General features: G+C 48.1%; 51 protein-coding genes and 1 riboswitch. Of the genes, 16 read left to right on the forward strand and 35 right to left on the reverse strand.

Features of this window, described 5'->3' with window-relative positions; translation table 11 throughout:
• The first annotated feature begins 281 nt into the window (after nucleotides 1–281).
• Nucleotides 282–671: a cupredoxin domain-containing protein gene (locus HP401_RS24405; RefSeq protein ID WP_173606889.1), complete on the forward strand. Its 390-nt coding sequence runs from the start codon at nucleotides 282–284 to the stop codon at nucleotides 669–671.
• Here the strand turns inward: HP401_RS24405 and HP401_RS24410 are convergent.
• The 3 genes from HP401_RS24410 to panE form a co-directional block, all read right to left on the reverse strand.
• Nucleotides 661–1,881, reverse strand: coding sequence for an MFS transporter (locus tag HP401_RS24410; protein ID WP_173606890.1), 1,221 nt, complete (start codon nucleotides 1,879–1,881; stop codon nucleotides 661–663). The two genes, HP401_RS24405 and HP401_RS24410, sit on opposite strands and share 11 nt — an antisense overlap.
• Nucleotides 1,882–1,948: 67 nt before the next feature.
• On the reverse strand, nucleotides 1,949–2,884 hold the full coding sequence (locus HP401_RS24415; protein ID WP_173606891.1) for a 4-hydroxy-3-methylbut-2-enyl diphosphate reductase: 936 nt from the start codon (nucleotides 2,882–2,884) through the stop codon (nucleotides 1,949–1,951).
• Between the two features lie 60 nt (nucleotides 2,885–2,944).
• Nucleotides 2,945–3,874, reverse strand: a complete 930-nt coding sequence (gene panE / locus HP401_RS24420) for a 2-dehydropantoate 2-reductase (RefSeq protein ID WP_173606892.1) — start codon at nucleotides 3,872–3,874, stop codon at nucleotides 2,945–2,947.
• A 225-nt stretch (nucleotides 3,875–4,099) separates the two neighbouring features.
• Between panE and glnA the strand changes: the two genes are divergently transcribed.
• Nucleotides 4,100–5,518, forward strand: a complete 1,419-nt coding sequence (glnA, locus tag HP401_RS24425; RefSeq protein WP_173606893.1) for a type I glutamate--ammonia ligase — start codon at nucleotides 4,100–4,102, stop codon at nucleotides 5,516–5,518.
• 121 nt (nucleotides 5,519–5,639) lie between these two features.
• Nucleotides 5,640–6,353: a L,D-transpeptidase family protein gene (locus tag HP401_RS24430; RefSeq protein WP_173606894.1), complete on the forward strand. Its 714-nt coding sequence runs from the start codon at nucleotides 5,640–5,642 to the stop codon at nucleotides 6,351–6,353.
• 22 nt (nucleotides 6,354–6,375) lie between these two features.
• Here HP401_RS24430 and HP401_RS24435 read toward each other — a convergent pair whose 3' ends face one another.
• The 7 genes from HP401_RS24435 to HP401_RS24465 form a co-directional block, all read right to left on the reverse strand.
• Entirely contained in the window at nucleotides 6,376–6,660 is a 285-nt protein-coding gene (locus HP401_RS24435) for a hypothetical protein (protein WP_173606895.1), read from the reverse strand.
• Between the two features lie 73 nt (nucleotides 6,661–6,733).
• Nucleotides 6,734–6,865 carry a YjcZ family sporulation protein gene (locus tag HP401_RS35750; protein ID WP_081437273.1) on the reverse strand — a complete coding sequence of 44 codons (132 nt, stop codon included), beginning with the start codon at nucleotides 6,863–6,865 and terminating at the stop codon, nucleotides 6,734–6,736.
• 153 nt (nucleotides 6,866–7,018) lie between these two features.
• Nucleotides 7,019–9,628: a S8 family serine peptidase gene (locus tag HP401_RS24445; protein WP_173606896.1), complete on the reverse strand. Its 2,610-nt coding sequence runs from the start codon at nucleotides 9,626–9,628 to the stop codon at nucleotides 7,019–7,021.
• 204 nt (nucleotides 9,629–9,832) lie between these two features.
• Nucleotides 9,833–10,234, reverse strand: coding sequence for a hypothetical protein (locus HP401_RS24450; protein WP_254457173.1), 402 nt, complete (start codon nucleotides 10,232–10,234; stop codon nucleotides 9,833–9,835).
• A 136-nt stretch (nucleotides 10,235–10,370) separates the two neighbouring features.
• Nucleotides 10,371–10,925 (reverse strand): delta-aminolevulinic acid dehydratase, encoded by a 555-nt coding sequence (locus tag HP401_RS24455; RefSeq protein ID WP_173606898.1) that lies wholly within the window; start codon nucleotides 10,923–10,925, stop codon nucleotides 10,371–10,373.
• 213 nt (nucleotides 10,926–11,138) lie between these two features.
• On the reverse strand, nucleotides 11,139–11,684 hold the full coding sequence (locus tag HP401_RS24460) for a hypothetical protein (protein ID WP_137032719.1): 546 nt from the start codon (nucleotides 11,682–11,684) through the stop codon (nucleotides 11,139–11,141).
• Between the two features lie 29 nt (nucleotides 11,685–11,713).
• The gene (locus HP401_RS24465; RefSeq protein ID WP_173606899.1) at nucleotides 11,714–12,208 is read right to left on the reverse strand and encodes a hypothetical protein; all 495 of its coding nucleotides are present in this window, start codon (nucleotides 12,206–12,208) and stop codon (nucleotides 11,714–11,716) included.
• A 198-nt stretch (nucleotides 12,209–12,406) separates the two neighbouring features.
• Here HP401_RS24465 and HP401_RS24470 point away from each other — a divergent pair, with 198 nt between their 5' ends.
• The gene (locus HP401_RS24470; RefSeq protein WP_015893161.1) at nucleotides 12,407–12,868 is read left to right on the forward strand and encodes a DIP1984 family protein; all 462 of its coding nucleotides are present in this window, start codon (nucleotides 12,407–12,409) and stop codon (nucleotides 12,866–12,868) included.
• A 284-nt stretch (nucleotides 12,869–13,152) separates the two neighbouring features.
• On the opposite strand, the gene HP401_RS24475 is transcribed toward HP401_RS24470, so the two are convergent.
• From HP401_RS24475 to HP401_RS24515, 9 genes are all read right to left on the reverse strand, one after another.
• Nucleotides 13,153–13,317, reverse strand: a complete 165-nt coding sequence (locus HP401_RS24475; RefSeq protein ID WP_172801895.1) for a hypothetical protein — start codon at nucleotides 13,315–13,317, stop codon at nucleotides 13,153–13,155.
• Between the two features lie 55 nt (nucleotides 13,318–13,372).
• Entirely contained in the window at nucleotides 13,373–14,221 is an 849-nt protein-coding gene (locus HP401_RS24480; RefSeq protein WP_173606900.1) for an energy-coupling factor ABC transporter ATP-binding protein, read from the reverse strand.
• Entirely contained in the window at nucleotides 14,218–15,015 is a 798-nt protein-coding gene (cbiQ, locus tag HP401_RS24485) for a cobalt ECF transporter T component CbiQ (protein WP_173606901.1), read from the reverse strand. Before cbiQ ends, HP401_RS24480 begins: the two co-directional genes overlap by 4 nt.
• Entirely contained in the window at nucleotides 15,012–15,296 is a 285-nt protein-coding gene (locus HP401_RS24490) for an energy-coupling factor ABC transporter substrate-binding protein (RefSeq protein ID WP_016742903.1), read from the reverse strand. Before HP401_RS24490 ends, cbiQ begins: the two co-directional genes overlap by 4 nt.
• The gene (locus HP401_RS24495; RefSeq protein WP_016742902.1) at nucleotides 15,293–16,057 is read right to left on the reverse strand and encodes an energy-coupling factor ABC transporter permease; all 765 of its coding nucleotides are present in this window, start codon (nucleotides 16,055–16,057) and stop codon (nucleotides 15,293–15,295) included. Before HP401_RS24495 ends, HP401_RS24490 begins: the two co-directional genes overlap by 4 nt.
• Nucleotides 16,058–16,199: 142 nt before the next feature.
• A riboswitch (cobalamin riboswitch) is annotated at nucleotides 16,200–16,393 on the reverse strand.
• A 132-nt stretch (nucleotides 16,394–16,525) separates the two neighbouring features.
• Nucleotides 16,526–17,617, reverse strand: coding sequence for a quinone-dependent dihydroorotate dehydrogenase (locus HP401_RS24500; protein WP_173606902.1), 1,092 nt, complete (start codon nucleotides 17,615–17,617; stop codon nucleotides 16,526–16,528).
• Between the two features lie 379 nt (nucleotides 17,618–17,996).
• Complete coding sequence (ald, locus tag HP401_RS24505) at nucleotides 17,997–19,121, reverse strand: alanine dehydrogenase (protein ID WP_173606903.1); 1,125 nt, start codon at nucleotides 19,119–19,121, stop codon at nucleotides 17,997–17,999.
• Nucleotides 19,122–19,252: 131 nt separating this feature from the next.
• Nucleotides 19,253–20,491, reverse strand: coding sequence for a PucR family transcriptional regulator (locus HP401_RS24510; protein WP_173606904.1), 1,239 nt, complete (start codon nucleotides 20,489–20,491; stop codon nucleotides 19,253–19,255).
• A gap of 81 nt (nucleotides 20,492–20,572) precedes the next feature.
• Nucleotides 20,573–21,142 (reverse strand): helix-turn-helix domain-containing protein, encoded by a 570-nt coding sequence (locus tag HP401_RS24515; RefSeq protein ID WP_173606905.1) that lies wholly within the window; start codon nucleotides 21,140–21,142, stop codon nucleotides 20,573–20,575.
• A 214-nt stretch (nucleotides 21,143–21,356) separates the two neighbouring features.
• On the opposite strand from HP401_RS24515, the gene HP401_RS24520 reads away from it, so the two are divergent.
• Nucleotides 21,357–22,343 (forward strand): ornithine cyclodeaminase family protein, encoded by a 987-nt coding sequence (locus HP401_RS24520; protein ID WP_173606906.1) that lies wholly within the window; start codon nucleotides 21,357–21,359, stop codon nucleotides 22,341–22,343.
• Nucleotides 22,344–22,409: 66 nt separating this feature from the next.
• Here the strand turns inward: HP401_RS24520 and HP401_RS24525 are convergent, their stop codons facing one another.
• Both HP401_RS24525 and HP401_RS24530 read right to left on the reverse strand, forming a co-directional pair.
• Complete coding sequence (locus HP401_RS24525; RefSeq protein ID WP_173606907.1) at nucleotides 22,410–22,763, reverse strand: response regulator; 354 nt, start codon at nucleotides 22,761–22,763, stop codon at nucleotides 22,410–22,412.
• A 119-nt stretch (nucleotides 22,764–22,882) separates the two neighbouring features.
• Complete coding sequence (locus HP401_RS24530; RefSeq protein WP_041749638.1) at nucleotides 22,883–23,074, reverse strand: hypothetical protein; 192 nt, start codon at nucleotides 23,072–23,074, stop codon at nucleotides 22,883–22,885.
• Between the two features lie 174 nt (nucleotides 23,075–23,248).
• On the opposite strand from HP401_RS24530, the gene HP401_RS24535 reads away from it, so the two are divergent.
• Both HP401_RS24535 and HP401_RS24540 read left to right on the forward strand, forming a co-directional pair.
• The gene (locus HP401_RS24535; protein ID WP_173606908.1) at nucleotides 23,249–24,259 is read left to right on the forward strand and encodes a BMP family ABC transporter substrate-binding protein; all 1,011 of its coding nucleotides are present in this window, start codon (nucleotides 23,249–23,251) and stop codon (nucleotides 24,257–24,259) included.
• 5 nt (nucleotides 24,260–24,264) lie between these two features.
• The gene (locus HP401_RS24540; RefSeq protein ID WP_173606909.1) at nucleotides 24,265–26,085 is read left to right on the forward strand and encodes an ATP-binding protein; all 1,821 of its coding nucleotides are present in this window, start codon (nucleotides 24,265–24,267) and stop codon (nucleotides 26,083–26,085) included.
• On the opposite strand, the gene HP401_RS24545 is transcribed toward HP401_RS24540, so the two are convergent.
• Complete coding sequence (locus tag HP401_RS24545; RefSeq protein ID WP_173606922.1) at nucleotides 26,082–26,882, reverse strand: alpha/beta hydrolase family protein; 801 nt, start codon at nucleotides 26,880–26,882, stop codon at nucleotides 26,082–26,084. The genes HP401_RS24540 and HP401_RS24545 overlap by 4 nt on opposite strands.
• A gap of 5 nt (nucleotides 26,883–26,887) precedes the next feature.
• The gene (locus HP401_RS24550; protein WP_173606910.1) at nucleotides 26,888–27,775 is read right to left on the reverse strand and encodes a LysR family transcriptional regulator; all 888 of its coding nucleotides are present in this window, start codon (nucleotides 27,773–27,775) and stop codon (nucleotides 26,888–26,890) included.
• A gap of 119 nt (nucleotides 27,776–27,894) precedes the next feature.
• On the opposite strand from HP401_RS24550, the gene HP401_RS24555 reads away from it, so the two are divergent.
• A complete protein-coding gene (locus HP401_RS24555; protein WP_173606911.1) occupies nucleotides 27,895–28,281 on the forward strand; it encodes a rhodanese-like domain-containing protein in 387 nt (128 codons plus the stop codon).
• Between the two features lie 53 nt (nucleotides 28,282–28,334).
• Here HP401_RS24555 and HP401_RS24560 read toward each other — a convergent pair whose 3' ends face one another.
• The 5 genes from HP401_RS24560 to HP401_RS24580 form a co-directional block, all read right to left on the reverse strand.
• Complete coding sequence (locus tag HP401_RS24560; protein WP_015893180.1) at nucleotides 28,335–28,748, reverse strand: S1 RNA-binding domain-containing protein; 414 nt, start codon at nucleotides 28,746–28,748, stop codon at nucleotides 28,335–28,337.
• Nucleotides 28,749–28,875: 127 nt separating this feature from the next.
• Nucleotides 28,876–29,994 carry an acetate/propionate family kinase gene (locus tag HP401_RS24565; RefSeq protein ID WP_015893181.1) on the reverse strand — a complete coding sequence of 373 codons (1,119 nt, stop codon included), beginning with the start codon at nucleotides 29,992–29,994 and terminating at the stop codon, nucleotides 28,876–28,878.
• A 61-nt stretch (nucleotides 29,995–30,055) separates the two neighbouring features.
• Nucleotides 30,056–30,559, reverse strand: a complete 504-nt coding sequence (locus tag HP401_RS24570; protein WP_087347681.1) for a VanZ family protein — start codon at nucleotides 30,557–30,559, stop codon at nucleotides 30,056–30,058.
• Between the two features lie 108 nt (nucleotides 30,560–30,667).
• The gene (locus HP401_RS24575; RefSeq protein WP_173606912.1) at nucleotides 30,668–33,916 is read right to left on the reverse strand and encodes an efflux RND transporter permease subunit; all 3,249 of its coding nucleotides are present in this window, start codon (nucleotides 33,914–33,916) and stop codon (nucleotides 30,668–30,670) included.
• Nucleotides 33,909–35,156 (reverse strand): efflux RND transporter periplasmic adaptor subunit, encoded by a 1,248-nt coding sequence (locus HP401_RS24580; protein WP_173606913.1) that lies wholly within the window; start codon nucleotides 35,154–35,156, stop codon nucleotides 33,909–33,911. Before HP401_RS24580 ends, HP401_RS24575 begins: the two co-directional genes overlap by 8 nt.
• Before the next feature lie 265 nt (nucleotides 35,157–35,421).
• Here HP401_RS24580 and HP401_RS24585 point away from each other — a divergent pair, with 265 nt between their 5' ends.
• The 3 genes from HP401_RS24585 to HP401_RS24595 all read left to right on the forward strand — a co-directional run bounded on the left by HP401_RS24585 (nucleotide 35,422) and on the right by HP401_RS24595 (nucleotide 37,681).
• A complete protein-coding gene (locus tag HP401_RS24585; RefSeq protein ID WP_015893185.1) occupies nucleotides 35,422–36,114 on the forward strand; it encodes a CoA transferase subunit A in 693 nt (230 codons plus the stop codon).
• 46 nt (nucleotides 36,115–36,160) lie between these two features.
• Complete coding sequence (locus HP401_RS24590) at nucleotides 36,161–36,817, forward strand: CoA transferase subunit B (protein ID WP_015893186.1); 657 nt, start codon at nucleotides 36,161–36,163, stop codon at nucleotides 36,815–36,817.
• Nucleotides 36,818–36,916: 99 nt separating this feature from the next.
• Nucleotides 36,917–37,681 (forward strand): alpha/beta hydrolase, encoded by a 765-nt coding sequence (locus HP401_RS24595; RefSeq protein WP_173606914.1) that lies wholly within the window; start codon nucleotides 36,917–36,919, stop codon nucleotides 37,679–37,681.
• Here the strand turns inward: HP401_RS24595 and HP401_RS24600 are convergent.
• Nucleotides 37,659–38,873 carry an MFS transporter gene (locus HP401_RS24600; RefSeq protein WP_173606915.1) on the reverse strand — a complete coding sequence of 405 codons (1,215 nt, stop codon included), beginning with the start codon at nucleotides 38,871–38,873 and terminating at the stop codon, nucleotides 37,659–37,661. The two genes, HP401_RS24595 and HP401_RS24600, sit on opposite strands and share 23 nt — an antisense overlap.
• Nucleotides 38,874–38,998: 125 nt before the next feature.
• Between HP401_RS24600 and HP401_RS24605 the strand changes: the two genes are divergently transcribed.
• Entirely contained in the window at nucleotides 38,999–39,892 is an 894-nt protein-coding gene (locus HP401_RS24605; RefSeq protein ID WP_173606916.1) for a LysR family transcriptional regulator, read from the forward strand.
• Between the two features lie 68 nt (nucleotides 39,893–39,960).
• Here HP401_RS24605 and purU read toward each other — a convergent pair whose 3' ends face one another.
• From purU to HP401_RS24630, 5 genes are all read right to left on the reverse strand, one after another.
• Nucleotides 39,961–40,857, reverse strand: coding sequence for a formyltetrahydrofolate deformylase (gene purU, locus HP401_RS24610; RefSeq protein ID WP_015893190.1), 897 nt, complete (start codon nucleotides 40,855–40,857; stop codon nucleotides 39,961–39,963).
• A 111-nt stretch (nucleotides 40,858–40,968) separates the two neighbouring features.
• Nucleotides 40,969–41,649, reverse strand: coding sequence for a TetR/AcrR family transcriptional regulator (locus HP401_RS24615; protein ID WP_016742878.1), 681 nt, complete (start codon nucleotides 41,647–41,649; stop codon nucleotides 40,969–40,971).
• A 17-nt stretch (nucleotides 41,650–41,666) separates the two neighbouring features.
• A complete protein-coding gene (locus HP401_RS24620; RefSeq protein ID WP_173606917.1) occupies nucleotides 41,667–42,806 on the reverse strand; it encodes an ABC transporter permease in 1,140 nt (379 codons plus the stop codon).
• A complete protein-coding gene (locus HP401_RS24625) occupies nucleotides 42,803–43,561 on the reverse strand; it encodes an ABC transporter ATP-binding protein (protein WP_173606918.1) in 759 nt (252 codons plus the stop codon). Before HP401_RS24625 ends, HP401_RS24620 begins: the two co-directional genes overlap by 4 nt.
• The gene (locus HP401_RS24630; RefSeq protein WP_173606919.1) at nucleotides 43,558–44,748 is read right to left on the reverse strand and encodes an HlyD family secretion protein; all 1,191 of its coding nucleotides are present in this window, start codon (nucleotides 44,746–44,748) and stop codon (nucleotides 43,558–43,560) included. Before HP401_RS24630 ends, HP401_RS24625 begins: the two co-directional genes overlap by 4 nt.
• A gap of 327 nt (nucleotides 44,749–45,075) precedes the next feature.
• On the opposite strand from HP401_RS24630, the gene HP401_RS24635 reads away from it, so the two are divergent.
• Complete coding sequence (locus tag HP401_RS24635) at nucleotides 45,076–45,453, forward strand: VOC family protein (RefSeq protein ID WP_173606923.1); 378 nt, start codon at nucleotides 45,076–45,078, stop codon at nucleotides 45,451–45,453.
• Between the two features lie 53 nt (nucleotides 45,454–45,506).
• On the opposite strand, the gene HP401_RS24640 is transcribed toward HP401_RS24635, so the two are convergent.
• Nucleotides 45,507–47,705, reverse strand: coding sequence for a DNA topoisomerase III (locus tag HP401_RS24640; RefSeq protein WP_142496970.1), 2,199 nt, complete (start codon nucleotides 47,703–47,705; stop codon nucleotides 45,507–45,509).
• 244 nt (nucleotides 47,706–47,949) lie between these two features.
• On the opposite strand from HP401_RS24640, the gene HP401_RS24645 reads away from it, so the two are divergent.
• Genes HP401_RS24645 through HP401_RS24655 form a run of 3 tightly spaced genes read left to right on the forward strand, consistent with a single transcriptional unit; the run spans nucleotide 47,950 to nucleotide 50,436 of the window.
• Nucleotides 47,950–48,438 (forward strand): MerR family transcriptional regulator, encoded by a 489-nt coding sequence (locus HP401_RS24645; protein WP_173606920.1) that lies wholly within the window; start codon nucleotides 47,950–47,952, stop codon nucleotides 48,436–48,438.
• A 13-nt stretch (nucleotides 48,439–48,451) separates the two neighbouring features.
• Nucleotides 48,452–48,892 carry an SRPBCC family protein gene (locus HP401_RS24650; RefSeq protein ID WP_064201579.1) on the forward strand — a complete coding sequence of 147 codons (441 nt, stop codon included), beginning with the start codon at nucleotides 48,452–48,454 and terminating at the stop codon, nucleotides 48,890–48,892.
• Nucleotides 48,889–50,436 (forward strand): MFS transporter, encoded by a 1,548-nt coding sequence (locus HP401_RS24655; protein ID WP_173606921.1) that lies wholly within the window; start codon nucleotides 48,889–48,891, stop codon nucleotides 50,434–50,436. The genes HP401_RS24650 and HP401_RS24655 overlap by 4 nt, the downstream gene beginning before the upstream one ends.
• The last annotated feature ends 138 nt before the right edge of the window (nucleotides 50,437–50,574 follow it).

Below are 50,574 nucleotides of genomic sequence, written 5' to 3' on the forward strand. Positions count from 1 at the left end.
GCGAAAAAATCACTCTCTTTAGCTTTTTCATCATTTACATCCTCCCGTATTTTTTCAATGTTAATTAATCGTAAGAAATAGCAAAAGGTTACAAAAAATACAAAATAAAAAAGGCTGTTGAATCAATTATCAACAGTCTTTTTTATTTTGCATGACAGGGAAAGATACGTTTTTCCACCCCTTCTTCAATCTAATAGGGAAAAAGTGTTTATCCCCCTCACTCCGAGGACAGGATAATAGTAACTTCCCATGCTATTGTCCTCAAAGGAGTTGAAAACAAAATGTCTCGTCACTGGTATCGGCAGCTTCGTTATCCAATCATCGCTCTGGCTGTGACATTAACGCTACTTTGGACACATCATCACCATCGCCTGCCCGCTTCGTACGCGATCGCGACACGGACACATACCGTTACGATTTCTAGCGCTGGCTTTTTGCCCAATCAATTGACTGCACACGAAGGAGAGCAAGTCTCGTTGATGATCGTCAACACCGATACGCGCCCTCACAATCTATCCATTCGTGATCTAAACCTTACATCCACAGAATTGAAGCCGACTCAATCGACTCTCTTACAGTTTTCAGCCGCCAAACGTGGTCGGTATCATTTCGTATCAGACGCACCTGGCTATCCAGAAACAGGCTTCCAAGGCATGCTCGTCATTGACTAGCTTGCACTTCTTCGTCTGGTGAGATTTGCTTCCACCGTCCGAATTTTATCATGAGCAGAGGAATGATCCCGATCGCGGTGATGATTCCAAAAAACAAATAAATAGCGAGCACCGAAAACGAATCTTTAATCCACCCTGCTACCAAATTGCAAAACATCGAACCAAGCCCGCCTCCCACTGAAAAGAAGATGGCCAGCGCCGTCACCTGAAGGGATGCGGGTGTATTTTCGCGCACAAATTGGGCTGCCGTTGCCAAATAAAAGCCTACTGAAATCCCCTGCACAAAGAACATGGCAATCACGGCAGTGGTACTTGGAGCGGAGCTATACCAAAACCAGCGCATCGTGCAAAAAATCGCCGATAGCAAGAGCGTCAACTCCAGTCCCCACCTGCGGACAATATAACCGGCCAGCTTCATAAAAGGAGCCTCACTGCCTGCAAACAACAAGAAGGCAAGACCGATTCCTGCAACCGTCCCTCCGATATCCTGATAAAACAGGGAAAACCAAATATTATTGGCGTTTACAGAGCCCATCATGCAGAACGATGAAATCAAGAACAACGCAAATCGCGGAATTCGTGCCAAATCCCTTATCCCCGCAAGCATACTGACGCGAAACCGCGAAGCCTCTGTCACTTCTTCCGGAACCTTCCGAAGAAACAGAATAGCAATCAGAAACGCAAAGCAAAACGAGTAAAAAAGAACATGTGGCCCCCATTGCTCAACGAGAAGACCCGTGATGAATGCCGCTAGTGCAAAGCCGATTGCTCCCCACAAGCGAATGTCGCCGAACTGAATGCCATGTCCCTTGGCATAACCAAGAGCCAAGCTATCAGAGATGGGAACAACAGCACTTTGAAAAAACGACAACAATATGTAGAGCAAGAAAACGTAGACAAAAGTGGAGACACCCGTAAAGAGGAGTCCCACCAATCCGGTGATGGTCAATGTCAGAATCAGCACAGTTTTGCGAATTTGATAGCGATCACAGATCATACCCCACATCGGCTGTGCCACGATGGAAACAATCGGCGCAACTGCACTGATGAGACCAATTTGGGTCCCAGTTAAATGGATGGATTCGTAGTATTGCGTAATGAGCGGAGCAAAAGCGCCAAACCCGTAGTAAATAAAAAGATAAAGGGCGCAAAGACTTACGTACCTGCCTTTTGCGCCCCCCAGCCCGAAACCGGAAAGTGATTCTGGCATATAACTCTCCTATTTTGAGGTTAATTAACCGTGTAAGAAAACATAACACAGAGCATGCCTACATGATTTATTTTACCGTTGGCAATATTTTCGCCATGTTGACGGTCCGTTTTTTCTCCCATGTAGCCGGGTTGAACTCATCGAACTGCTCCAGGAAGGTGATGACTTCCTTCGTCAATGGAGTCGGCGTCGAAGCGCCAGAAGTAACTGCCACATTTTTCTTTCCACGCAGCCATTCTATGTCGAGCTCTGACAAGTCAGCGATTCGATACGACGGAACATCCGCGATTTCTTCTGAGACCTGTGCCAAACGATTGGAGTTGTTGCTGCGCGGATCGCCTACGACGATGCACAAATCAGCCTCTCCTACCTGCTCCGCTACAGCTTCCTGACGAACCTGCGTAGCGAGACAAATTTCATTATGCACTTCCACGCCAGGAAAACGCTTAAGAATGGCGTCCATCAGATGTTTGACATCCCATTGACTCATGGTCGTCTGGTTCGTAACGATCAGCTTGTCTGTTGGCAGATCGAGTGCGTCCAGCTCTTCCAGCTTTTGAACCAGATGTACGTGATCCGGCGCAATCCCCATTGCACCCTCTGGCTCTGGATGTCCTTTTTTCCCGATGTAGAGCACATGATAGCCTTCCGCTACTTTTTCACGGATCAAATCATGTGTCTTCGTTACATCTGGGCAAGTCGCGTCGACAACGGTCAAGCCTTTATCGCGCGCTTTCTTGCGCACCTCAGGAGACACGCCATGGGCCGTGAAGATGACCGTTCCCTCCTGAATCTGATCCAAGAGAGCCAGCCGATCCTCTCCATCCAATGTTTTTATCCCTTGTTTTTCAAACGCCTCGACGACGTGAGCATTGTGTACGATCATGCCCAAAATATGAATCGGGCGGGGCAAGTCAAAGTTTTGCGCTGTTCGCAGTGCCAATACCATGGCATCTACCACACCGTAGCAATATCCACGGGGGGAAATCTTGATGACTTCCATCTTTACCCCTCCTACTTTTTATAATGCGTAAGCGAAAGACATTTCACCCAATATTATACCTTATTTGTCTCCTGCACGCTTCTGTTCGTAAACCTTCAGATTATTGTAGACAACTTTTAAAAGCGGTGTGGACACGCCTTTTTGTTCTGCTCGCTCCAAGAGGTAGCCTTGAAGATGATCTGCTTCCACCGGAAGACCTTTTTCCATATCGCGCAGCATGGACGATTTCGTTTGAGGACGCTGATTTTGGAAAGTCTCCATCTGTTTATCGACGATATCTGGCTTGATTGGTGCCTCCAAAGCGTTCATGACAGAAGCGATTTCGTCTGCGAGCTGACGTGTCAGCTCTACACCCCAAGCCGATTCCCGGATCGGTCCAACAGCGGAATTCATCAGTGTGGTAATACCGGAAAACGTCGCAATAAACAAGTATTTGTGCCAGGCTTCCCGTTGAATATTTGTACTTGCACGCATCGTTCCGTTGATCTTGGAAAAAGCTTGCTCCATTCGCTCTACACGCTCACTTTTGCCACCTTCCCACTCACCGAAAACCGCATCATGAATAGGACTTGTCTGCACGACATCACCATCAGCATTCAGCGTCGTTTCAATGAAACAAAGACCCCCGAGCACGCGCTCCCGCCCAAAACGATCCCACAACACTTCCATATGCGCAATTCCGTTCAGCAGCGGAATGACGACTGTGTCCTCGCCTACGTACGGAGCGATGGCATCCACGCTATCTTCCAGCGTGTAGGCTTTGTTGGATAACAGCACAACATCAAATGGTCCTGCTTCCTCCCCTGCTTGAATCAGTTGTGGCTGCTCCAAAAGCAAATCTCCATGGATGCTCTGAATGCGCAAGCCTCGCTCCTGCAACTGTTTGTATCTACGCTCACGCACAAGAAACGTTACATCTACTCCCGATTCAACCAGCCTGCCACCAAAATAACCGCCAATGCCCCCTGCTCCCAGTACGAGAACCTTCATCTATACCGCCTCCGCGTTTATAAGTCTTGGTTTGTCTACATTTTATTAGAAAGTAACCATTTTCTAAACCCCACAATATAATGTTAGAAAACCTAACAAACAAAGTAAGAAAACCTCTTGACGAACAATAATAATTGTCGATATAATTCAAAATATAAAAACCAAGCAAAAACCGAACGTTGATAGTGAATTCATAACTTTAATTCGTGAATGGAGTGAATCTTGTTGGATATGAAAACAGTCCTGTCCACAATTGACGCGGAAAAAGTGGAATATGTAGATTTTCGAATCGTTGACCTGCTCGGCCGCCAACACCATGTCACCGTTCCTGCCTACGCGGTAGATGAAGGAACATTCCGCAATGGCGTCGCATTTGACGGCTCCAGTCTAATCGGCTACAAGTCCATTGAAGAAAGCGACATGGTGGCAATGCCCGATCCAGCAACCGCCTTCATCGATCCTTTCGTAGAAGCCAAAACCATGAATATCATCTGCAACATCGTCAACCCAGACAACACCGTCTACACACGCGATCCTCGCGGCATTGCCCTCAAGGCTGAAGCCTATTTGCAACAATCCGGCCTCGCTACCGCTGCTTACTTTGGCCCTGAATCCGAATTCTTCCTCTTTGACAACGTACGCTATGCCTCTGGTCCGTCTGGTTCCTTCTTCCACATCGATTCAGAAGAAGCTTTCTGGAATACGGGTAAAGAAGGACAAAACCTCGGCTACAAGGTACGCAACAAGGGCGGATACTTCCCTGTTCAACCAACCGATTCCCAAATGGATATCCGCAATGAAATGTGCACGCTGATGACAAAATGTGGCTTGCATGTCGAGCGCCATCACCATGAGGTGGCAACAGCCGGTCAAGGTGAGATCAATTTCCGCTTTGATACACTGACTCGTACAGCAGACAATTTATTGCTATTCAAATACATCGTGCGTAATGTAGCTGCCAAACACGGCAAAACTGCTACCTTCATGCCAAAACCAATCGTTGGAGACAACGGATCTGGCATGCACGTTCACCAAAGCTTGTTTAACGGCGATACCCCGTTGTTCTATGAGCAAGGCGGTTACGCAAACCTGAGCGAGACTGCGCTGCACTACATTGGTGGTATTTTGCACCACGCCCCTGCGTTGATCGCCCTGACTAACCCAAGCACCAACTCGTTCAAGCGGCTGGTTCCCGGCTACGAAGCACCAGTGAATCTGGTCTTCTCCAAAGGAAATCGCTCTGCTGCCGTTCGGATTCCGATTGCTGCCGTTACGCCAAAAGCATCCCGCATTGAGTTCCGCACTCCGGACTCTACTGCTAACCCGTACTTGGCTTTTGCCGCCATGCTGATGGCTGGCCTCGATGGCATCAAGCGCAAGCTCAACCCGCGTGAACTGGGCTTTGGGCCAATGGATAAAAACATCTACGACTTGTCCGATGCGGAAAAGCACGAGATCAAGAGCGCTCCCGCCTCTCTCACAGAAGCACTTGTCGCATTGGAACAAGACCATGATTTCTTGCTCGAAGGGAATGTTTTCACAAAAGAAGTAATAGAAGGCTGGATTGCACAAAAACGTGGTGAGATTGAACAAGTCGAGCGGACAGTGAATCCAAAAGAGTATGAGCTGTATTACGACCTATAAACAAAGAAACAGCCCTTCTCTAATGAGGAGGGCTTTCACTTTGTCCCGAATAAAATGCTGTTTCCATTCACAAATTAAAGTTGTACTGTGAAAAAAACAGATGATCGGATGAACATAGACAATGGTGAATCGAACGATAACCCACTTGCTCTTTTGTTTTGCTGCCATTCTTCTCTTAACCATTAGCTATCCTGTAGAAATTGAAATCGGTCAAAAAATTGTTTACGCCGAGCATTCGTTACCAATCATTAGCGACCAAGGGATTTTTACACTTGAGGTTTATCCCAGGAAACACAAGTTAATTGTCAAAAAGCATGGGAAAACAATAAAAACGTATCCCGTTGCCGTTGGTAATCCTTCTACTCCTACACCAGTTGGAGAATACAAAGTCATATACAAAGGAAAAGATTGGGGACCCTCATTCGGTCCACGATGGTTAGGTTTAAACGTCCCTTGGGGAATTTATGGCATCCACGGCACAAACAAGCCATATTCCATCGGACAGCATTTGAGCCATGGTTGTATCCGCATGCGAAATAACGACGTCATCGAACTGTTCAAGATGATTCCACTCGGAACAAAAGTAACGATTTATGGTCATGTATTAGGGGACCTGAGCCACGATCCTAGAGATTTAGCCGAGGGAGACGTTGGTGGAGATGTTCAGCTCATTCAATCTCGATTGAAGAGCGCTGGTTATTATCACGGAATATGCGATGGCAAGTTTCGATCCTCGACAACTGCGGCTCTAAAGAAATTTCAACGGGATCGAAAATTAATACCAAACGGTGTCGTGTCCAGCAAGGTTTACCAAGAGCTGGGACTGCTGGAATAGCTCCCAACAAGATTCATGATCACTACATGAACCTTTTAAACATACTTCCAAGCCCATTTGCTCCTTGGAACGTTCTGAATACCTCGTTTGCTATGCGTACACCATTTAAAATGGTACCCATATCAAGGTTTAGATTGGAAACCCTTGGAGGTCGAGACTCTTTTCTCGTCCTACGGCTTGTTTTTGCCCACTCTTGATAATACTGACCAAGGGATTCAGGATTTTTTTGCAGCTTTCTGACCGAAACCTTATTTGACTTGAGCCAGTCAGAGAACTCAGGGGTAAAACCATTGATTTTTCTAGCCAATTTTCCTCCTCACCTCCATTCGTAAATGAATAATGCAAAGGGATTGTATGTCCCTTTGCATTACTTTGTTACCCTAACAATCACAACCGACAATTACCAACAAAATGAAAAGGACCAGGATCAGAGCAAAGTCATCGAAGCCATCAAAGAAACCCATTCTGTCTCCCCCTTTCCTTAGACACACTACTCTATGCGCTTTTCTCATGATTTGCCTGTACCCTCACCTAATAGCAAAAGGACGCAAGCATTTGCCTGCGCCCTTTTTCGCAAGTGCCTCCGATTTTATTCGTACAAAAAATAGAGCCCAGAACTCTACTTATTAGAGTCTGGGCTCAATCTATTACTGGTCTAATTTACTTTATGACCACTTTACCTCTACGGAGTCAATGATCGCTTGTCTTAAGAAGGAGGTGTTATTATTGTTACGGTTCCATTGGAATTTGATTGTTTGGTCACCAGTACCAAGTGCCACAACTTGATCTACATACCATGTGGTGGCATTTGCAGGGAGTGTAAGTTTAAGAGAGCCATTAACGAAAACCTGGAGGTCGCATAATGGAGTTGTACTTTTGGAAGAGTCACATCTGGCATTGAACTTCAACTGTGCAGTAGTTGCACCCGCTGGGACGGAAACGGTAAATTGAGTCGAAGAAGACGCTCCTACAGCTGGTACTGTACTGATAAAAGCGTAAGTGGATTGATATCCTCTAGTTACTCGCGTCCAATCTCCAGAGAAATTAAAGTTCATGTTAGCATCTTCAAAATCTTCTAGGATAGTTGTGGGTGTTACTCCACCGCCACTGCTTGACAAGGTTGTACCATATACTGAGGTACTAGTTGTGGTTCCATAACTGTTAATCCCGATGACAAAATAGCTGTAGGTCGTATTTGCAGAAAGACCTGTGTCTTGATAACTGGTTTGAGTAGTTCCTGCTACGATACGAACACCATTACGATAGATATCATAAGTGGTAGCACCTGATGCAAAGTAGTTCAAGGTTAAGCTAGACGTTGTTGGAGAACTTACTGTCAAGTTAGGAGTTCCAGGAGCAGACCCAGAAGAAGCTGGTGTAATGTTCAATGTAATTGGACCGTATTTTCCTGCTCCATGGTTATAACCGTAAACTTTCAAGTACACCACTTGACCAGCGGAAAGCGAATATATGATTTTAGGTTGCGAGCTACCTGCACCGTCATCATCTTGAGCCAAGATGTTTTGGGAACTGTCTAATAGTTGCATGTAAGAATCAAACGAAGCTGTAGTGGTGAATGTGTAACTACCAGTGTTTGGTGCTGTGTATTTGAAGTATAAATCTTTTGTATCCTGCAAGGTTCCACTTGCATTCGTTCCAGAAACCACAATAGGGTTGGTGAAAGTATCTCCTGGAGTTCCTCCGCCACTACCGTTGGTTGTGAAGGTAACTGCTATGCTATCAATAAAAGCTGCGTCTAATCCTTTAGCTCCTTCCATACTCTTTTCCCAATATAAATCTACCCGATACTTCCCCCCCGGCTGAAGAGATTTAGTTTTTGTAATGTAGTTTGTATCTATTCCATAATGAGCGACTAAAGGAATACCATTAATTAAAACTACCAAGGTATCATAGCTACCCGAATCGACCCTGGTTGTTATACTAATCTCAGGATTGATTGCATTGGTTGGTACCTGAAATGTCATTTTACTTGAGGCACTTTTAAAATGATCAATTGGAGGGGTTCGTAACACTGTACGCCCTTGGTCAGTACCAAGAATAAAGTCCCCTGTTAGATTAAAGTTGAAAGATGAGTCAGAGAAATCTTCCATTGTAGATGAAAGCAGTACAGGATAAGTTGGTGGAGATGGAAGAAGAGAAATTGGCAATCCAATTAGTCCACGTCCGTATTCATTCTGAGTACCATAAGGTGTTACTCCTTGGTACAGTTTATCACGCAATTGTTGTGCATTTAGAGATGGGTAAGCCTGTTTGATTAAAGCCATGACTCCTGTGGCAAACGGGGTAGCACACGAAGTACCATAGTATGCATCAGTGTATCCTCCCGTTTTGGTAGTAGCTGGCTGACCTGTATAACTGGCAATATCTAGGTAAGGACCACTGCCAGAAGTATTAACACGATCTAATTGTTCTATAGATTGTCCTAACTCAACAGAGCCAACTGCTATTACTTTATCAAAGTGTCCGGGATATCTCACAGTATCCTTATTAGGGTCTAGGTCCCCAAAATTACCGGCAGCTGCTAGAATTGGTACCCCTTTAGCCTCCAGTGCGTCACAAGCAGCTTGCAGTGCAGAGCCACCTGTGCTAAGTTGTACGTTGCATAATACTACATCAATATCAAGAGTAGCTGCATACTCTAGTGCTTCGACAACATTACTGGTGTTTGTACGCGCTTCATTGTCCCTCACAAAGTAACAACAAATAGAATATAGCTCCGCTTCGTAAGCGACCCCCTTAATTCCACGATTGTTATTACCTCGCGCAGCGATAACGCCCGCACTACAAGTACCATGTCCATCTCCAGGAGAAATATCGGTTCTATCAGGTGAATCAGTAATAACATTCCATGCTCCCAAGAGATTAGGAAGATCTTCGTGAGGATTAATTCCTGTGTCAATTACTGCAATTTTCACTCCTGCACCAGTGTATCCAGCCTCCCAAAAGTTCCGAGCCATAGCAACCTGAATTCCCCAACCCTCTTTTTCAGTTGACGATGGAACTCGACCTTGAACCTCTTGATCAATACTCTCAACAAGCTTGTGAGATAACAATTGTTCGACCTGTTCATCATCAATATGAACTACAGCGAAACGATCAAAGGCTGGTGTACGGAACTTTTTTAGTACCTTACCACCAAATTGCTTTACGATCTTGTCTTGCTCTTTCTCACTCACTCCGTCGATAAAGTTAACGATATAACGCTGGGGAATCTTTTTAGAACACTCTCTGTTCCGCAGTTCTTTTTTTCGCATACTTTCTCTCCTTTAGTCTGTTAATCGAAAACGCAAACAAAAAACCACCCGGCGTCCCGAGTGGCTTGGTTTCTATTTGCTTGTTTCCATTTTATCAGAGAGTCCTGTTTTCTAGCTGAATCATCCATTAGTGTAAACTTTTGTAACTAAGTGTCAATTACATCTCCTATTGAAGGACGTGACAAGTTGCGAGGTCCGCTCTCCCTATTGCAGTCCGATTTGCGACTTTACTTGCAGAATTCCGCCTTGGAAAGAAAAATTCGCATTTGCTCCAATCGACCCTTCTCCCTTATACATGTAGACGATCGTGTGTCCTTCCTCTCCCTTTTTCCCAACCTCAGCAAGCAGTTCGCCTTCTCCGCCCACTATTTTTTTCACTTCCTCCAAGCTCATCCCATTTTCAATCTGTTCAAATTCACCCTTCGTGATCGTTGCTTTCTCTGTCTCTGCAGGAGCAGTCGCTTCTTGTGCTGGTGTAGCTGGCGCGGTTGCTTCAGCTGGAGCCGTGCCAGCTGGCGTTGTTGGCACAGGTGCTACCGTATTCGTTGATTGCCCGGAGCTACATCCAGCCAACATGATGGCGAAAGCCACTATGAAAAAAGCCATTTTTTTCAAAGAAATTCCCCCTTAATTGAAATAAATCTCTCCTACCATAATCCAAAATATGACTACCAACAAGAATAACAGCCTGACAATTCTCGACACAAAAAGAGCCTCGTACAAGGCTCCCTTTGCGTTGTCATTACTTTTTTACATAAAGCTGGTACATCTCGGTTTCTTCATCAGTTGCTTTTGCGATTCGAAAAGCTTTTTCCACGCTTTTCTTGTTTTGAATTACCTCGTAGAAAAAGCGCAGGGCGAACATCAGCGCAGAGCTTCCGTCCGGGTAATCATCTGGCCCAATATACATATGGCAACCACTTTCCAGAAAGGCCTTCGCTAATTTGGGATCACCCAGCGAGCATCCGTTACCTAACACGATTTTTCCATCCAGCTTGGCAAAACGTCTAACCTCGTCAGGACCAAAATTATCCTTTGGTTCTCCTTCCTCGTAAACGTCCTCGCCCAGCTCTGGCATAATGAGGCTTCCCTCATCGCCATGGAAATTCAGAATAATCATGTCGGTATTTGGGTAGAGGTCGCTGCCATTCAATACATCGATCAAATCGCTTGGTCGACCAATCCAGTACGTAAAGACGCGAGCTCCAAAATACTCAAGTGTATTTCGGATTGCTTGGCTATCCTGGTCCGTATCCGGACCGACTACTAGGGCAACATTCATTTCAGGTTTACTCATTGTGATATTCCTCCATTTGGTTGTAAGTGGTTTTTATTTATGGGTAAACAAAACCATTTACGTGGAGGGGGTCGGGCCAACTGGTGAATGGCAAGACGTTACTTCTTGGTCATCATAATATAGGTAAACTCCTCTTCAATTGGAAAATTTTAAAATTTAAAGCAGTATATCACTCAGAACCTATAATGTAAAGGTTTTCCATCTACCAAAAACCTACTTCTTGATTGGCTCTTCCGGCCACCCTGGACCACCAAAATCATAGGACATCGGTCCATTGCTCTTCTCGGACTGGAACTTACCTGTTCTAACATCCAAAAAGTCTATTCTTACCCGATTGTGTGTGCTAATGACCGTGATGATCATCACATTGCGAATTCTGTTGTCTTTTTCCAAACGCTCTACTAGAATATGCTGATCGTATGAGATAATTTCGGGCTCTGGTGGCTTCAAGTTGTATTTCTTTTCAAGTCTCTCGATTGTTTCCTTATCTATGCCTTCGATTTTTCTCTCGGGATCCTGCAGTCCATACTGTGAAACTAATGCTGCGTCTGTCTGGCCATCCTTTTTCAAAACATGCTCGTACCCTTTTGCTACGATATACACTTGGACATCGGGATGCTTTTCGAGATCTTCCACCATGAATCGCTCCACGAATGTATGTGCCTCGCGCTCGATCAGCTCATTCTGAATGACCGCCAAAGGCTCTCCCCAAGTACCAGAAGAACTAGTCACAAGCAGCAAGCAAAGAAGCCATGTCAAAGTTTATTCCACCTCCTGTTTTGCAGCGATTACGCAAACCCTTTTTTGATTTTGGACTTGATGTCACGATACAGCTCTCCGTATGTAATCGCATGCTCGATATGCGAATAGGAAAGAACGGAATCGCCATCCTTGCTCTCGCAGCAAGCAAAGAACAGGCTTTCCATCAGATTATGATTTTCGATGGAGTTGGTAATATGAACGCACTCCTCAATCGAATCCTGAGCGTCATGCTTGTAAAAAAGAAACGTCCCTTCTTTGAACGCTCCTTTTTTGTTGGCGTCTTTCCAAATGAGCATGCCCAAGGTAATAAAGTACCCTTCCTGGAAGCGGATGACACCTGTAATGACGGAATTAATCGTAGTCGGAATGATCGCAATCGAGTCATTGAGCTGATTGACGTATTCATACAACACTATATTGGATTCTCGAAGATCAGCGATTGGTACATGAAGAAGCTGCTTGTCTCTTAATTTTTCTACGAGCTGCTGAACGCATAGCGTCTTATTCAAAGTTGAAATCACAACCTCATCACTTCTCCCATTGTAAGTAAGTGCCTTCTTTACGTTATTCGTGATGAATGGACATATCCCTACAAAATTCGTACAAATCTTCTTACCTTTTCAGCGAAAATCAAGTTTTCCCATATTTTATTTTTTTTACCACAACCTATCAAACAAACAAGCGTATAAACTATCAGATTGGTTTAGGGGGTTACGGTTGTGAAACTCGCGGAAGCGTTAATCATTCGTGCCGATTATCAAAAGCGAATCGAACAGTTAGGGGACCGCTTGCACCGCAGCGCAAAGGTCCAGGAAGGTGAACAGCCTCCAGAAAATCCTGACGATCTCTTATCTGAGCTGTATCAGTTGTTTGACCAGCTCGAGCGTATTGTTCAGCAAATCAATCGAACCAATGCGTCTTGCCGCTTTAACGAAACAATGACGCTCTCCGATGCGTTAACCAAACGTGATGTTCTCGGTTCAAAACGCAATGAGCTGGCCGACCTGATCAAAGAAGCTACAGTCAAGCATGATCGCTACAGCCGTTCGGAGGTCAAGATTTGCTCGACTGTTAATATTGCCCAGTTGCAAAAGCAAGTCGACGAGCTGTCCAAGCAGTACCGGGAACTAGATGCAAGCATACAACAATTCAACTGGTTAACGGAGCTGCAAGAAACCTGACGTAAGAGACATGGAAGTCGGTAGTCTGTCTGCAAAAGGCGAACACGTCCCCATTCAACAGGGTTAATGTTGAAAACTCATTGGTCGGGTCGAGGGGCAACCCTGAGGGTTCAAATCCCTCTCTCACATAAAACGCCCAGTAATGTGACATGAGTAATGCGTACTTGGTATTGTAACTACCGTGTGTTGATTTTGTCTGACAGACGAGGGTGGGTACGGGGATCATTCCATGTAAAAAAGCCCTTCACGCCTTTATGTGGCGAGAAGGGCTTCTTGGCGCAAATTTACGCCTTTCCTTTTAGGTAATCATCCTTTATCTTCTTTTCCTGTTCAGCGGTGGTCATGTCTTTCTCCAACACTTGATACATCAGTTCATCCTTCACTTGGCGAGGGATTCCTTTTTCCTGATGATTCGGGACAGATGAACTCGAGACAGAGTCATGTTCCATACTGCGTACCTCCATGGCTTTTTGGGGTTAGCTTACCCGAAAGCGCCCACTCCATTCACCACACCCGCTGAACACTGAGCATTTTTCTCAGCTCGTCGACCGAACGTGGAATATTTCCGCCCAACTCTCGCTTCCACTGCTCAGGCAGTGCCTCCCACACATCAACGAGCAACGGCATACCCAGATGGAGGCTTTCCAGCATGTCTCTGTTTTCCAATGCCTCCTGCGGATCTCCCGCGAATACAAGCCTACCTTCATCCATGATGCAAATCCATTCCGCCCATTCAAACGCAATATCCATATCGTGTGTTGCCATCAAAACAGTCGTTCCTTGCCGGTGAATAGCATCGAGCTCCCGCAGCAAATTTTTGGTCTGATAGCGATCCAGATACGCAGTAGGCTCGTCTAATAGCAAAAGCTCTGGCTCCATGACCATGACCCCCGCGAGTGCCAGTCTCCGTTTTTGCCCCAGGCTCAAATGATGAATCGGAGCTTCAGCCAGCTCTCTTAACCCGAATGCATCCAGCACCTTTTCTACCTTTGCTCGGATTACGTCCACAGGCAGCTTCTGATTGCATAAACCGTAGGATATATCTTCCCCCACTGTGCTTGCGATCAACTGATGCTCGGGATCTTGAAAGACCAAGCCTACCTTTTGCGTCATCTCTTGCAATGCGGCCCGTTTGTAGACAAGCGGTTTCCCCTTCCACAGCACCTGTCCCTGCTGTGGCTCGATGATCCCGTTTCCATGCAAGAACAGGGTCGACTTCCCACAGCCATTCCGTCCCAAAAGAACACATTTTTTCCCCTCTGGAATCCATAAGGACAGCCCTGACAGGACTGGTCCCCGCCCTCCTGGATACGTGTACTGCAAATCGATGAACTCCAACAACCGTGATGTCATAACCGCCAACCTCCTGTCCACCACTCAAGCAGCACCAGCAGGATACAGCCTGCGATTGATTCCCACTCATAGCGGCGCGAGCGGGCATGGGAATGAAACGAGAGCACCTGCATGCTCTCCCCGAAACCTCTTGCCGCCATTCCTTTGTGCAGGGCTTCGTATTTGCGCATCGCTCTGACAAACAATTGCGCAACGAGAACCCCTGCATCCCGAAGTGTCGCCCGGAAGCCGCGATGACCTCCGCGCGAACGTTGGGCAATCCAGATCTGGTGAGAAATCGTTACCAACACAAAAATAAATCGATACATGATCATTAATAAATCAGTCACAAGAACAGGCATATGAAGCCGGCGAAGCACCTGCAAGATTTCGGCAAACGGCACGGTAAACAAAAGGAAAGCAAAGCAGGATAAGCTCGCCATGGTCCGCCAAAATAAGATCCAAACTTTACTGAAGGAGGACACCGGCACATAGAGCACATACGAACCCAAATCCCATGCTGCCGCGACCTGGACCTGTACTCCTCCTGCTCTCGCCCCTTCAATCAATAGTGCAGGGAGCCCCGCCGCGAAAAACGAGAGTGACACGATCATAAAGGCACAGTAGATACGGACAGGAATACGGGCATACACCACTACCCATACCGTCATCCAAACCACGACCGCCATCTGCATCCATACATGTCCCACCAGGACGAGCAGTAGCATTGCACTCGCCAGCAATAGCTTATGAGCTGGCGGCAGATGTTTTAGCCTGTTTTGATAAGAGAGAGAATCAAGCTGCAACCCGTTCATTTTTTGCGTTTATCCAACCGACCTTTGTACAAGCCCACGGCGTAGCCAACCACTCCCGCTCCCAACGCCGCCTGCACCGCAAACAATAGACTCTCCGTCTCTCCCCCTGGCGGTTCTATTAGCGGTTGAAACCATGGTTCGTAGTTCGGAGCTATTTCCTTGATCGCTTCTTCTGCCACGCCGTCTGCGCCGCCAAATTCCGAATCCTGCACCAGCAACAGCGGGACAGTAGCCAGTACGATTACCCCCAAGAGTAAAAGCCAGTTCCATCCTTTTTTCACAGCGATTCCTCCCGTTTGAGCAAACGAAGCTGTGTAAGCTCTTTTGCGTTATAAGATAACAACCAGTTCCAAACAAGAACGGTCAACAGACCTTCACTGATGGCGAGCGGTACTTGCGTGAACGCAAATATTCCTGCGAATTTGGCAAACGAAGCCAACACTCCGCCAGATTCAGCTGGAAATGCGAGTGCCAGTTGAAGCGAAGTCACCACATAGGTAGCGAGATCAGCCAAAGCCGCCGCCGCAAAAACCGCCAGCCGCTGACTTCCGGCCACTTTCATAATCAACCGATAGATTCCGTATGCCACCATCGGTCCTACCACTGCCATGGATACAGCATTTGCCCCTAGCGTAGTCAAACCTCCATGCGCCAAAAGCAAGGCTTGAAACAAGAGCACCATACTCCCTAACACAGACATCGCAAAAGGCCCAAACATAATGGCGCCAAGGCCCGTTCCAGTCGGGTGAGAGCTGCTGCCTGTAACCGAAGGGATTTTCAATGCAGATAAAACAAAGGCAAATGCTCCTGCAACGCCAATAAGGAGCTTCATCTCGGGATGTTCTTTTACAATCTTGTTAATCGAGCGAATCCCAAGAATAAAGAATGGCAAGAACACAGCCCACCAAAATAAGGCCCAGGATAATGGCAAATACCCTTCCATGATGTGCATTGCATGTCCTGTCTCAGGTTCATTGAGCAAAAAATACAAGACAAAGCCCGCGATCATCAAACAAGTAGATACGAGACGAGATCGATTCATGTTTATCCTCCTTCACTGACTTTCATTCTTTCCTCCAAACAAAAAAATCCCATCCATCAGTGGACGAGATGTGCACACAAAACAACAGACTGACTAGACAGCCTCATTGCCTCGTATTCACCGCTCCTTTCCGCGAAGGTTCTGTGGGTGTGGCTACTAGGTAGGTCTCCTGGCTTCCAGATCCATGCGCTCCTTGTCCTTCCCCATACGAAGATGAGTGGTTTCCTTTTCAAAGAGAGCTCCCTGGTTACAGTGGCGGGACCGCTCGGGACTTTCACCCGATTCCCTGTTACCCTTTATGCGTCACATAAAGGCACCTAACGCCGACTATATGCAATTGACTGACAATTCATGTTTGTCCCACATCATTATACCGGATCACTACATAAATCGGAAGAATATAAGCAAAAACGCATAAGTCGATGACCCGCTACAAAGGAGCCATCGACCTATGCATACTTATTCTTTCTATTCTTTTGCGTCTACGCCAATTACTTCGCTAATATGTTTAAAACCATCGCGTTGCATGAGCTTGAGCAGTTTTTTGTTGATTTGTTTGGCGATACCTGGGCCCTGATAAATCATCCCCGTATACACCTGAACAAGACTGGCTCCTGCCCGGATTTTCGCGTAGGCATCTTCGCCGTTATAAATACCGCCGACACCGATGATTGGTACCTTGTCCCCTACTTCTTGATAAATCTCCTTCACCCAAGCAGTGGAACGCTCTGTAAGAGGTCTACCGCTCAGTCCGCCCGCTTCCTCGGCAAATCGATGTCCGGAAACGGCCTCACGTGACAGTGTCGTATTGGTAGCAATAATTCCGGAAATGCCTTCTTCTACAGCAGCGTGAACAACATCGCGCATGTGCTCATCTGACATGTCTGGCGCTACTTTTAGCAAGATCGGCTTTTTCTTGATGGAACGCCCTTCCATTTCGGTTGCCTTTTCTTTTACTGCACGCACCAAATGACGCAAGCTCTCCGTTTCCTGCAAGTCACGAAGATTCGGGGTATTCGGAGAGCTGATGTTAATGACGAAATAGTGACCGTATGCATAGAGCATGTCCATACATTTGCTATAGTCAATGGCCGCCTCTTCATTCGGCGTTACTTTGTTTTTCCCAATGTTAATCCCAATCGGAACATCTGAGTATGCGTAATCGACTAAGTGCTGGGAAGCCAAATACGCACCGTGATTGTTGAAGCCCATCCGGTTAATGACAGCTTGATGTTCCGGCAATCGGAACAATCGAGGCTTCGGATTGCCTGGCTGCCCCTGTGGCGTCAATGTCCCGATTTCCACAAACCCAAAACCAAGAGCACCCAACGCATGATAAACTTCTGCATTTTTATCAAAACCGGCTGCAAGTCCGACTGGATTCGGAAAAGTCATTCCCCACAGCTTATTCTCCAACCGCTGGTCTTTTACCTGATAGATCATCTTCAGGATGCTTTTGCCTGGAGCAGAATCCTCCACCAGCCTTAAGGCACCAATTGTCTTTTCATGAATCTCTTCCGCATCTTGCTGGAACAGATATTTTCTTATGAGCTGATACATCGGCTGCACTCCTTACTCCGTTTCTACCTTTTTACCTCATAGTAGAATACCATACTTTTTCGGGAGGATGTAACCTTTATACGTGATACATATTTCCAATCAAGCAGGCAAATCCTAACAGCACCACCACACACAGGGGGATAAGTCTTTCATGAAGGTGAACGACTAAAGGGGTTCGTTCGTGAAATGTTGAGTACAGTTACGCCTGCTTTCGTACAAAAAAGCTCCGAAGAACAGGTAGCCGAGCAAATTCGCGGGACGTTTCTAAAAGGAGTCAAGACAGGGGTTGATCTATATAGCTTGGAGGAGAGTTTAAATAAAAAAACTGCTTGCCGTAAGCTCGGACAAGCAGTTTCTTCATTGCTTTTTACCGTTGAAGCTAGTTTTTCACCAGCAAAACTTCTTCGATAGAAGCATACGGCAGGTTATGCGCATCAGCGACAGCCTTGTAAGCTACTTTTCCGTCGATGACGTTTACGCCTTTTGCCAATGCTTTGTTGTCGCGAATCGCTTGTGCGTAGCCTTTGTTCGCCAATTGTACCGCGTAAGGAACAGTTACGTTGGTCAGGGCCAATGTAGATGTACGAGCGACTGCACCAGGCATGTTCGCTACCGCGTAGTGAATCACACCATGCTTCTCATAGGTTGGCTTGTCATGAGTCGTGATGCGGTCAACGGTTTCGATCGATCCGCCTTGGTCAATCGCAACGTCTACGATCACTGAACCAGGTGACATCTCTTTTACCATGTCTTCTGTTACCAGACGCGGAGCGCGAGCACCTGGAATGAGTACAGCGCCTACCAGCAAATCTGCTTTTTTCACAGCGTTTGCGATGTTGAAGGAATTGGACATCAGCGTCTGAACGCGACCTTGGAACAGGTCATCCAGTTGGCGCAGACGGTCTGCGTTTACATCGATAATGGTTACATTTGCACCCAGTCCAAGCGCCATTTTCGCTGCGTTTGTTCCTACGATCCCGCCGCCGATTACGACTACCTCGCCTTTTGGCACGCCTGGTACGCCACCGAGCAGAACGCCTTTTCCACCGTATTGCTTTTCCAGGAATTGCGCGCCGATTTGAACGGACATGCGACCTGCTACTTCAGACATCGGCATCAACAGTGGCAGAGCGCCATTGTCGAGCTGGATGGTTTCGTAAGCGATTGCAATCACTTTTTTATCGAGCAATTCACGAGTCAATTCAGGCTCTGGTGCGAGATGCAAATACGTGAACAGAATCAGACCCTCACGGAAATATCCGTATTCAGCAGGGAGTGGTTCTTTTACTTTCATGACCATGTCAGACGCCCATGCCTCTGCTGCTGTCTCTACGATCTCAGCGCCTACTGCCTTGTAATCTTCATTCGTAAAACCACTGCCTTGCCCTGCACTTGTTTCTACACGAACCAAATGTCCGTTTTGTACCAGAGCAGCTACACCTGCCGGAGTAATGGCTACGCGGTTCTCATTATTTTTAATTTCTTTTGGAATTCCAACGATCATGATAAGTATGTCCTCCTTGGAAACGCCAATTTCTTTGCGGTTACTATTATTGTACAGCGTATCTTCGGGCATACTCCTTGGAGATTCCTTTAATTTTAGCATCTTTTCATTTGTGAAAATTCACAAACGAACTACTGTTCCCTATCTAATTTGGCTATTTTCAACTCTAAATATAAGGCAGCCCGCTGGTTCATATTGTCGAGGTCGACACGCATGATCTCCTCAATTCGTCTCAGCCGGTAGCTCAACGTATTGATGTGGATATGCAAACGCTCTGCTGTCTTGTTGACCTTGCCAGCGGCATCCAAAAAAGTTTCCAAAGTCGTCAAGAGCGTGGTCTGGTTCTCGCGATCGTACTGTCTGAGTTTTTCCAACCGTTCATTCTGATAGCCCTGCTCCTCTTCCCACTGCTTCAGTTGAAGTAAATAGCGATAAATCCCCAACTCGTGGTACCCGTGAATCCCTTCATTTTCCTGAGGAAACAGCTTTTTGATCTTGAGTGCATGCAGCGCTTCCCTGTAACTTTTCACAATATCCGTATAAGACTTGTAATCTCTCCCGTACCCGGCAATCACCTGGCGTCCTTCTGTGACATGTGCTTCGAGCTTGCCGAGCGAGTCTGCGAGGAACTGTTCCACCTTGCGAATGAGCACGTCGCTCTTCTCTTTTTTCGCATCGGACAGACCGATCAATAAGATGATTTGTGATCCGTCGACAACCCATAGCAGCTTGTCACGCATTAACAACGGATATAAGTACTGATCTAGACGGGTTCCTGCCGCTTCTATAATACAAATTAAATAAGAGGTCGGAAGCTGCATCTGCAAGGTGTCCGCTTTTTGGCGAATGCCAGCCTCACTGCTGTGATTCCCCAGCAACAGCTCCCACAGAAATTCCTTGCGTCGCTGTTCTTCCGCCTTGCGTTTTCCCTGCCGTTGGATGAGACGCGAGACAGCTACACGTGCTGCCTGACGAAGAATTTCATCATCTTCCTGGGTAATTGGTCGATTCACCTCTTGTGCCCAAATGTAACCGAGCACGTCGCTCCCTCTGCGAATGGCAATCGCTACACGCTTCCCCAAGCCGATTTCGTCCTTAGCCGGGATGTGTACGGGGTTGTCGTGCGTTAACAGCTCCTGGAATACGCCGTCCTTCCAGAGGCGCGTCAGCACTTTTTCCGGTACCCGTCGCCCCATGATGGTAGACCAGCGCGCTTCATCTGTGCTTTCTCCGTGTGAGCTGTAAGCAATCAGTTTATGATCGGCATCTTCAACCGTAATCGGATTTTGCAAAAGTTCTCCAATGACATCAGCTAATTCGTCGATATCAGCATGCTGATACTGTTGAAAATAGTTAGGCTCTACGGGCACACTTTCACCTCTTTACCGCTCTTTTCTACGTGTTCCTCTATTATAGTAAAAAACATGACTTCGCTAAACGCTCTCGCTCCATTAATGAGGAGCGGTTGGAATCCTGTCGCTGTCATGCGAATTGACACAAAGGAATCTGGTAACCTCGCCTGTACGGTTCACCCAGTTGTGTGGCACGGATGAATCCATGTGAATGCTGTCGCCAGGGAACAAATCATGCTCCTCTTCCTCCAGTAAAAGTGTCAGCACACCATCCAGGACATAAATAAACTCTTGCCCCTGATGAACAAAAGGCGTGCCTTTTTCTCCATGCGGGGATAGCGTGACGAGAATCGGTACCAACGTCGGATTCTCCAAATCACTGGACAGGTCCTCATACACAAAAGGCGCATGCAGAAGCCCAGATCGCTCCTTGCTCGCCCTGCGTACCTGCTCATTCCCTCCACTCGACTCGCCCGAAAAGAAATAGCCTGGGCTCACTCCCAAGGCTTCCGAAATTTTTTTCAATGACTCCAGCGTAATGGAAGACTTCCCACGCTCTACTTGGGACAAAAAGCTGATCGACAGCTGTGTTTTTTTCGCAATTTGTTTGAGTGTCTTCTTTTTGCCGACACGAAGCGATTTGATTAATACACCAATGGTGGGTTCCATTTGCATACCTCGCCGTAAAAAGGATAGGTCTATCATACTCTTTCCCGAAAAAAGTTGTAAAGTTAGCATAAGTATCAATTTTTACTATTGCTGGAAATTGTCTTGCATTTTATAATCTTTATTATTATTTGAATTTGTGATTGTTTTATTTTCACAAATTGAAGTGGCACTTCAATATCTACTGACAAAGGATCCTGATGAAAGGATGAATGTCATGCTCGTATTAAGCCGTGAAAACATTGAACAAATCTACACGATGAAAGATTGCTTGGAAGATGTGGAACACGTCTTCCGTGAGCATATGCTGGGAAATGTCACCACCCCTGTTCGTACTGCCATTGACCATCCGAAATACGGAGCAACCAGTCTATACATGCCGTCCTATTTGGAAACGGACGATTATGTAGCGGTAAAAATCATCAGTATTTTCCCGGAGAATCACAAACACGATATCAAAGCACTCCAAAGTGTCATCGTGTTGACCGAAGCAAAAACGGGACAGCATGTGGCGATGATGGACGCGAGCCTATTGACGATTATGCGCACAGGTGCAAGCAGTGGCGTTGCAACCAAATACTTGGCAAAAGAAACTGCGCAAAACTGTGCTGTATTGGGATGCGGAGCACAATCCATCGGACAGATTCAAGCCGTCATGGAGGTCCGTCCGCTGACAAACATTTATCTCTATAACCGCACACGTCAGAAAGCGGACGAAATGAAACAAACACTACTCTCCCTTTATCCGGAGTGGCAAGGCGAAATCACGGTTTTGGATGATGCCAATGAAGCGGTTGCGAATGCCGAAATCGTGATTTGCAGTACCAAGGCTACCAGCCCGTTGTTTGATGGAGCACGCTTGCGTCCTGGTACGCATATCAATGCCATCGGTGCTTTTCTTCCTCATATGCAGGAGGTTGATTTGACTACCGTACAAAACAGCAAAGTCGTGGTCGATACACTGGAGGGAGCCCGGCACGAAGCAGGCGATCTGCTCATTCCGATCGAACGCGGGGAATGGAGCTTTGAGCAAATGCACGCTGAGCTAGGAGACATTCTGATTGGGAAAAAGCCCGGCCGAGAAAACGAGGAAGAAATCACGCTGTACAAATCAGTGGGTATTGCCTACATGGACACAGCCGTAGCCAAAACGGTCTATGAACGGGCGAAAGCAAATGGCATTGGAACAGAAATCATCTTGTAAATCTTCTCTGATAGAAAAACAGCCGCCTTCCCAACCGGGATTTGGCGGCTGTTTGCTTTTTCCTGTTTACAAAAGTCGTGCGATTGCATCGAGAATCTGCTCTTTTTGAAAAGGCTTTACGACGAAATCACTCGCTCCTGTCCTCATCGCTTCCAGCACCTTCTGCCGGTGCCCGACTGCCGAGCAGATCAAAATTTTGGCATCACGGTCAAAATCCAAAATGTGACGCATGGCTTCAATCCCGTGCATGTGCGGCATAGTAATATCCATGGTGACAATATCTGGCCTGAGCTCCTTGTACTTTTCAATTGCCTCCAAACCATTGCTCGCTTCTCCACAAACTTCATGTTGCTCGCCTAACATATCCGTCAGCACCCTTCTCGTGAAGGCTGCGTCATCTACTATCAGCAATCGGGCCATGCAATCTTATCCCCTCGCATCTCGCTTGCTATTCTACCTCCTACTTTTGCAGAAATCGCAAGCCTTGTCCACGAGAGAAAATGACTTCTTTTGTCGAATGGAGCGGAATCCGATCGGCTTTATGAAATAAAACCGATTCGCTCACTGCTCTCATTCGAAACGCTCTCGCTGGCGAGTTCGGCTGTTCCGCTCGACGCCAGAGGGCTTTCTGGTTTCGGGTGTGGAGTGGTCTCTCCAATCTCCGGTCGATCGACCTGTGTAACCTCATCAGGAATATGAATCTGGGGGATTTCCACCATATCGTTTTCCATCGCGTGTACACCTCCCTTCTGTTCCCTCTTGGCAGGGGGATATGTTCTCCATATGCTTAGGCTGTCCGTATCCCTTTTTTCCATGCACAACCCTCCGAGAACCGATATAATAGGCATGACGTGTATCTATATTTTTAAGTGGATTATGCTTTTTTTTCTATGGAGGAATCCCGCATGCCAAAGCTGCTGCCATTTCCCGTCTTATTTACCGGTTTGGTAGTCGGGCTGCTTCTGCTCATTACCAGTCAATTCGTTACAAGTATGAAGCATCTCGATAAAGTCATAAATAAAAGCAGCCATTCTTCTGACAAAGTGCGTGTCGCCCTATTGCTGGAGGGCCCCACATATGATCAGGGCTGGAACAGCAGTGCACTGGAGAGTATGACAGAACTGCAAAAAAGATTTAACTTTTCACTCGAAATCGCCAATAATATAAAACCGGAGCAGATCAGAAAGGTGGCTGAGAAATATGCAGCCAGCGACTATGATCTCATACTCGGTCATGGCCTCATCTTCTCTGATCCTTTTACAGACGTAGCGCTTCGCTATCCGAAATCACACTTTGTTTCCTTTAACGGAGAGGCTCCACATCCGAATCAGACGACGATTCGTTACGATATGAAGCCTGCCGGCAAGCTCGTCGGTATCCTTGCCGCCAAAATGACGAAATCGGATAAAGTCGGATACATCATGGTGGACAAGCCCACTGAGTTAACGCAAGTAGAAGGCTTTATCGAAGGAGTGAAAAAGGCATCACCCAACACTACTATCGTTATTGGAAAGGTACCTGATTTCAATGATAGTACGGGGGCCATTCGCACGACTCGCAACATGATTTCGCAAGGCGTGGATGTTATCTACACCACAGGCGACAGCTTCAATCTCGAAGTGATTACAGAAGCGCAGCGCGCAGGAGTATTTACCATCGGATATATTGCCGATCAAAGCTACATCGCTCCAGAATACGTGCTGGCCTCCATGATGCAGGATGTTCGTCAGTGCTACCGCATCATCATGGAACAGTTTATTCAAGGGGATCTCCCTAATGGAAAAGTCATGTACGGACTTGCAGAAGGGGTCAACCATCTCAGTCAATTCGGACACATGGTGCCAGAAAATGTACGTAAAGATTTAGAACGGGAACTGCAAAATCTCATTCCTTCCCGTGGCTCGTATGGAGGTTAATCAGCATGCCCCTTTTCAGCAATCTCGGATTTCAGAAAAAAATCATGCTCAGCTATCTCGTAATGATGCTTCTCATCGGTTGCGTAACGACTCTTTTCAGTTATCAAATGACCAAAGTCACCTCTGATGAAGTGTATTTAACGCAAAACCTCTTACCGCAAACGAGTGCCTTATTGGAAGTCAAAAACCAGATATACACCAAGACATACGCCTTGAACATGTATACATTGACACGCGACGAGTCTTACCTGGATCAGTACTATACAAATCTAATCGATACGGCGCGCTTTTCCTCGCTTCCCAAAACCGAAGCCAACAGTGGCTTGTTTACCATTATTGAATCGATATCAAAACTGGATTTTATTTTTCTGAACAAAATCAATCCGTTGCTGCAAGCGGGGAATGTTCCTGCCGTCAGCTATGTCCTTACCAATGAAGTACAGCCATTGCTCGATCGGTTTGAACGGGATCTGTCTTTTTCACTCAATCAGCTGGAGTATCAGACGAATAAAGAGTTTCAGGATTCGAATGAGAGCATCAAAGTTTCGTTGATTCTGACCTATACGGTTTCCGTAGCCTCTATCTTGTTTGGGCTATTCTGTACGTTTTACTTCCGCAATGAGCTGTTGCGCCCGATTCAGTCTCTCATGCAACAAGCCCGTGAAGTATCGAAAGGAACATTCGGTCAGCAAATCGTCTATACCCATCAAGATGAATTCCTTGAGTTGGCGCAGGAGTTCAATAAAATGTCGAGTAGTATCGCCAATCTATTCGCGCAAGATGAACGGCAACGGCAAATTTTGACCGAAGAAAAAAACATCCGGGAGCAAATCTTAAACTCCCTGCCTGTTGGGATTATTACACGCTCCCATGCGCCAGTCGGTCTTCATGTAAACCAGTTGGCGCAGCATTTAGTCAAGCTCGACGATCTTGGCTACCCGGTGTCTAAGGATTCCTTTGAAGCACCCACAAGCAATGAGCCGACTCCCTGGTTCGTCAATCGCAAAATGACCTTGTACAAAAAAGACGATACACCATTCATTGCTCTGGTCTCCTACATCCCTTTACACAATCATCACCACGATCAGGAAACCGGGTGGATGGTCGCCTTCTTGGACATTACGGAGCAGGAACAAATTCAAGAGTACTTGAATCAATCTGAGAAGCTGGCCATGGTCGGTCAGCTAGCAGCGGGAGCCGCTCATGAAATTCGCAATCCGCTAACAGTCATCTACGGCTTTATTCAGCTATTAGAACAGCGTTTATCTGATCAAGAGCGCGATTTGTACTATTTGCCCTTAATCTTGCAGGAAATTGAACGGGTCAACCGCATCGTGACGGAGTTGTTGATGCTCTCCAAACCATCCAAGCCCGATTATCGCGAGGTTGCGCTAACCGGTGTCATTCATTCGATTCTTCCCTTGATGAATGCCGAGGCTATGCTGCATGGGATTGAAATCGTAGACCGCTGTGATCCGAGCATTCGCATTCACGTCGATGTCGAGCAATTAAAGCAAATCCTGTTAAATTTAATGAAAAACAGCATTGAAGCCATGAAAGATGGCGGCGTTCTCTCCATCGAAAGCCGCCTGGATGATCAAGCTGTCCATATTCATGTCAGAGACACGGGAGAAGGCATTCCCCAAGAATATCTGGTGCGTATATTCGATCCGTTCTTCTCCTTAAAAGAGGATGGGACTGGACTGGGGCTGCCAATTTCGCGGCGAATGGTTGAAAACCACGGTGGGGAGCTGCACGTGAACAGCAAGCTGGGGAAAGGAACGGAAATCATCATTACGCTGCCGCTTACACCAAAAGAAGATTAGACTTGCGCATCCAGCCAAGCGAACATCTTGCGCGTGTACATCTCCATATCTTCCCCGACAAACAGATGGCTGGCCCCTTGCGCCAGCCATTTCTCATACGGTTTGCCTGCCAGCGTCAGCGCATCTGCCAATTTATGAGCATGCTCCACTCCCACATTCTCATCTTCCGTTCCATGTATGATTAGCACAGGACAAGAAATCTCGTCCATCCGGTACAAAGGTGTCCGATCGCGGTAAGCATCCTCCTGCTTACGTGGATGACCGATGATTCTGCGCAGCATCCTTCTCAGATCAACCCGCTCCTCATAGGTCAAAAACATGTCGCTGACGCCACTCCATACGACGCAAGACAGCACGCCCTTGCACTCTATTGCGGCAAACAAAGCCATGATACCACCGCGTGAAAAGCCGTAGACGCTGATTCGCTCCTTGTCTACCCTCTCCAGTCTACGGAGCAATTCAAATGCGGCAAACACATCATGCCTGTCTGCCCCACCGAATTCATCCCGGCCCTCTCCGCCTTCGTTGCCACGGTAATGAGGAGCGAGGATCACGTAGCCAAAAGCAGCCATCTGACTAATTCTCTCGGGTCTGACGCGTCCCACTCCTTTAATCCCACCTCGACAATACAGGAGAGCCGGCAGACATGCTCCCTCCTGAAAATACACCTCCGGCACAGCCAATGCAGCTTTTACCAGCAAGTCTTGACTGTAGTAGCTGACGGTGTAGAGCCGCACTCCCGGATAGACTGTCTCCTCAGGTGTACATGCGACAAATGGTGAAGTATCTAGCTGCATCCTGCTCACGATTCCTCTCTCTGTGATCTCGTAATCGTATCCACAAGCGTCACCATCGAAGGTGATAGCCATTTCTTTTTATGATAAACAAGCTGAATGGAAAACGGCGGCTTATCCGACTGAAATGGGATAGCTGTGAGTACCCCTTCTGCGAGCTCTCTCTGGACCGCCATTACTGGCAGCAATGCCACACCCAAGCCACAGCGTACACACTGCTTGATCGCTTCCGGATTGCTGAATTGGCAGGCGATTCGTTGGGTCATCCCAGCCTCACCAAAAGCCTCCAGCAGCATGCCCCGATACGTACAGCCTTCTTCGGTCAATACAAGCGGCTCCCCGCCCAAATCATGGACCGTGAGTACAGTTGCTGTTGTGAATCGATGGGTGGGTGGCATGACGACCACCAATTCTTCCTCGCGAATGACGTGGGTGACTAACTCAGGGTCTGAACAAGGGCGATCGAAAATGATCCCAAAATCGAGATAACCATCCCTGATCTGTTGCACGATTTCTGCTTCTCCAGCCGTCCGCAATACTAAATCAACCTGAGGATATTGCTGGCAAAAAGCCTGCAAATACGGTGGCAGAAAGAACGCCGCCAGTGTATCGATCGTTCCAATGGCAATGGGACCTGTCGTCTGTTGCTTGATCACTTCTTTAGATTCCCCATACAGACGAATCAATTCCCGTGCGTACGGCAGCAAGGCTTCACCTGCTTGGGTCAGTCGAAGCTTGCGTCCATATCTTTCAAATAGCGGGGCTCCATACGACTGCTCCAGCTTTTGCATTTGTGCCGTTACCGTCGGTTGAGCATAGCCCAGTTCTTCTGCTGCCCGTGTAAAGCTTCCATACCGGGCTACCTCGCGAAAAGTATGTAAATAGACCAGCTCCATCCCGCTTCCTCCCATAGAAATTAGTAATGATCCTCATTAAATAGTATAGATAACTGTGATGATTGGTTCAATGCTATGCTGTGTGCATCACCATCACATGTAACGAGGAGGATTTTGATATGTCCCTTGTTTTGCAAACACCCGCCGCGTCACCTGAAGTAGCCTGCACTCATTTTCTCGACAAGCTTTCTCTTGAGACAGATGTCTCTGATGTATGGAGTGACATTCAAAACCGTGTGGAAAACTTCTACATCCTGGATGCTCGCAGCGAGAAAGCGTTTCGGGATGGTCACGTTCCCGGTGCTATGAATCTCCCCCATTCGCTTATTTCCACTGACACGACGGCTGCTCTGGACCCGACCAAGCTCCTGGTTGTCTATTGCTGGGGTCCCAACTGCAATGGTGCTGCAAAGGCTTGTGCGAAACTGGCCGCTCTCGGCTTTCGGGTAAAAGAGATGCTCGGCGGGATGGAATACTGGGAAAAAGAGGGGAACCCTATCGAATAGGAAACGCAAAAAAGGACGGGAGCTGATCCCGTCCTTCTTAGTTATCGCAAGGCTTAGTAGCCGCGTTTTGCGTTCTTTTTATTGATTGTCGCAAGGTTCTCTTCGCTGTGCTTCATCCATTTTTTCATCTTGTCTTCGAAAGAAGCTCCGCTATCTCGTTTTGCATTCCCTCCGCGGTCGCCTCCACGATATCCACCGCCACGGCGTTCTTCACGTTCCGGACGCTCAGGCGCTGGGAGTGCTGCGCGAACCGAAAGCGAGATTTTACCTGCATCATCAATGGAGAGTACTTTTACCTTTACTGGTGCCCCCACGGTAAAGTGATCATTGATATCCTTAACAAAACCGTTTGCTACTTGGGAAATGTGGACCAGCCCCTGCTCCGTTTCGCTGACTGCTACAAACATCCCAAACGGTTTAATCGCTGTCACTTTTCCTTCGATGATGCTTCCCACTTGTACTGCCATCCAGTTTGCACTCCTTTTATTTTTTCAGAAAAATGGTGAGAACCTCAAACCAGAAGCCTCATTCTCTTAGTATAGCAGAGAAATTCCAATACTGAAAAGCCTATTCTTTCTAGGGACATACTCCAACCTAGTTATTGCCCAGTTCAAATGCATCCATTGCCATGACAAGTTCTTCATTTGTCGGGATGACCATGACTTTTACCGGGGAGTATTTCGTGCTGATGAATGCCTCACCTTTGCTGCTGCGGTTTGCCTCACGATCCAGGTTTACCCCGGCGAATTCCAAACCAGAGCACACCAAATCACGCACGGCAGCACTATTTTCTCCAACCCCTGCTGTAAAGATAATGCCGTCGACTCCATTCAAGCGAGCAAGGTACAGTCCCACATGCTTATGTAGAATAGTAGTAAATAATTCCAAAGCAAGTTTACTGCGGAGATGCCCCTCTTCTGCTTTTTTCATAACGTCGCGCAAATCATTGGATACACCCGATACGCCCATGAGACCGCTCTTGTTATTCAGAATCTTGATAGCACCAGCCGTGTCGGTCCTTTCAATTTCCTCAATATACGGGATGATACCTGGGTCAATGTTTCCACTGCGCGTACCCATGGACAAACCTGCCAATGGTGTCATACCCATCGACGTATCATAAGATTCACCATTCCGGATCGCCGTAATACTTACCCCGCTTCCAATGTGGCAGCTGATCAGACGAAGCTGCTCCTTCTGGCGCCCCATCATTTCTGCTGCACGGCCCATTACATAGCGGTGAGACGTTCCATGGAAACCGTATTTGCGAATGCCGTATTGTTCGTAGTATTCATAAGGCAGTGCGTACAAATACGAGGATGGTGGCATGGTTTGGTGAAATGCTGTGTCAAAAACAGCTACGTGAATCAAATCAGGAAACAGGCCTTGAGCAACTTCAATCCCTGTTAGGTTAATGGGGTTATGAAGCGGGGCGAAACGGGACAGGTTACGAATTTCTTCTTTTACTTGGTCATTGATAATAACGGACTGCTTAAATGCTTCTCCGCCGTGGACAACACGATGGGAAACGATATCTATCGAATATTGTTTGAGGGATTCAAACACTCCCCGAATCGTATCTTCATATTGGTCACGCTGGATTTGTTCCAAATAATCATGCGCAATCAATGTCTTGGAAGGCATTTCATAAAGCTTGTACTTCACCGAAGAACTTCCGCAGTTCAGCACAAGGACATTCTTTTTTTCTCCCACGATCTAATCCACTCTCCAATCGTTCATCACAGCCTTCTCTCCCATAGGATGGATAGGCTTCCTACATTTTATAACGATGTGCTCTTCGTGAATACAGGTAATTGAGAGCAATTATCAACAACATCGTGACAGATCCAGCTGCATCGAGCAAAACATCCTGCACCATTCCGGTTCGATCCGGTGTAAACGTCTGGTGCCATTCATCCAAAGCAGCCGTCATCACACTGCAAAAAGCGCTCCAGGGCAGTGCTTGCCCAAACGAGAGATGATGCGAAAACACGCGATACCAGCTAAAAGCCAAGAGGGCAAAAACAGAAAAGTGTATCCCTTTCCGTAAAAAGAACTCTATAAAACCAGCCGCTCCCTTTTCTTCCAGGCTCACATCCTTGCCTCCGTAAGGAATGGATATGTCGCCTATACGATTCTGTAAGCTCTGTTCGTCCACTAGCTTGTCTATCGTCCCTCGCATGTCTTGCTTGGCGTATGGCTGTGATGAAGAAATAAATAACCCGAGCAGAATCGCAATCAAAAGCAAGTAGTCCCATACTTTTCGATATCGACGCACGTGTTGCTACCCCCTGCTTTCGATTCTCTTTCTATCTTACCATGACGCATACCTGATACGTTGGTTACAGCTACGTGAACGATTGAAAATGAAAAACGCCAACCTATTTTAGCGGTTGGCGTCATGTGAAGAAGAAGAAAGAGGTAGGAAGTCCTCTTGTACAGGGACATAGTCCCGGGAATTTTGATTCGAGGCTCCGGCTTGCCCTGTTTTGGGTGAGCGGGCCTGTTCCCGTTTTCTTTCTTTGAAATCGCGGCGACGTACTTGGTTGTTTTCCCACCATATCCGCAAATGACGAGCGAGGATCGGCAAGGACATTTCAGAATGGGCAGCCTGTCTTTGCATAGCTGCATACTGCATACTGGGAAGAAGTGCCATGGTGACAAAAGCCCCCATTAGAATGCCAAACAACAATACGCTGGCAAAGGACGCAAACGAATCATTTCCTTCACCCAAGCCCCCAGCAAGTGGAAGGCTGGCTAACGCGATCGCGAAATATATCCCCGCTTGATTGGCCATGGTGCGTTTGGCCCCCAGCTTGATACTGTCCCAAACTCGCTCCTGTTCGGCTTGGGCCTTGTACAGCTCATCCATCGTTAGAAGTGCCTGCAAAATGATGATGGCAATGGCAGCCATCATACCGTAGAAGCTCATAACGTTCATAGGTCGATCCAACCACAGCAATCCCAGCGCAAAGCCTCCAGACAAGATTGGCAAGAGAACGAGGACAAATAATCCGTCGCGTGTTCTGCGTTGCAAAAGCAAGCTCATGATAAGTACGAGGGCAACCAGGCTGCCAATCGTCAAGAACCGACTGCTCCAATCAACCTTATTGAGCTTTGTCTCCTCCAATTTCTTCAGCTCATCGTCGTTATATACCGTGTAGCCTTCGGGTATCTCCACCTTTTCTTGCATGGAAGAAGGAATGATGTAAGACCACAGCTCAATTCGACTTGGGTCTGAGACGGCACTACTTACCTTGAAGACATACAGTCCATCTTCCCGTTGATAAACGGGCGGTTCGCTGCCGATCGACCAATCTACCAGCTCGGATAATCGCACCGTACCTTGTGATGTTCGAATCAAAATATGTTTCACCTGATCCGGATAGTCCATCCACCCGTCAGGGAATCGGACGTGGATAGGTACCTGACGCTCGTTCCAATAGACACTGCCAGCAGTTTTTTCTCCCAAATAGCTCTCCAGCTGTCTCTTGATCTCCTCCTGCGTAATCCGGTAGCGTGCCAGCATCTCTTGTTTCGGACGAATGTCGATTAAGGTCCCCTCTGCACCTGGCCCGATTCTTTCATCGGTTACAAGTTCTCGCCCCTCTTTATCCTTCGCAGTCTGCTTTTCCATGAATGCCAATACTTCATTGGCAATGTTCTGCGTCGTTTGCAAGGATGGTCCCATGATCGTCAAGACGAGACGAGTTGCCTTATCTTTATTAATCACCAGCGCAAACGGATCTGTCTGAGGGATATCTCGCAGCTCTTTGTCCAGTACTTTTTCCAGCTCAGAGACTGATTGCGTCCAATCGTATTTATCCACGAGCTTTAGTTGAAAGCTCAGGTTTTCTTCGGAGGCAATCGTGTAGACATCTCGGACTTCTTCAATGGCGAGTAAACGCTCCTCAGCTATTTGTGCTGCCCGCATGGCCTCATCGATGCTGCTTCCCTGCACCATTGGCAATGAAAGCGTCTTGTTGCCATAATCAAGCTTTGCGTAGGGATCTACAAGAATAAACGACTTGAGCAAAAAGATAAAGACAAGCGAGGCAACCAGTGTGATTCCATAGGGCAAATACCCCTGTTCCACCAGTCGTTTCCAGCGATCTTGAAAATAACTTGTCACTTTATTGGAAGCCCGTGGCGTTTCCTCCTCTATTCGTACGGAAGCTTCTAGCCACGTTCCTGTCAGTACCGGCGTGATAAACCCATAGATAAGAATAAGAGCAAACGTCCCCAGCAAAAGTACAGGCCAGGCATCGTACAAGACAACCTTGTCTTCTGCCTTGAGGAAATCAGTGAAAACGACACCTGTCCAACAGGCTGCCACTACCACAACCGTGAGCAAAAACGGCTTCATCAACCCCCACGCCACTTGCAAACAACGAACAAACGAGTACGAGGGCAACCCTGAAAGCCGATGAAACAACGCAGAGCCTGCTCCTGTGAACAATAGCGAAAACAACACAAGTGGCCCAAGTGTAGAGAGCGTCAATGGAATTCCCCAAAGCCACATGCCCCCAAGAACACTGCCGACCGCGAGAACGTTTGCCAAAAGCGCGAGTACAGCCCCTGCCCATTGTTTTCGGGTCAGGTACAAAAAGAGTGAACAGATGACAGCGGTTAAAGCAGCCAGTGTTCCAAGCTGTCTCAATGCAGCGGTGATGGTCTGCGCATCGTCATGAAACAAATCGAGGCGGTATTTTCCGCCTGAAGCCTGATTCAACTCACCAATTGCTTCCTTTACTTGCTTGCTGATAACAGGCAATTGCCCGACATCTGCTGCGTACACCGTGATTCCTAAGGCAGGCGAGCCTCGATACATCCCAATTTGTTCGCCTTTGCTCCCCCGACGATCACGAATGTCAGCCAACGTATGTAATGGCACGTATCCTTTATCGGTGGAGATCAAGTGCTTACCCAGATCTTGCAGCCCTTCCGACTTACTCGTCCATTGAATCCTGGTTCGATCCTTATCTACTCCAACAGAGCCTACCTCTTCTCCAACCACATCTGTTGGCAGTTGCGACAGCATATCAGCAGGTGTGAGCCCGTAGGCGAGTAGCATGGACGGTCGGAAAATGATATCTACCTGCTCCTTCAAGCCTTGCTTGTCCATTTCGATGCGAGCGATTCCTGGCAGATTGATCAGTTTGTCGTAGACCGTATTTTGAGCAACGTCAGACAAGGTCTGCAAGTCCGTGCCGTACAAGACATAAAAACCAATTTTGTTATCTGCCAAATTGCTTTGACTGACGCTCCACTCCTGCACGGGTAGCTGCTTCGTAATCTCTCCCAGCTTCTTATCCAACCGTTCCTTGTAATCCGAACCGATTTGTTCTGATGTTTTTACAGTGATAACCGCCGATCCCGTCCGAGATTCCGTAGCAATCGTAAGCACACTGCCTAATGAACGTACTGATTCCTCTACTTTTCTCGCGACCGATTCATCTACTTCCGCAGAAGAGAGCTTGGGTGCCGAGAGACTGATTGTATATTCAGGCACAGACCGATCCGGAAAAGTCTTGATATCCAGCCCAACCCAAGCTCCTACCGCAAGTAGACAGCAAATGACCGCCAGAATGCGTGCAAAGGAGGGGACCGTCGCTAAAAATGTCTTGTTATTCATCCGCCACCTTCACCGCCTCACCATCCACTACATACGACAAACCTGCAGCGACAATCTGGTCACCAGGCTCAAGACCTTCCACTACCTCATAGAAGGTTCCTTGCAATGCTCCCACTTTGACAAACGTCTTTTCCACTGAATGTTCATTGATTTTCATGACGTAATATTCTTCATCAGAGACACCGATGCTGCTAACAGGAACGAGCGCAACGTTTGACGCTGGCAGCGGATACTGACAAGTAACAGCCATGCCACCCTTCCACGCTACTTTCTTGCCGTCTACGGTCACCTCGACGGGATAAGATCCCAAGCTGGTATCCATAACAGGTGAAACAAACGTCACTTTTCCTTCTGCTTCACTGCCGTCCGGAGCCTTCACCTTTACGACTTTCCCTGCCTGCCAATGGGCGATTTGCTCCCTTTCTATATGTAGCTTGACAAGCCATGAGCTCGTATCGACCATTCGAATGACCTCTGTTCCAGGTCCAGCTTGCTCCGACGCTGTCTTGGAGATAGCTGCAACCACACCTGTAAAAGGAGCTTTGATCACCGCATCAGCTGCTTCCTGCTTCGCTCGGCTCAATTGAACATTGGCCTGCTGGATACTTGCATTCGCTTCTTCGATATCCAGTGGATCGGCGCCCTTCAGCAGGTTGTTGTACGCCACTTGTTCTTCTTCCAGACTCAGCTCGGCCTGTCGCAGTGCAGAGGCCAGCTTGTCTTTGTCATCCTTCGAGATGGCTCCATTCGCATACAAAATCTCTGCTTTGGAGAGCTCGTCGCGAGCTTTTTGCATCTGTTCTCGCGCTTTTTCTACCTGTAGCTTCTTGGTTTGCACCTCATGACTCTCCGGTCCCTTGGCGGCCTTTTCCCGCTTAATCGCAGCACTTGCTACCTGTCCTTGGGCCGCATGAATTCCTTGCTGCAAGGCCGTTCCGTCTAATGTCGCCAATGTCTGTCCTGCTTTGACAATGGCTCCTTTTTCAACGAGAATGCCTGAGATTTTGCCTGAGGCGCCAAACGATAAAGCCAGCTCCTGACGCGGTGCCACTACACCTGCTACTTCTATCAGTCGCTCATCCTTGCCACTCTCCACGGTATACGCACTTACCGTTTTCAGCTTGATATCCGTTTCTTCTCTCGTCCGTTTCAGACTTGAGACATCCTCATTTAGCTTTTCGCACCCTACGAGCAGCAGGACCACAACCGTGAGACTTATCCATTTATTCGTATTTTTCATTCCTGCAACCCCACATTTCCCCTCAAGTCTTCCTATACTGACCAAAAAAACGACGAATATTGACAAAATATATTTTACAGAAAAAAATGGTATAGTTGTACTACTTTTCTGTCATTTTACATTATTTTTTATAATCCAAATGTCTCGTCACTTGTTTGTAACTCGCATCTAGTATGATAGAAGGGCAGGAAAACGGGGCACTGCATCGCCCTTATTGTTAACGCTTACAAAAATCCTTTATTTTTTCATGGTGGGAGTGATCGTCATGGCCAAAATTTACACTTCTTACACGGACATCGTGGCTGATATTCACGATGGTGCCACTTTATTAGTGGGCGGCTTCGGACTAGTAGGAATTCCGGAAAATCTGATTATCGCCCTGCGAGACAAAGCAGTGAAAAACTTGACAGTTGTCTCAAATAACTGTGGGGTAGATGATTGGGGACTCGGTCTCCTTTTACGTGAAAAGCAAATCAAAAAAATGGTCTCCTCTTATGTGGGTGAAAATAAGGAATTCGAGCGTCAATTTTTGTCCGGTGAGCTCGAAGTCGAGTTGACGCCACAAGGGACGCTGGCGGAAAGAATTCGTGCAGGTGGAGCTGGCATTCCGGCATTCTATACCCCTGCTGGAGTCGGCACACCTATCGCTGAAGGCCGGGAAACGCGTGATTTCGCAGGGAAAGAGTACCTGCTTGAGTATGGCATCACGGGGGATTTCGCACTGATCAAGGCGTGGAAGGCTGACAAGATGGGCAATCTCGTCTTCCGCAAAACAGCACAAAACTTTAATCCGATGATGGCAGCAGCCGGAAAAATCACCATCGTCGAAGTAGAAGAAATCGTAGAGACAGGGGAACTAGACCCTGAGCATATTCACACACCAAGTGTTTATGTGCAACGGGTGATACAGGCACCTTCGTTCGAGAAACGCATCGAACGACGCACAGTCCGCTCATAGAGAACAAAAGAGAGAATTGGATTACATTCAAGGGAGGAAAACACAGATGTCGCTTACACGTGAGCAAATCGCCACTCGTGCCGCCGGGGAAATAGAAGATGGCTTTTACGTAAACTTGGGGATCGGAATGCCCACGCTCGTCGCCAACTACATCCCGGAAGGAAAAACGGTCGTTCTGCAATCGGAAAACGGCTTACTCGGAATTGGCCCTTACCCGACGGAGGAAAACCTCGATCCTGATCTCATCAACGCCGGAAAAGAAACCGTTACCGCTATTCCAGGTGCGGCCTACTTCTCCAGTGCTGAATCGTTTGCGATGATTCGCGGCGGCCATATCGACCTCGCTATTTTGGGGGCGATGGAGGTTTCTGCTGCGGGTGATCTCGCAAACTGGATGATTCCTGGAAAAATGGTCAAGGGCATGGGCGGTGCCATGGATCTCGTCCACGGCGCGAAAAAAATCGTCGTCATCATGGATCATGTCAACAAGCATGGTGAGACAAAAATCCTGAATGAATGTGCTCTGCCCCTTACCGGCAAGAAGGTTGTCAACCGTATCATTACAGACAGAGCTGTCATGGACGTGACGCCAGACGGGCTCGTCCTCGTCGAAGTAGCAGAAGGCTATACAGTGGAAGATATCCAAGCCTGCACGCAACCTACGCTGCTTATCTCTCCAGAACTGAAAACAATTGGGCTGTAACCTTTTTTTCAGGGACAGAACCCCGTTAGTAAATAGCCGACTTCATCGCAGCTGCGTGGAGTCGCTTTTTCTTTCCTTTTTTGCTTGGTGTGGGCACACTTGCGCGGTCGCCTCCTTCTCACCTTTTCGTATATAATATGGATGATTCATCAAATTTCCCAGTATCTGAGAGGAAGAGATTCCATGTCAGGAACAGTCGGATGCTTACTCATCCATGGATTTGCCGGAGACATCAACGATATATTCCCACTCGCCAAAAAGCTCCGCGAGGCTGGCTATCAGGTGGAATGCCCTACCTTGGAGGGACATGGGACTACTCGTCGTCACATGGCAAAAAGCACCCGCCACGACTGGCTTCGCTCGGCAGAAGAAGGCTACAAGCGACTGTCCATGCGCGCTGACACTATCGTGGTCATCGGATTTTCCATGGGGGGGCTGCTCGCCTTTCATTTAACGACGAAATACCCCGTCGCCCTGCTAATTACCATCAACACTCCTTATAAATATTGGGATGTCAAAGAGGCGATGCACTATTTGCGTGAGGATTTCTCTACCCACTCCAAACGCTACATCCATGGCATCGGCAGAATCCCTATTAGCAGCATGCTGCAATTTCGCAGGCTGTTGGCAGAAACGAAGCCGCTTCTGCCTCAGATTACGACCCCTTACGTCCTGCTGCAAGCAAGGCGAGACGATACTGTACACGCCGTAAGTGCCCAAATACTCGCAACCAGTGTAGACGAATCTGCCTCCCCGCAAATCACCTGGTACGAGCATTCGAACCATATGCTGCTGCATGGTCCGGACAAGGAGGCAGCCATTGCTCACGTCATGACAACCATCAAGAAGCGCTTTCCATCTTGATCAGCTTTGGTCGCCACAGCCATACAAGACCAACCAGAAACAAGATCATCGCTATACCGATGTACACCAGACCAAGACCTACGAGTTCATCCAGCCAGAAAGCAAGGAGCGGCCCCAGCGCCGCCCCTAGATCGCTTACAACTGAATACTGTGTCATTACCCCTTGGCTGTTGGCCTGCCTAGCAGCTTCATCTGCCGCAAGAGTATCCATCACGGTTGTGATAATTGTCGCAGTCAACTGGATGCAAAATAAAATTGCAAACCATAACACAAGCGAAGACGTTGCTTGCAACGTGGCAAACAAAACGGCAGCAACAAGCAACGTCCCTATGAATAGATTCGTCCGACCATGCCTGTCCGACAATTTGCCTACCAATGGGGCAGCCCATGGCTCCCACCCCCAGCGAATGCCTTGGATCACACTCGCAATCACTGCTGCCCCAAGCACGACTCCGCCAATCATGATGAGCGGTTCACGTACTTCGATCACTCTACTTAGCGTGGAGGTAAACACCCCCTGGTACACCATCGTGACGAGCAATCCCGTCATCAGCGTCAACAGCACCTGCGCCTGACTCCACAAGCGTTTTCCTGTATCCATCTGCTTCACGTCTTTCGGATGCTGACTGGTAAAGGAAGGACGTATATAGCGAAAAATAAGAATGAATGCTAACAAGGAAGGCATCGCAAGTGCGATGGAGGCAACAGAAAGCCCGTACCAAGAAGCCAGCAGCGCTCCGACCAGCATGCCGCCAAGACTGCCCAATCGATACAGTCCGTTGTACAAGCCCATGAGCTGCCCGCGATTATGCCTTTCGGAAACACCCACGATCAGGGAAAATGCACCCAATCTTAAAAATGTCCAAGCAACTCCCCACAAGCATCGCATCACAAGCCACAGCCAAAAGCCTTCCAAGCTGTACGAAAGTGTCGTCAGAAAAGCCAGCACCACTGCCACAATCAAACCCGCGCGTCCGCCCGAGCGCTCATACCATTTTCCAACAAGAGGGCCGAGTGGTACACGGATGAAACGGTTCACCGCAAGCAATACCCCCACTTCCCACAGCGATGTTAATCCTGCCTCCTTCCAGAAAAGAGGAAGCGCCACATACAGCATCGAATCCCCTATCATGCATAATGCTGTCACCAGTGCGACTGCCACGACTTGTGTCTTTCCACTGACTTCTCTCATTCCATGATCCTTCTCTCTACCCGTTTTTACGTCTTTCTGAGTTATACCTTACGTGCAATCACTCATCATTTCTAATACATCTTTCTCAATCACTCATAAACAAAAGTTATGAATCGAGGTACAGGATGAACTTACATGCTCTCCGCATTTTCGTAGAAGTAGCGTCACGAGGCAGCGTCACCGAAGCAGCATTCGCCCTCTCGATCAGCCAGCCTGCCGTAAGTGCCCAAATCCGCAAGCTCGAAAGTGATTTGGACATGACCTTGCTCATCCCGGATGGTCGCGGCATCTCTCTCACCTATGAGGGGCGCTTTCTTTTTGAAAAAGCACGCCGCATTTACGACTGGGAACGCGAAATCGAATCACAGCTGACAGAAATCAAACAAGGGAAGAAAGGACGACTAAGAATTGCCTCTACCTATCTCCCCTCCCATTATCTCGTGCCACAGTGGCTGGCTCAGTACAAGCGCGAATATGAAGGAGTCGATGTGGAAATTCGCACGCGTAATTCCATGCAATCCATTGAACTACTACTTAGCTGTGAGGTCGATGTGGCTGTTATTATCAAGGAATCGTGGGATGAGCTGCCTATTACGCGGATACATTTGACGGATGTGCCCTATTGGTTTATTTTGCCTGCCTATCATCCGCTTGCAGGAAAAGAGATCCGTATGGAGCAGCTCGTGGAGGAACCTTTTTTGCTACGCGAGCAAGGCAGTTCTACCCGCGATTGGCTTTTTGCCCTCTGTCGCGAGCATGGTGTAAAACGTCCACAGGTCGGTATGCAGTATCACGGTCTGGTCGAATCTATCCAATCCGTTCGCGCGGGTTATGGGACGATGCTGGCTCCTGCTCTGGCCGTTAGGGATATGGTAGAGCGTGGGGAGGTCGGGCGTGTAACTGTGCCAGGGGTAGAGGTCAAGCGTCCCTTGTATGTCTGCACGCGTGACGATGAGACAGACCAGCGGCCTGTTGTTGCTCAGTTTCTGGAGATGGTGAAGCGTGAGAAACTGACTTGAAAATATGGCGAAGCAAAACAAAGAAGAGGCTTTTCCTCAAAAGGAAGGCCTCTTCTTATGCACAATGCTTATGGGAACACAATCGTCTTGTTACCGTACACCAGCACCCGATCCTCCAGATGCCAACGAACTGCACGTGCCAGCACCGTACGCTCTACCTGACGTCCCAGCTGCTTCAGTGTCTCGACGTCTTCCTGATGCGATACACGTTGAACGTCTTGCTCGATAATCGGTCCTGCGTCCAACTCTTCCGTGACGTAATGCGCAGTCGCTCCAATCAGCTTTACGCCGCGACGATACGCCTGCTCGTAAGGCTTCGCTCCGACAAAGGCTGGGAGGAAGGAATGGTGGATATTGATAATCCGCATCGCGTAGTCCTCCAAAAAGCGCGGGGACAAAATCTGCATGTAGCGAGCCAGCACGATCAGATCGACGCCCTCTGCCGCTGCAATCTGCTCTTCTTCTGCCTGCGGCTTGTTATCCTTCGTGACTGGAATGCAACGATACGGAATACCGAAGGACTCGACAGTCTCCTGCATGTCAGGATGGTTGCTGACGACAACCGCGATATCCGCGAACAGCTCCCCGGACTTCCAGCGCCACAAGAGCTCCAAAAGACAGTGATCCTCTTTGGAAACAAACAACGCAACCTTTTTGCGCTTGTTCGCTTCGACCAGCGACCATTCCATGCCAAAGCTCTCGGCTACTGGGCTGAATGCTTGCTTGATCTCTTCGCAGCGCTCGTCAAGATTGATGAGATCGAATTCAATGCGCATAAAGAAGCGGCCTGTTTCCGGATCGGTCGTGTACTGGTCAGATTGAACGATGTTGGCTCCTTGTTGGAACAAGAAGTTCGACACCGCCGCGACGATACCCGCGCGATCCGGGCAAGAAATCAGCATGCGTGCACGATCTTTGTTTTTCTCTCGATACGCGAGCCATTCTCTCTCTGATAACAATTGCATGGTTTACTCTCCTCCAAAAAACAGCAAAAAGTTGTTTGCAATTATACCATTCCCAGAAGGGATTTCTATACCCAAATAGAGAGAAAAATGTTCACTTATCGATAAAAAATTTTAGATAGAGTGATTTCCAATCCCGTTAAGCAAAATATCTACGGTCAGGGCGATTTGCTCGTCGTCGCTGAACTGCGTAAATTCATCGGTATCTAAAACTTGCCGGAACAAAACGAGCCCGATCATCGAGGACAGGATCGCCCGAAAGACAGCCTGTGTCGGGAGCGGACGCAATTCGCCGACCTCTACCTTTGCTTCGATCAGCTTGTTTGCCATCTCCTTCACACCCGTGAAAACGGTAGCGATCAGTGCTTCCCTGATTTCGTCATGGAAAAAAGCTTCTTGCAGCAAAATCCGAATATGCTTTTCATTCGCCAGCACCAAATCGATCCGGTTTCGGTACAGCTCTGTCACGATTTGAGAGAATGTTTTATGATTCTGCTCTTTGAAGATCTCACGGACATCTTTCAAGATAAACGGCGCCGCGAATTTGACCAATACAGGTGCAACGACGGCAAGTAAAATATCTTTTTTTGATTTATAGTGGCGAAAAATCGTTCCCTCTGCCACTCCTGCTTCTTTGGCAATTTCAGAGGTGGAGCTGGCATGGAAGCCTTTTTCAGCGAACAATTTCACTGATGCACGCAAAATATTGCGCTGCTTCTCCGTCATCTCACTCTCATCTTTCAACTCTTCTACATATTGCAACAGGCCTTCTACAAATGTTGGCGGCTTGTTCATCACCCATTACGCTCCTCTTATTCGATCTTCTTGCGGAATCGCAGGATAGCGACGGTCAGGATCAAGAGACAAAAGCTGCTCATTCCGACGACATCCTTCCAGAGCGCATCGATGCCCACGCCCTTTAAGAAAATTCCCCGCAGGATTTCCAGAAAATAGGTCAACGGGACGAGCCCGCCTACCCATTGTATCACGAGCGGCATCGAATCGCGCGGGAACATAAAGCCGGAGAGAAGCACGCTAGGCAGGATAAAGGCGAATGCCATTTGCATTGCTTGAAGCTGGGTCTTTGCCACCGTAGAAATGAAAATGCCCAAGAGAAGCGTCGTCACCAAAAACAAGACAGACAAAGTCACCAAAAGCGAAATGCTGCCTTTGACCGGGACTCCGAACCAATACGTTCCAACCAATAGCACCAGACAAAACGAGAAGAGACCTACACCTACATAGGGGGTAATTTTGCCGAGCATAAGCTCCAATGGGCGTATCGGCGTCACGATTAACTGTTCCATCGTTCCCCGCTCCTTCTCTCGTACGAGGGAAAACGCCGTCAGAATCATCGTGACGTTTTGCATAATCAAGCCGATCAAGCCGGGAATATTGAAGACGATACTCTCCATATTGGGGTTAAACAGCACGCGTGTATCCAAGCCGAGTGGCTGTTCCAGCTCCCCCAAGCCTTGTTTTTGCAGCTTCATTTCCTGCAACGTGATCGCCTGATGCTGGACGATCAACTGCGCTTGAGAGGTCGCAGTGCGGGCAATATTCGGATCGGAGCCATTAATGAGCATTTGCACGTCTACCGGCTCGTTGCGATCACGCTTGCGGGTGTAGTCAGGTCCGATAATGAGCGCTACATTTACGGAGCCATCGTCTAACATGGCTTCGATCTCCTTGTAGCTACTTACCTGGGCTGCCACTTCGAATACATGCGTATGGACGAACTGATCTACCAGCTCTCGACTGGCAGCAGAAGGGCTTTGATTCCAGACGGCCATCTGGATGTCATTCACGTCTGTATTGACAGCATATCCGAACAAAAACAACAGCATCAGCGGCATGACCAGCGCAATCGCTAGACTGGGACGATCCCGTTTGATTTGGATGACTTCCTTTTTCACGACAGACCAGTAACGCTCCCAGACAAAATGCCTCATCTGACTCCCTCCTCCGCCGCCTGTCTGGCTTCCTCCCGCCTAACCAGATCGATGAAGACATCCTCCAGATTGCCTACTCCCATACGATCGATCAACGCTTGTGGAGTGCCTTCCGCCAACAAATTGCCGAAAAAGATAAAGCCGATCCAATCGCAAGTCTGCGCCTCATCCATGTAGTGTGTAGTTACCAGCACGGTGATCCCCTGTCTTGCCAGCTCATGAATCACGTCCCAAAAAATCCGGCGGGAAACAGGATCGACTCCTGCTGTCGGTTCGTCTAAAATCAACAGCTCCGGCTTGTGCAAAAGAGCGCAGGAGAGCGCGAGGCGTTGCTTCCATCCCCCTGACAGCGAACCCGCAAGCTGCTTTTCCCTGCCTGTCAGGCCAGCCATCTCAATCAGTTCCGCTTTCCGCTGCTTACGTTCTGCACTGTTTAATTGATATACTCCGGCATAAAAATCGAGATTCTCTTCCACTGTCAAATCTTCATACAGGCTGAACTTTTGCGACATATACCCGATCCGCTGCTTAATTTCCTCGCTCTGTGTCATGACATCGAAGCCAAGAACCGTCCCCTTTCCCGTCGTCGGGGTTAGCAAACCACAAAGCATCCGGATTGTGGTCGATTTCCCTGAGCCATTCGGACCCAAAAAACCGTAAATCGAACCTCGCGGAACTGTCAGCGTCAAGCTGTTCACAGCTACTCGATCTCCAAAACGCTTCGTCAACTGCTCGCATTGGATAGCGGCGTTCATTGTCCTCCCTCCTCGTCTGCCAGCAGCACATCGGCAGGCATACCTGGTTTGATTTTGTCGAGTCCATCTGTGATGTGTATCGTAACAGCGAACACAAGCTTGGTGCGTTCATCAGGTGTTTGTACATTCTTCGGCGTGAATTCTGCTTTTTCCGAGATGCGACTGATCGTTCCTGTAAACGTCTCTTCCGGATAGGCATCCACCTTGATGCCAACCTCTTGCCCTTTTTTCACCCGATTCAATTGTGCTTCCGGGATGTACACGACGAGCTCAAGCTGATCTGACTTCATCATCGTAAATAAGGTGGCTCCTGTTTTTGCTACTTCCCCCTGTTCGATAGAGGAGCGCAAGAGAGTACCGTCGTCGGTTGCCGTAATCTTGGACTTTTCCAACTGCAATAAGGCTTGATCCAGTTTCGCTTTCGCCTGCTCCTGGGCGGCGAGCAGTGCCCGAATCGCGTAATCAGTACTTCCTTCCTTCACCTGGTCGAGATCTGCCTGCGCTGCGGCTTGCGCGGCTTGTGCTGTACCGATTTGGGCCACAGTAGCGGCGATGTCTTCTTGTGCAGAATGGTACTGTGCCTGTGTCTGCGCTACTTGTGCCGCCCATTGATCTGCCTGCGTTTTTGCCTGATTCACTGCTTCTTTTTGCGTGTCGAGGTCTTTGGCAGAGATCACTCCTTTTTCGAAGAGCGCTGTTGCTTCCTCGAGTCGTTTTTGTTGATACAACAGGGTCTGCTGCGCCCCCTGCCATTGCGATTCTGCCTGCGTCATCTGCTCAGCAGCACGTGCTTTTCCTGCTTCTGCCTGATTTTTTCTCGCTTGGGCCAGTTGGATATTCGCATTTGCTTGCTGGACGTTGGCCATGCTTCTTTGGATTGTTGTGTCGCGTGAACCCGCTCTCGCCTCTTCTAGTTTGGCTGTCGCTTGGTCCAATGCTGCCTGTGCTTCTGCCACAGTCATTTGGTAGCTTCGTTTATCGATTTGGGCCAGCACTTGTCCTTTTTTTACTGTATCTCCCTCTTCTGCCGTAACGTTTGTCACCAATCCGCCTACTTCAGCTACGATCGGTAGCTCGTTGGCCTCGATTGTGCCAGACAGAGACGAATGATTTTCCGCTGTCCAATTGCAGCCTGACAAAGCCAGTAAGAGTCCTCCGATACAAATGGAACGAACAACTGGTTTCATAAACGCTTCCCCCTACCTACGTAATAGAGTGAGTAATCACTTTCTTTTATGAGTAAAAAAACAAGTCACAGAATCAAACTCGAGATGAGCTTTTTAGATTAGCGAGTGATTACTCACTTTTAATTGTGAGTATATGCTCCTCTTTTACGAAATGCAATTCCTTTTTCTACAATGCGCAATTGAAAAGAAATCCTGTCTGATTATTCATGTTAGGATGAAGACAAGCTAGACTAGTCCGTTGGCATCGGGTATCAGATACTGTCGCGATGGAAAGGATTAGGAGCATCGGGTTATAAACTACCATGTAGGGAGTGGAACATGTCTATGATGATTAGCAAAGTCGGTCAAATCATGTTGTATGTCAATAACCAGGATCAAGCAGTGAACTTTTGGACCGAAAAACTAGGGTTTCGTGTGGTTTCAGAAGAGAAGAACGGTGAAATGAGATGGATTGAAATTGCTCCCGCACAAGGTGTTGAAACAAGCATCGTTCTGCACAATAAGGAATTCGTAGCGAAAATGTCGCCCGGAATGAATCTTGGCACTCCTTCGCTCCTATTCTTTTCGGAAAATATCGAGGAATTGCGTAACGACCTTATGAATAAAAATGTGAAGGTTGGAGACATTGTCACGATGCCTTCGGGCCGTGTCTTTAACTTCGCAGACGATGAAGAAAATTACTTTGCTATTCTGGAGAAAAAGTAAATAGAAGGAGGCGGCTGACTTGAATGGTCGGCCGCCTTTTGTTTCATGCCTATTTAGTCGAACTTTAATTTGGACAGTGCGTCTTTCAACGCTGAGTTGATTCCTTCGTCCTGCTCCTTGTCTTGCCCCTTTAAATACTTGGATACTTCTTTCTTCGAAACCTTGCTGCCCTTTTCCTTGTCGCGACGCTCCTGGAAGGTCTTCAGTTTTTCCTTGTGCCCACAACCGCAGACAAAGGTTTGCCCTTCCCCTTCTCCGCGCAGCTCCAATCTTTTGTGGCATTTTGGACATCTGGCATTGGTTTGCTTGGCAATGCTTTTGCGATAGCCGCATTCCCGGTCCTGGCACACCTGCATTTTGCCGCGCTTTCCGTTTACCTCCAGCAAAAACTTATTGCACTCCGGGCATCTGCTTCTGGTCAGGTTGTCGTGCCGGAAAGTCTGATCGCTGTTCTTGATCTGCTGGACGACTTCTTTGGCGTACGTTTTCATCTCTTCGATAAACGCTCGCTTGTTCAAGCTTCCCTTGGCGATGGCACCGAGCTTTTGCTCCCATTGGGCGGTCAAGGTCGGCGATTGCATTTCATCTGGGACAAGCTCTAGCAATTGCTTGGCTTTTGCGGTGACAAAAATATGCTTGCCGCGCTTCTCTAGCAAAAAGCTGTTGAACAGCTTCTCAATCACATCCGCGCGGGTTGCTACCGTACCAAGGCCGCCTGTTTCCCCAATCGTTTTGATCAAATCCTTGCTCTCGTTTGCCATGTATTTCGCCGGGTTTTCCATCGCAGATAGCAGACTCGCTTCTGTAAATGGCTCTGGCGGCTTCGTCTCGCCCTTGGTCTGGGAAATCGACTGGATTTGCAAGCGATCTCCTTTGGCAAGAGAAGGAAGGCTTTGTTCCTTTACGCCGTCCTTCGCATCGTCTTCTTCTACATCGTGGTCGTACGCCTCTCTCCAGCCTTGGGAGAGCACGGTTTTTCCTTTTGCCAGGAAGGTTTCATTCCCGATTTTTGCCTGGATGGTCGTTTGCTCGTATTCGAAGGCAGGCAGCAAAACGGCCAGGAAACGCTTCACGATGAGGTCGAAAATCTTGCGTTCCTTATCGCTCAAATCACCGAGAAAAACAGCTTGCTCCGTCGGGATAATCGCATGGTGGTCAGATACTTTGCTGTCATCCACGAACGATTTGTTCGCTTTGATCGGCGCACGCAGGATTCTGGCGGCGAGGGGCGCGTATGGCTTCATTTGGACAGCCTTGATTCGATCCGGCAGCGTCTCGACGATATCAGCAGAGAGATAGCGAGAGTCCGTTCGTGGGTAGGTCACTGCCTTGTGATGTTCATATAGCCCTTGCATGATGGACAGTGTCTGCTTTGGCGAATAGCCAAACATCCGGTTGGCATCCCGTTGCAGCTCCGTCAAATCGTACAGCTGTGGTGCATACGTCTTTTTGTGCGCACGAGTAATCTCGATAACTTCTGCATTTTTCTCCTGTTTGAGAGCGGCTATTAGCTGATCAGCCTTTTCCTTGGAAAACGTTTTGAAATCCTTCGTTTGCTGATCCTGCCATTGGAGCTGAATCGGACCTTGGGCCACCGCAGACAATCCGTAAAATGGCTTGGGCGTAAAGCGACGAATCTCCTCTTCTCGCGTTGCCACAATGGCGAGTGTTGGCGTCTGGACACGACCGCATGAAAGCTGGGCGTTATGCTTGCACGTCAAGGCCCGGGTAGCATTGATTCCAACGAGCCAGTCGGCTTCTGCACGAGCAGCCGCGGAGGCGAACAAGTTTTCATAGTTTTTGCCGTCCTTCAGATTGCGGAAGCCTTCCCGGATTGCCTTATCTGTCACCGAGGAAATCCACAGACGCTTGATTGGTTTATTCACGTGAACCAGCTCTAGAATCCACCGGGCTACGAGCTCTCCTTCACGTCCTGCATCCGTCGCAATGACGATCTGCCCGACATCATTGCGTCTCAATTGTTGTTTGACGACCTGGAATTGCCTGTTGCTTTCCTTGATCACGACCAAGCGCAATGGGGACGGCATAATCGGCAAATCCTCGATTCGCCACGAGCTGAATTGCTGCCCGTACGCTTCAGGATCAGCGAGAGTGACCAAATGCCCGAGCGCCCACGTTACAATGTATTTATCTCCCTCAAAAAAGCCGTTTCCTTTTTTGTGACACTGCAATACTTTGGCAATGTCTCGTCCAACCGAAGGCTTTTCTGCCAGTACAACTGTTTTACTCATGTACGACATCCTTTCAAACCAATTCAACAATCTGTTATCCATTGTAAACAAAAAAGCAGGAAGAAGGGGCTTAGAAATTTTTCGAGATCATAAAGTTTTAGACTCTCAGGGTTATGAAACGCTAACAGGCAGGCCTTACGTTCCTTCTGGAAAAAAATTCATATGGCTTCTTGACCATTACGTAACGTAACGGTTTATAGTGAAGTTACCGGTGAAACGCTAGCGATCAAGAAAGGGGCTGATCATGAAAAGTCATTGGAAAGTCGGAGAACTTGCGAAAATGGCGGGAATTACGATACGGACTTTACGTTTTTATGATCAGATAGGCTTGTTTTCGCCATCCGGCTATTCGCCATCCGGATACAGACTCTACACCGAAAAGGACATTTCACGCCTACAGCAAATTTTGTCCTTAAAGGAGTTGGGGCTATCGCTGGAGCAGATTAAAGCCGTTATGGCCGGAGACCAGCTCAGCCTGTCAGACATTGTTTCCATTCAAATAGACAGCCTGAAAGAAAGTATCCGCATGCAGCAGAAACTCTTGCATGAGCTTGAGAATGTTTCGAGTCGGATGCATAGGAACGAACCGTTTACCGTTGAGCATTTCATGAACATCATACGAACAATGAGAATGAAGCATGAGAAATTTTTCGCCGAGAGAAAATCGAGTATGGATCGCCACCTCGACCGACTTGGTGAATATTTAGATGAGCATCCGGAAGAACCCGGATAAGGAGGTTTCGACTGTGAGTGAACGATCAGCCAAACATTCCACATTTGTCATTGAAAGGAACTATAAGCATTCCCCTGCTCGTGTATTCGCTGCATGGGCGGGTCAAGCAGCCAAAGCCAGTTGGTTTCCTAAAGCCGAAGAATTCGACTTCCGCGTCGGCGGCCGCGAATTCAATCGTGGTGGTCCGCCTGGGGGACCCGTTTACACATTCGATGCCTGCTATCAGGAAATCGTTCAGAATACGCGAATTGTATACTCTTACACGTTGGACATGGAAGACAAGCGGATGTCTGTCTCCGTGACGACGGTGGAATTCGATTCCGTAGACGGCGGCACGCGCTTGATCTATACCGAGCAGGGCGTTTTTCTAGACGGTCTCGATACGCCTGAACAGCGTGAGCACGGAACAAAGGTGATGTTGGATCGGCTCGGAGAGGTTCTAGACGCCCAATGAAAGCTGCTGCGCTTGAATCGAGTCACCAGGCCGGTTTGAACGAATGGATTGGACTTGCCGTACTTTCCTTGCCTGCACTGCTCGTTTCGATAGACTTGTCGGTCATGATTCTCGCACTTCCTCACATAAGTGTCTCTATCGGCGCTGACAGTACAGAACAGCTCTGGATCATGGACATATACGGCTTCATGCTCTCGGGGTTTCTGATCACGATGGGCTCGCTCGGAGATCGGCTCGGACGCCGTAAGCTGCTGATGTTCGGAGCAGGGGCATTCGGTTTGGCTTCGGTGTTGGCTGCTTACTCCAGCACCTCCGGGATGCTGATTGCAGCACGGGCGCTGCTTGGCATAGCCGGGGCAACGGTATCGCCTTCGTCCCTGGGATTGATCAGCAATATGTTCCGCGATCATAAGCAGCGCTCCCTCGCCATAGGCATATGGTTCATGTGCTCCATGGGAGGCATGGCGCTTGGCCCAGTAGTCGGCGGGACGATACTGGAGCATTTTTCATGGGGTTCGATTTTTCTACTCGGCGTTCCAGTCATGGCGCTGCTGTTGTTGACTGCAACCCATCTTCTGCCCGAATATCGGGATCCCGCACCTGGTCATTTGGATATGACTAGCGTCATGCTGTCGATGTGCACCATTCTACCGACAATATACGGCCTAAAGGAAATCGCTAAGCAAGGTCTACATATCTTGCCGCTCATTGCCATCGTGGCTGGCGTTGTTTTCGGGAAGTTATTCGTAAGACGGCAGCAGCGATTGGACAGTCCGCTAATGGATTTGCGCCTATTCGCAAACCCCGCCTTCAGCACAGCACTGGGCGGCTTGTTCGGCATCACTTTGACAGGTGCTTCCATGTTCTTCATCGCACAGCATCTTCAATTCGTGGAAGGACTATCGCCGCTTGCGGCAGCGATGTGCATGCTCCCGGGAGTGGTTGCGTCGATGGCTGGCATGTTGTTGTCACCGATCATCGCTCGATGGGTCCGACCGTCGCTCCTTATCGGGGCAGGCCTTGTCGTCTCGGCGACTGGTTGTATTTTACTGTCCCAAGTAGAAGCGGGATCCGGGCTCTCTACCCTGATCGTCGGTTATATCTTTTTTCATGTAGGAGCCGCCCCGTTTGCGAGCTTGTCCAGCGATATCATTATCGGCTCAGCCCCGCCTGCAAAAGCAGGTTCGTCGGCGTCCTTGCTGCAAACGAGCGGTGAATTCGCATTCGCACTGGGTATTGCTGTATTAGGCAGCATCGGAACATACGTGTACCGCACTCAAATTGCCAGCTTCATACCGGAAGATGTTACGATGTTAACATCCGCAGCCTCCCGCGAAAGTCTCGCTGGAGCAGTCACGACAGCTAAAGCTTTACCCGAACCTATTGGTTCAACACTTCTTCATGGCGCCCAGATAGCATTTACCGACAGCATGCATGCTGTTGTGAGCATTAGTGGCGTGCTCATGATCGCTATCGCCATACTCACTGTGATCAAGCTTCGGCATATCCCCCCCATCGGGCAGAGAACACCAGGTGAGATGTAATGATCCGTGGCAGTCTAGGACTTTATTTTCCCGTCCCAGACTGCCGCTGTCTCATGTATGCGAGACATCCTTTCAAACCTAGTCAAACATCCCTGTAACGATTGTAAACAAAGAAGTCGTAGGAGGGATTCAGGAATG

It is taken from the genome of Brevibacillus sp. HB2.2, assembly GCF_013284275.1.
GTDB classification, from domain to species: Bacteria; Bacillota; Bacilli; order Brevibacillales; family Brevibacillaceae; genus Brevibacillus; species Brevibacillus brevis_D.

Coding starts and splice junctions, on each gene's coding strand:
- HP401_RS24405 (WP_173606889.1), top strand. CDS start 282: ATGTCTCGTCACTGGTATCGGCAGCTTCGTTATCCAATCATCGCTCTG.
- HP401_RS24410 (WP_173606890.1), bottom strand. CDS start 1,881: ATGCCAGAATCACTTTCCGGTTTCGGGCTGGGGGGCGCAAAAGGCAGG.
- HP401_RS24415 (WP_173606891.1), bottom strand. CDS start 2,884: ATGGAAGTCATCAAGATTTCCCCCCGTGGATATTGCTACGGTGTGGTA.
- panE (WP_173606892.1), bottom strand. CDS start 3,874: ATGAAGGTTCTCGTACTGGGAGCAGGGGGCATTGGCGGTTATTTTGGT.
- HP401_RS24430 (WP_173606894.1), top strand. CDS start 5,640: ATGGTGAATCGAACGATAACCCACTTGCTCTTTTGTTTTGCTGCCATT.
- HP401_RS35750 (WP_081437273.1), bottom strand. CDS start 6,865: ATGAGAAAAGCGCATAGAGTAGTGTGTCTAAGGAAAGGGGGAGACAGA.
- HP401_RS24445 (WP_173606896.1), bottom strand. CDS start 9,628: ATGCGAAAAAAAGAACTGCGGAACAGAGAGTGTTCTAAAAAGATTCCC.
- HP401_RS24450 (WP_254457173.1), bottom strand. CDS start 10,234: ATGGCTTTTTTCATAGTGGCTTTCGCCATCATGTTGGCTGGATGTAGC.
- HP401_RS24455 (WP_173606898.1), bottom strand. CDS start 10,925: ATGAGTAAACCTGAAATGAATGTTGCCCTAGTAGTCGGTCCGGATACG.
- HP401_RS24475 (WP_172801895.1), bottom strand. CDS start 13,317: ATGGAACATGACTCTGTCTCGAGTTCATCTGTCCCGAATCATCAGGAA.
- HP401_RS24480 (WP_173606900.1), bottom strand. CDS start 14,221: ATGACATCACGGTTGTTGGAGTTCATCGATTTGCAGTACACGTATCCA.
- cbiQ (WP_173606901.1), bottom strand. CDS start 15,015: ATGAACGGGTTGCAGCTTGATTCTCTCTCTTATCAAAACAGGCTAAAA.
- HP401_RS24495 (WP_016742902.1), bottom strand. CDS start 16,057: ATGAATCGATCTCGTCTCGTATCTACTTGTTTGATGATCGCGGGCTTT.
- HP401_RS24500 (WP_173606902.1), bottom strand. CDS start 17,617: ATGTATCAGCTCATAAGAAAATATCTGTTCCAGCAAGATGCGGAAGAG.
- ald (WP_173606903.1), bottom strand. CDS start 19,121: ATGATCGTTGGAATTCCAAAAGAAATTAAAAATAATGAGAACCGCGTA.
- HP401_RS24515 (WP_173606905.1), bottom strand. CDS start 21,142: ATGGAACCCACCATTGGTGTATTAATCAAATCGCTTCGTGTCGGCAAA.
- HP401_RS24520 (WP_173606906.1), top strand. CDS start 21,357: ATGCTCGTATTAAGCCGTGAAAACATTGAACAAATCTACACGATGAAA.
- HP401_RS24525 (WP_173606907.1), bottom strand. CDS start 22,763: ATGGCCCGATTGCTGATAGTAGATGACGCAGCCTTCACGAGAAGGGTG.
- HP401_RS24530 (WP_041749638.1), bottom strand. CDS start 23,074: ATGGAAAACGATATGGTGGAAATCCCCCAGATTCATATTCCTGATGAG.
- HP401_RS24535 (WP_173606908.1), top strand. CDS start 23,249: ATGCCAAAGCTGCTGCCATTTCCCGTCTTATTTACCGGTTTGGTAGTC.
- HP401_RS24540 (WP_173606909.1), top strand. CDS start 24,265: ATGCCCCTTTTCAGCAATCTCGGATTTCAGAAAAAAATCATGCTCAGC.
- HP401_RS24545 (WP_173606922.1), bottom strand. CDS start 26,882: ATGCAGCTAGATACTTCACCATTTGTCGCATGTACACCTGAGGAGACA.
- HP401_RS24550 (WP_173606910.1), bottom strand. CDS start 27,775: ATGGAGCTGGTCTATTTACATACTTTTCGCGAGGTAGCCCGGTATGGA.
- HP401_RS24555 (WP_173606911.1), top strand. CDS start 27,895: ATGTCCCTTGTTTTGCAAACACCCGCCGCGTCACCTGAAGTAGCCTGC.
- HP401_RS24560 (WP_015893180.1), bottom strand. CDS start 28,748: ATGGCAGTACAAGTGGGAAGCATCATCGAAGGAAAAGTGACAGCGATT.
- HP401_RS24575 (WP_173606912.1), bottom strand. CDS start 33,916: ATGAATAACAAGACATTTTTAGCGACGGTCCCCTCCTTTGCACGCATT.
- HP401_RS24580 (WP_173606913.1), bottom strand. CDS start 35,156: ATGAAAAATACGAATAAATGGATAAGTCTCACGGTTGTGGTCCTGCTG.
- HP401_RS24585 (WP_015893185.1), top strand. CDS start 35,422: ATGGCCAAAATTTACACTTCTTACACGGACATCGTGGCTGATATTCAC.
- HP401_RS24590 (WP_015893186.1), top strand. CDS start 36,161: ATGTCGCTTACACGTGAGCAAATCGCCACTCGTGCCGCCGGGGAAATA.
- HP401_RS24600 (WP_173606915.1), bottom strand. CDS start 38,873: ATGAGAGAAGTCAGTGGAAAGACACAAGTCGTGGCAGTCGCACTGGTG.
- HP401_RS24605 (WP_173606916.1), top strand. CDS start 38,999: ATGAACTTACATGCTCTCCGCATTTTCGTAGAAGTAGCGTCACGAGGC.
- purU (WP_015893190.1), bottom strand. CDS start 40,857: ATGCAATTGTTATCAGAGAGAGAATGGCTCGCGTATCGAGAGAAAAAC.
- HP401_RS24615 (WP_016742878.1), bottom strand. CDS start 41,649: ATGAACAAGCCGCCAACATTTGTAGAAGGCCTGTTGCAATATGTAGAA.
- HP401_RS24620 (WP_173606917.1), bottom strand. CDS start 42,806: ATGAGGCATTTTGTCTGGGAGCGTTACTGGTCTGTCGTGAAAAAGGAA.
- HP401_RS24625 (WP_173606918.1), bottom strand. CDS start 43,561: ATGAACGCCGCTATCCAATGCGAGCAGTTGACGAAGCGTTTTGGAGAT.
- HP401_RS24630 (WP_173606919.1), bottom strand. CDS start 44,748: ATGAAACCAGTTGTTCGTTCCATTTGTATCGGAGGACTCTTACTGGCT.
- HP401_RS24635 (WP_173606923.1), top strand. CDS start 45,076: ATGATTAGCAAAGTCGGTCAAATCATGTTGTATGTCAATAACCAGGAT.
- HP401_RS24640 (WP_142496970.1), bottom strand. CDS start 47,705: ATGAGTAAAACAGTTGTACTGGCAGAAAAGCCTTCGGTTGGACGAGAC.
- HP401_RS24645 (WP_173606920.1), top strand. CDS start 47,950: ATGAAAAGTCATTGGAAAGTCGGAGAACTTGCGAAAATGGCGGGAATT.
- HP401_RS24655 (WP_173606921.1), top strand. CDS start 48,889: ATGAAAGCTGCTGCGCTTGAATCGAGTCACCAGGCCGGTTTGAACGAA.